50 protein-coding genes and 1 riboswitch (2 of these 51 only partly in view) are annotated in these 56,883 nt (G+C 67.7%); of the genes, 19 read left to right on the top strand and 31 right to left on the bottom strand.

Annotated features, from left to right (window positions below):
* Positions 1 to 98: the beginning of a pepsin/retropepsin-like aspartic protease family protein gene (locus tag DXK21_RS01825; protein WP_114816077.1), read on the bottom strand. Its footprint begins 847 nt before the window's first position; 98 of the gene's 945 nt are visible here — the first part of the coding sequence; its start codon is at positions 96 to 98; its stop codon lies beyond the left edge, outside the window.
* 155 nt (positions 99 to 253) lie between these two features.
* Here DXK21_RS01825 and thrC point away from each other — a divergent pair, with 155 nt between their 5' ends.
* Positions 254 to 1,642 carry a threonine synthase gene (gene thrC, locus DXK21_RS01820; protein ID WP_114816076.1) on the top strand — a complete coding sequence of 463 codons (1,389 nt, stop codon included), beginning with the start codon at positions 254 to 256 and terminating at the stop codon, positions 1,640 to 1,642.
* Between the two features lie 72 nt (positions 1,643 to 1,714).
* Here thrC and DXK21_RS01815 read toward each other — a convergent pair whose 3' ends face one another.
* From DXK21_RS01815 to DXK21_RS01805, 3 genes are all read right to left on the bottom strand, one after another.
* Complete coding sequence (locus DXK21_RS01815; RefSeq protein ID WP_114816075.1) at positions 1,715 to 2,245, bottom strand: cytochrome b; 531 nt, start codon at positions 2,243 to 2,245, stop codon at positions 1,715 to 1,717.
* Between the two features lie 124 nt (positions 2,246 to 2,369).
* The gene (locus DXK21_RS01810; RefSeq protein WP_114816074.1) at positions 2,370 to 3,332 is read right to left on the bottom strand and encodes a homoserine kinase; all 963 of its coding nucleotides are present in this window, start codon (positions 3,330 to 3,332) and stop codon (positions 2,370 to 2,372) included.
* 2 nt (positions 3,333 to 3,334) lie between these two features.
* Positions 3,335 to 5,080, bottom strand: coding sequence for an amino acid kinase family protein (locus DXK21_RS01805; protein WP_114816073.1), 1,746 nt, complete (start codon positions 5,078 to 5,080; stop codon positions 3,335 to 3,337).
* A gap of 437 nt (positions 5,081 to 5,517) precedes the next feature.
* A riboswitch (SAM riboswitch) is annotated at positions 5,518 to 5,641 on the top strand.
* Between the two features lie 79 nt (positions 5,642 to 5,720).
* Here DXK21_RS01805 and metX point away from each other — a divergent pair.
* Positions 5,721 to 6,788, top strand: coding sequence for a homoserine O-succinyltransferase MetX (gene metX, locus DXK21_RS01795; protein WP_114816071.1), 1,068 nt, complete (start codon positions 5,721 to 5,723; stop codon positions 6,786 to 6,788).
* A complete protein-coding gene (gene metB, locus DXK21_RS01790) occupies positions 6,785 to 7,966 on the top strand; it encodes a cystathionine gamma-synthase (RefSeq protein WP_114816070.1) in 1,182 nt (393 codons plus the stop codon). Before metX ends, metB begins: the two co-directional genes overlap by 4 nt.
* 126 nt (positions 7,967 to 8,092) lie before the next feature.
* Here metB and DXK21_RS01785 read toward each other — a convergent pair whose 3' ends face one another.
* The 14 genes from DXK21_RS01785 to DXK21_RS01715 form a co-directional block, all read right to left on the bottom strand.
* Entirely contained in the window at positions 8,093 to 9,913 is a 1,821-nt protein-coding gene (locus DXK21_RS01785; RefSeq protein WP_114816069.1) for a methyl-accepting chemotaxis protein, read from the bottom strand.
* Positions 9,914 to 10,016: 103 nt separating this feature from the next.
* Positions 10,017 to 10,841, bottom strand: a complete 825-nt coding sequence (locus DXK21_RS01780) for a sulfite exporter TauE/SafE family protein (RefSeq protein WP_114816068.1) — start codon at positions 10,839 to 10,841, stop codon at positions 10,017 to 10,019.
* A 127-nt stretch (positions 10,842 to 10,968) separates the two neighbouring features.
* Complete coding sequence (gene dusA, locus DXK21_RS01775; protein WP_114816067.1) at positions 10,969 to 12,003, bottom strand: tRNA dihydrouridine(20/20a) synthase DusA; 1,035 nt, start codon at positions 12,001 to 12,003, stop codon at positions 10,969 to 10,971.
* A gap of 897 nt (positions 12,004 to 12,900) precedes the next feature.
* Positions 12,901 to 13,584, bottom strand: a complete 684-nt coding sequence (locus DXK21_RS01765; RefSeq protein ID WP_114816066.1) for a DUF998 domain-containing protein — start codon at positions 13,582 to 13,584, stop codon at positions 12,901 to 12,903.
* Entirely contained in the window at positions 13,584 to 14,075 is a 492-nt protein-coding gene (locus DXK21_RS01760; protein ID WP_114816065.1) for an SRPBCC domain-containing protein, read from the bottom strand. Before DXK21_RS01760 ends, DXK21_RS01765 begins: the two co-directional genes overlap by 1 nt.
* 1 nt (position 14,076) lies before the next feature.
* Complete coding sequence (locus tag DXK21_RS01755; protein WP_114816064.1) at positions 14,077 to 14,418, bottom strand: ArsR/SmtB family transcription factor; 342 nt, start codon at positions 14,416 to 14,418, stop codon at positions 14,077 to 14,079.
* Positions 14,419 to 14,448: 30 nt separating this feature from the next.
* The gene (locus DXK21_RS16435; protein ID WP_162790555.1) at positions 14,449 to 14,733 is read right to left on the bottom strand and encodes a P-loop NTPase family protein; all 285 of its coding nucleotides are present in this window, start codon (positions 14,731 to 14,733) and stop codon (positions 14,449 to 14,451) included.
* 260 nt (positions 14,734 to 14,993) lie between these two features.
* Complete coding sequence (locus tag DXK21_RS01745) at positions 14,994 to 16,859, bottom strand: methyl-accepting chemotaxis protein (RefSeq protein ID WP_114816063.1); 1,866 nt, start codon at positions 16,857 to 16,859, stop codon at positions 14,994 to 14,996.
* 544 nt (positions 16,860 to 17,403) lie between these two features.
* Positions 17,404 to 18,174 carry a 2,3-dihydro-2,3-dihydroxybenzoate dehydrogenase gene (locus tag DXK21_RS01740; RefSeq protein ID WP_114816062.1) on the bottom strand — a complete coding sequence of 257 codons (771 nt, stop codon included), beginning with the start codon at positions 18,172 to 18,174 and terminating at the stop codon, positions 17,404 to 17,406.
* On the bottom strand, positions 18,171 to 22,091 hold the full coding sequence (locus DXK21_RS01735) for a non-ribosomal peptide synthetase (RefSeq protein ID WP_114816061.1): 3,921 nt from the start codon (positions 22,089 to 22,091) through the stop codon (positions 18,171 to 18,173). Before DXK21_RS01735 ends, DXK21_RS01740 begins: the two co-directional genes overlap by 4 nt.
* 3 nt (positions 22,092 to 22,094) lie before the next feature.
* The gene (locus tag DXK21_RS01730; RefSeq protein WP_114816060.1) at positions 22,095 to 22,358 is read right to left on the bottom strand and encodes a phosphopantetheine-binding protein; all 264 of its coding nucleotides are present in this window, start codon (positions 22,356 to 22,358) and stop codon (positions 22,095 to 22,097) included.
* Positions 22,355 to 23,002, bottom strand: coding sequence for an isochorismatase family protein (locus DXK21_RS01725; RefSeq protein WP_114816059.1), 648 nt, complete (start codon positions 23,000 to 23,002; stop codon positions 22,355 to 22,357). The genes DXK21_RS01730 and DXK21_RS01725 overlap by 4 nt, the downstream gene beginning before the upstream one ends.
* Positions 22,999 to 24,627, bottom strand: coding sequence for a (2,3-dihydroxybenzoyl)adenylate synthase (locus tag DXK21_RS01720; protein ID WP_114816058.1), 1,629 nt, complete (start codon positions 24,625 to 24,627; stop codon positions 22,999 to 23,001). The genes DXK21_RS01725 and DXK21_RS01720 overlap by 4 nt, the downstream gene beginning before the upstream one ends.
* Positions 24,624 to 25,865 (bottom strand): isochorismate synthase, encoded by a 1,242-nt coding sequence (locus tag DXK21_RS01715; RefSeq protein ID WP_114816057.1) that lies wholly within the window; start codon positions 25,863 to 25,865, stop codon positions 24,624 to 24,626. Before DXK21_RS01715 ends, DXK21_RS01720 begins: the two co-directional genes overlap by 4 nt.
* Before the next feature lie 141 nt (positions 25,866 to 26,006).
* Here DXK21_RS01715 and DXK21_RS01710 point away from each other — a divergent pair, with 141 nt between their 5' ends.
* Both DXK21_RS01710 and DXK21_RS01705 read left to right on the top strand, forming a co-directional pair.
* Positions 26,007 to 26,684: a response regulator gene (locus DXK21_RS01710; RefSeq protein WP_211305950.1), complete on the top strand. Its 678-nt coding sequence runs from the start codon at positions 26,007 to 26,009 to the stop codon at positions 26,682 to 26,684.
* Complete coding sequence (locus tag DXK21_RS01705) at positions 26,662 to 28,077, top strand: HAMP domain-containing sensor histidine kinase (protein ID WP_114816055.1); 1,416 nt, start codon at positions 26,662 to 26,664, stop codon at positions 28,075 to 28,077. Before DXK21_RS01710 ends, DXK21_RS01705 begins: the two co-directional genes overlap by 23 nt.
* A gap of 24 nt (positions 28,078 to 28,101) precedes the next feature.
* On the opposite strand, the gene DXK21_RS01700 is transcribed toward DXK21_RS01705, so the two are convergent.
* Positions 28,102 to 29,025, bottom strand: a complete 924-nt coding sequence (locus DXK21_RS01700; protein ID WP_114816094.1) for a LysR family transcriptional regulator — start codon at positions 29,023 to 29,025, stop codon at positions 28,102 to 28,104.
* 246 nt (positions 29,026 to 29,271) lie between these two features.
* Here DXK21_RS01700 and DXK21_RS01695 point away from each other — a divergent pair, with 246 nt between their 5' ends.
* From DXK21_RS01695 to DXK21_RS01670, 6 genes are all read left to right on the top strand, one after another.
* Positions 29,272 to 31,362, top strand: coding sequence for a TonB-dependent receptor domain-containing protein (locus tag DXK21_RS01695; protein ID WP_114816054.1), 2,091 nt, complete (start codon positions 29,272 to 29,274; stop codon positions 31,360 to 31,362).
* A 16-nt stretch (positions 31,363 to 31,378) separates the two neighbouring features.
* Entirely contained in the window at positions 31,379 to 32,800 is a 1,422-nt protein-coding gene (locus DXK21_RS01690) for a YncE family protein (RefSeq protein ID WP_114816053.1), read from the top strand.
* Between the two features lie 80 nt (positions 32,801 to 32,880).
* Positions 32,881 to 33,384, top strand: a complete 504-nt coding sequence (locus DXK21_RS01685; protein WP_114816052.1) for a transcriptional repressor — start codon at positions 32,881 to 32,883, stop codon at positions 33,382 to 33,384.
* Positions 33,385 to 33,490: 106 nt separating this feature from the next.
* On the top strand, positions 33,491 to 35,590 hold the full coding sequence (locus DXK21_RS01680; protein WP_114816051.1) for a TonB-dependent receptor domain-containing protein: 2,100 nt from the start codon (positions 33,491 to 33,493) through the stop codon (positions 35,588 to 35,590).
* A gap of 11 nt (positions 35,591 to 35,601) precedes the next feature.
* Positions 35,602 to 36,732, top strand: a complete 1,131-nt coding sequence (locus DXK21_RS01675; protein WP_245945047.1) for an ABC transporter substrate-binding protein — start codon at positions 35,602 to 35,604, stop codon at positions 36,730 to 36,732.
* A 22-nt stretch (positions 36,733 to 36,754) separates the two neighbouring features.
* Entirely contained in the window at positions 36,755 to 37,828 is a 1,074-nt protein-coding gene (locus DXK21_RS01670; protein WP_114816049.1) for a YncE family protein, read from the top strand.
* A gap of 106 nt (positions 37,829 to 37,934) precedes the next feature.
* Here the strand turns inward: DXK21_RS01670 and DXK21_RS01665 are convergent, their stop codons facing one another.
* Both DXK21_RS01665 and DXK21_RS01660 read right to left on the bottom strand, forming a co-directional pair.
* A complete protein-coding gene (locus DXK21_RS01665; RefSeq protein ID WP_114816048.1) occupies positions 37,935 to 38,723 on the bottom strand; it encodes an ABC transporter ATP-binding protein in 789 nt (262 codons plus the stop codon).
* Entirely contained in the window at positions 38,720 to 39,778 is a 1,059-nt protein-coding gene (locus DXK21_RS01660) for a FecCD family ABC transporter permease (protein WP_114816093.1), read from the bottom strand. Before DXK21_RS01660 ends, DXK21_RS01665 begins: the two co-directional genes overlap by 4 nt.
* A 131-nt stretch (positions 39,779 to 39,909) precedes the next feature.
* Here DXK21_RS01660 and DXK21_RS01655 point away from each other — a divergent pair, with 131 nt between their 5' ends.
* Positions 39,910 to 40,614: an alpha/beta hydrolase gene (locus DXK21_RS01655; protein ID WP_245945045.1), complete on the top strand. Its 705-nt coding sequence runs from the start codon at positions 39,910 to 39,912 to the stop codon at positions 40,612 to 40,614.
* A gap of 74 nt (positions 40,615 to 40,688) precedes the next feature.
* On the opposite strand, the gene DXK21_RS01650 is transcribed toward DXK21_RS01655, so the two are convergent.
* The gene (locus tag DXK21_RS01650) at positions 40,689 to 41,579 is read right to left on the bottom strand and encodes a LysR family transcriptional regulator (protein ID WP_114816046.1); all 891 of its coding nucleotides are present in this window, start codon (positions 41,577 to 41,579) and stop codon (positions 40,689 to 40,691) included.
* 122 nt (positions 41,580 to 41,701) lie between these two features.
* Between DXK21_RS01650 and DXK21_RS01645 the strand changes: the two genes are divergently transcribed.
* The 7 genes from DXK21_RS01645 to DXK21_RS01615 all read left to right on the top strand — a co-directional run bounded on the left by DXK21_RS01645 (position 41,702) and on the right by DXK21_RS01615 (position 48,502).
* Positions 41,702 to 42,253 (top strand): cupin domain-containing protein, encoded by a 552-nt coding sequence (locus tag DXK21_RS01645; RefSeq protein ID WP_114816045.1) that lies wholly within the window; start codon positions 41,702 to 41,704, stop codon positions 42,251 to 42,253.
* Positions 42,250 to 43,662: an MFS transporter gene (locus DXK21_RS01640; protein ID WP_114816044.1), complete on the top strand. Its 1,413-nt coding sequence runs from the start codon at positions 42,250 to 42,252 to the stop codon at positions 43,660 to 43,662. Before DXK21_RS01645 ends, DXK21_RS01640 begins: the two co-directional genes overlap by 4 nt.
* Before the next feature lie 104 nt (positions 43,663 to 43,766).
* Entirely contained in the window at positions 43,767 to 44,327 is a 561-nt protein-coding gene (locus DXK21_RS01635) for a GNAT family N-acetyltransferase (protein WP_114816043.1), read from the top strand.
* Between the two features lie 48 nt (positions 44,328 to 44,375).
* Positions 44,376 to 45,125, top strand: a complete 750-nt coding sequence (locus DXK21_RS01630; protein WP_114816042.1) for an SDR family NAD(P)-dependent oxidoreductase — start codon at positions 44,376 to 44,378, stop codon at positions 45,123 to 45,125.
* A gap of 115 nt (positions 45,126 to 45,240) precedes the next feature.
* Positions 45,241 to 46,530 carry a sel1 repeat family protein gene (locus tag DXK21_RS01625; RefSeq protein WP_211305949.1) on the top strand — a complete coding sequence of 430 codons (1,290 nt, stop codon included), beginning with the start codon at positions 45,241 to 45,243 and terminating at the stop codon, positions 46,528 to 46,530.
* 104 nt (positions 46,531 to 46,634) lie between these two features.
* Complete coding sequence (locus DXK21_RS17115) at positions 46,635 to 46,916, top strand: DUF2256 domain-containing protein (protein ID WP_376856757.1); 282 nt, start codon at positions 46,635 to 46,637, stop codon at positions 46,914 to 46,916.
* Positions 46,805 to 48,502, top strand: a complete 1,698-nt coding sequence (locus tag DXK21_RS01615; RefSeq protein WP_114816041.1) for a cryptochrome/photolyase family protein — start codon at positions 46,805 to 46,807, stop codon at positions 48,500 to 48,502. Before DXK21_RS17115 ends, DXK21_RS01615 begins: the two co-directional genes overlap by 112 nt.
* On the opposite strand, the gene DXK21_RS01610 is transcribed toward DXK21_RS01615, so the two are convergent.
* The 9 genes from DXK21_RS01610 to DXK21_RS01570 all read right to left on the bottom strand — a co-directional run.
* Positions 48,493 to 50,526, bottom strand: coding sequence for a hybrid sensor histidine kinase/response regulator (locus tag DXK21_RS01610; RefSeq protein ID WP_114816040.1), 2,034 nt, complete (start codon positions 50,524 to 50,526; stop codon positions 48,493 to 48,495). The genes DXK21_RS01615 and DXK21_RS01610 overlap by 10 nt on opposite strands.
* A 124-nt stretch (positions 50,527 to 50,650) precedes the next feature.
* Complete coding sequence (locus DXK21_RS01605; RefSeq protein ID WP_114816039.1) at positions 50,651 to 51,073, bottom strand: DUF3429 domain-containing protein; 423 nt, start codon at positions 51,071 to 51,073, stop codon at positions 50,651 to 50,653.
* A complete protein-coding gene (locus DXK21_RS01600) occupies positions 51,073 to 51,477 on the bottom strand; it encodes a thiol-disulfide oxidoreductase DCC family protein (RefSeq protein WP_245945043.1) in 405 nt (134 codons plus the stop codon). The genes DXK21_RS01605 and DXK21_RS01600 overlap by 1 nt, the downstream gene beginning before the upstream one ends.
* A gap of 103 nt (positions 51,478 to 51,580) precedes the next feature.
* On the bottom strand, positions 51,581 to 52,084 hold the full coding sequence (locus tag DXK21_RS01595) for a GlcG/HbpS family heme-binding protein (RefSeq protein WP_114816037.1): 504 nt from the start codon (positions 52,082 to 52,084) through the stop codon (positions 51,581 to 51,583).
* Between the two features lie 47 nt (positions 52,085 to 52,131).
* Positions 52,132 to 52,854, bottom strand: coding sequence for an ABC transporter ATP-binding protein (locus DXK21_RS01590; protein WP_114816036.1), 723 nt, complete (start codon positions 52,852 to 52,854; stop codon positions 52,132 to 52,134).
* Positions 52,851 to 54,056 (bottom strand): ABC transporter permease, encoded by a 1,206-nt coding sequence (locus DXK21_RS01585; RefSeq protein WP_114816035.1) that lies wholly within the window; start codon positions 54,054 to 54,056, stop codon positions 52,851 to 52,853. The genes DXK21_RS01590 and DXK21_RS01585 overlap by 4 nt, the downstream gene beginning before the upstream one ends.
* 4 nt (positions 54,057 to 54,060) lie before the next feature.
* Entirely contained in the window at positions 54,061 to 55,101 is a 1,041-nt protein-coding gene (locus DXK21_RS01580; protein WP_245945041.1) for an efflux RND transporter periplasmic adaptor subunit, read from the bottom strand.
* A 181-nt stretch (positions 55,102 to 55,282) separates the two neighbouring features.
* Entirely contained in the window at positions 55,283 to 56,065 is a 783-nt protein-coding gene (locus DXK21_RS01575) for an outer membrane beta-barrel protein (RefSeq protein WP_114816034.1), read from the bottom strand.
* 219 nt (positions 56,066 to 56,284) lie between these two features.
* Positions 56,285 to 56,883, bottom strand: the 3' portion of a protein-coding gene (locus DXK21_RS01570; RefSeq protein WP_114816033.1) for a methyl-accepting chemotaxis protein. The gene runs 784 nt beyond the window's last position; the window shows 599 of its 1,383 coding nt (coding positions 785–1,383); its start codon lies beyond the right edge, outside the window; the stop codon is at positions 56,285 to 56,287.

The following is a 56,883-nucleotide window of genomic DNA, read 5'->3' as shown; positions in this document are numbered from 1 at the left end:
ATCGGCCGGCGCCAGATCACATGGTCCTTGAGCCACAGGCCGCCGCCGACAGCGGCAGCCGCCGCGCCCGCGCGGATCAGAAAGGAACGGCGTCTCATTCGCCCTGACATGGACCGGACGGCGGCGATGCGCCAGCCCCGGCGACGCCTCTTGTGACTCCGTCGTCATCTTGTTGCGCAAAACTGCGAAATTGCCTTCGCAGACGCAAAATAATCATGACGAAGCGCCGCCCTGCGGCTAGAAACGACCCGTCATGAGCACCTCCCCCGACCGCTACCTTTCGACGCGCGGCGACGCCGCCCCGACCAATTTCGCCGACGCCCTGCTGCGCGGCATTGCGCCTGATGGCGGCCTCTACATGCCCCAGGCCTGGCCCGCCCTGCCCGTCGATGCGGCGCGTCCGGGGCGGACCTATGCGGAAATGGCCAAGGAGGCGATTTCCCCCTTCATCGGCGACGCGCTTCCTGCGGGCGCGCTCGACCGCGCGCTGGAGCGTCTGACCAAGGGCTTCGACCACCCGGCGGTGACGCCCCTGGTCGAGCTGGAGCCGGGCCTCTTCGTGCTGGAGCTGTTCCACGGCCCGACCGCCGCCTTCAAGGATCTGGCGATGCAGCTGGTCGCCGCCCTGTCGGACGAGGCCCTAGCCGCGACGGGCCAGAAACTGACGCTGCTGACCGCCACCAGCGGCGACACCGGCGCCGCCGCCGTGCGCGCCTTCGCCGGGGCCGAGCGCATCAACCTGGTGGTGCTGCACCCGCTGGACCGAGTCTCGCCGGTGCAGCGCAAGCAGATGACGACGGTGCAGGCAGACAACATCCTAAACCTGGCCGTGCGCGGCGACTTCGACGACTGCCAGCGTCTGGTGAAGGGTCTGCTGGCCGAGGAATCACTGCGCGACGGCCGCCGCCTGTCGTCGGTCAACTCGATCAACTGGGGCCGGCTGGCGGGACAGATTCCCTATTATATCTCGGCCACGGCGCAGCTGGGTCAGGCGGCGACCTTCGTCGTCCCGACCGGCAATTTCGGCGACGCCTTCGCCGGCATCGCCGCGAAGAAGATGGGCTTGCCGGTCACGGGTTTCGTCGCCGCTGTCAACCAGAACGACGCCCTGGCCCGCGCCATCAACGAGGGCGTCTATGCCCGCCGTCCCGCCGTCGAAAGCGGCAGCGTGTCGATGGACGTCCAGGCTCCGTCCAACTTCGAGCGTCTGGTCTATGAGGCCTCTGGCCGCGACGCCGCGGCTGTCCGCGCCGTGTTCGAAACCTTCGCCCGCGAGGGGTCCGTCACCCTGTCCCCCGACCTGCTGGCCGCGCTGAAATCAGAAGTCTCCGCCGTCTCCATCGACGAGGCGACGACCGGGGCCGAGATCGCCCACGCCCACGCCGCCTGGGGCCGTGTCGTCTGTCCGCACACGGCCGTCGCCCTGGCCGCTGCGCGCCGTCTGGACCGCGCCGACGGCCCGGTGGTCGCCCTGTCGACGGCCCACCCGTCCAAGTTCGGCGCCTTTGTCTCGGACGTGCTCGGCTTCGAGCCCGAACCCGCCCCCGTCATCCGCGCCCTGGGCGATCAGCCCGAGCGCCTGACCATTATCGACAACACGGCCGAAGCCGCCCTGGCGGCGGTGAAGGGGTTCGCGGGGTAAGGCTTCAGCCCGCCCGACGGGGATAGGGCGGGGGCATAGGCAGAGAGGGCGATCCGAACGCCGAAGCCCTCCTTAGGCGCGGCCCAGCATGCGCTTGAGCGTGCCGTCGCGAAGCACGTAGTGGTGGAACAGGGCCGCGCCAGCGTGCAGACCCACGAGCCAATAGCCGACCACGCCGATCGTCTCGTGCACTTCCTTGACCTGACCCGCCAGGGCCTTGTCGAGGGCCGTAAGGGCGGGAAGCGACAGACCAAAGAAGGGGATGGGCTTTCCGCCTGCGCTAAGCGTCAGCCAGCCCAGCAGCGGCATGGCGATCATGAAGGCGTAAAGCGCCACATGCATGGCCGCTGCGAACCAGTCGTTCCAGCTTCGCGGCGTCGAGGGGCGAGACGTGAAGAAGCGAGCCAGCAGACGCGCCCAAACCAACAGGAAGACGGTCAGGCCGAGCATGAAATGCCACGCCTTGAGCGCCTCGCGCGGATCGCTGCCGCGCGGATAGATTTCGCGCAGCAGGATGCAGGCATAGACGGCGACCAGCAGGACGAGCATCAGCCAGTGAAGGCCGATGGAGACACGGCTGTAGGCGGGCTTCGTCTGCGGCATGTGACGGCTGTTTCGCTGGCGGCGCGAGGCAGACTCGAACCGGGTTTCAAGAACGGAGTGAGCTCTTCTAACGCGAGTCCATGACGCTTGCGCAAGCGCCACGAACTCGCGCCGTGCGGCCCCCTCAGACCGTCTCCGCCGCCTTCCAGTAGTCCAGCCGGCGGAAGAAGGGCGCCGGGTCCTTGGGCGTGACCAGGTTGGCGGGGTCATGGAAGATGCGGTCGTGCAGGCGGGTCAGGGTGAAGCGCACCGCCGCCGCAGCCCCCAATCCCGGAAGCGCCTCGGCCTCGGCGGGCGTCAGGGGGCGCACGGACTCATAGCCCTTCTGGAAGGCGCGCAGGGCCGAGTGCATGGGGCGTCCCTCGGCGTCGAAGCCCCAGGCGCTGAGCGCGATGGCCAGGTCATAGGCCAGGACGTCGGTGCAGCCGAAATAGAAGTCGATCACCCCGCCGACATCGCACTTTCCATGTTCATTCGTGGCGAACAGGACATTGTCGGGGAAGTAGTCGGCGTGGATCGGTCCGCGCGGCAGGGCGGGATCGCTCCACGGCTCGGCCAGACGCGGCAGCAGGGCCTTGATCTGATCCAGCATCTTGCGGTCGACGCCCTTGGCGGGCCCGTCGCAGCGCGCGGCCAGCGCCGACCAGGCCTCGGGTCCGACCGGGTTCTTTCGCTCGACGGCATAGTCGGCGGCGTCCAGGTGCAGCAGGGCCAGCACCTGACCGGCGCGATACTGTTCCTTGTCGGAAGGCTGGCGCTTCCAGGCGCCGGGCGCCCAGTGCAGGATGGCGGCGGCGCGGCCGTTGAGATGACCGATGATCTCGCCCTGGCGGTCGGCGACGGGCGACGGCGTCGGAAACCCGCGCGCCGCCAGATGCCGGGTCAGGCCCAGGCAGAAGGGCAGCGAGGCCGCGTCCGTCCGCCCCTCGAACAGGGTCAGGACATAGGCGCCCGACGTCGTCTCCAGCTTGTAGTTGGTGTTCTCGACCCCCTCGGCGATCGGCGTCAGCGCGACCAGATCACCCAAGGGGTAGCGCATGAGATAGTCGGCGGCCTGAGCCGGCGTGACGGGCGTGAAGACAGCCATGTCTAGACCAGCTCCGCCGCCGCGCGACGGGCGCGCACCACGTCGGCCACATCGGCCAGCACGCTTTCGGTCGTGGCCCAGCGCCCGGCGCCGCGCCCCTTGCACGTCCAGACGCGACCGTCCTGACCATAGACTTTCAAGGCGTTTCTCTCTCCGTTCAGCGACTGGAAGAGCGCGTCTTTCAGGTCGCCGTCAAGCCGGACCGAGGCGTCCAGATGGCCGCCCCGGTCATGGCAGGCGCCGATCTGACGCACCGGCTTGTCGCCCAGCGGGGTGTCCGCCGACAGTTCGTCGCGCGGCAGGTCGGCGGGGGCGCGGCCAAAGGCCTCGAACGACAGCAGCTTGACCTTGGCGGCGGCGTCGTGGCCCTCCAGATCCGAGGACGGGTCTTCCTCGGCGAAGCCCGCCACGCGGGCGTCGGCCAGGGCGTCGGCGAAGGCCGCGCCCTCGCCTAAACGTTGCAGCATGAAGTTGACCGTGCCGTTCAGCACCGCCTCGAACCCGGCGACCGGACCGGCGGCGCGGGCGGCGCGCAGGGTCTCGATCATCGGCGCCCCGCCGCCGACCGAGGCCGACCAGGCGACACGACAGCCATTGGCGGCGGCCAGGGCTTGAAGCCCCGCCGGATCGCGGGCCACGGCCTGCTTGTTGGCGCTGACTACGTCGCAGCCGGCCTCCAGCGCGCGACGGATCAGGGCGTGACCGGCCTCGCCTTCCGACAGGGCCTCCAGCAGAAGATCAGGCTTCTTGGCCAGCAGGCCCTCGACATCGTTGGTGAACAGGTCGGCCGGCGCGGCCACGTCGCGCTTCTTGGCCGGATTGCGGACCAGGACGCCGACCACCTCATAGCGCTTGTCCGGGAGCAGGCGGTTCAGCAGACCGCCGCCGACCACGCCGCAGCCGGCCAGGGCCACGCGCAGCGGGGCGTGCGGCTGCACCGGGCCGGGAGGCGCGCCGCGCTCGCCGACCACCGTGCCCTCGGCCCGGCCCAGAGCCGCGACCTCGATCTCGACGCCGTGTTCCATGCCCAGATCGATGGCGTCATGCTGGACCAGGGCCCCGCCCAGCTGGCGCGCCGTGTCCCAGCTGGCGCGGCGATAGCGCAGCGGCGTGCCCGTTTCGCAGGCCGGATCGCGGTCGTAGAGGCCGTCCACGTCCTTGACCAAACGCACCCGGTCCAGCCCCAGCTCGGCGGCCAGAACCACCGCCGTCAGGTCCGATCCGCCGCGGCCCAGCAGGGCCACGCGCCCGTTCGAGCGCACGCCGCCGAAGCCGGGGACCACCACCACCTCATGCTCGGCCAGGGCCTGTTGCAGGCGCTCGCCCTTCAGGCTGACCGGGCGAGCGTGCTGCGCCGGCCCCTCGACCACGATGCCCAGCTCCCGCACCGACAGACCCACCGCGTCCAGCCCCACCCGGTCGCAGGCGATGGCGACCAGGGCCGCCGCCTTTTCCTCGCCCAGCACCACATAGGCGGGCAGCAGTTCGTTCTCGTGATCCAGCCCCAGAGCCCGGGCGTCGGCCAGCAGCCGGTCGGTGTGACCAGACAGGGCCGACACCACCGCCACCACCTTCCGCCCGGCGCGGACGTGGCCGTAGATTTCCGAGGCCACGGCAGGCGCCTCGGCGGCGTTGCGCAGGACGGACGAGCCGAACTTCAGCACCACGACCTCGGCGGCGCAGAAGGCCCTGGGGACCGCTTGCGGTTTCTGTTTGTCGGCGACGAGAGCGAGGGCGGAAGCGGGCATCGGGGTGATCCTGAAGGCGGGGTCTGGTGGGGCGGTCGAGGTCGGTTCGGGCATAAAAAAACCCGCCCGGGGGTCCGGGCGGGGTGATCGGTTTTTTGCGTTTCTCGCCTAGGCGGCGCGCATCATCCGGTCCCCGCCCGCAAGGGCATGGTGGTGGTGGTACCGGTGGTCGTAATCATGGACGCGACGAGGCCCGTCGCCGATGCGGCGAGGCGGGTCATCTTCATGCTGGCGAGGCGGTCAAGCACAGGCGGCGTCCGGTTGAAAAATCCTGCCTCAAGGTGTTCCAGGACCCCGCACCGCGTCAACCCCCAAAAGAACAAATTTTTCCCGGACGCGCCACAAAAGCGCGATTTCACCACCTTGCGGCCCCCAATCGCCAAAATGAGGTGAATTATTTCGCTTGACCGGCGCCCTTCGCAACCGCAACGTAAGGTCACTCATCAAGACCGGCTGAGGGATTAGGCCCTTTGACGCCGGGGCAACCATCGGGTTCCGCCCGAAACGGTGCCAACTCCTGCGGGGTTTTCAGGGCGACCTGAAGACCGCGAGAGATGGGTGGAGCATCGACGAGGCGACGCTCCACGGTCTGTCACTGCATGGGTTCCTTGGCGAGCCGTTTTGCTGAGTGACGAGACCCATGACCCTGGCCCTGATCGACCCTATCGACCCTGCTGAAGAGCCCGCCTGTAGGCCCGCCTCCGCACGCCGTCCGTCCGAGCTGCTGTCGCGCGACGGGGCCCATGACGTCGTCGTGCCGATCCCCGACGGCTTCCCGCTCGATTTCGGCGGAACCCTGAACCAGAAGCAGATCGTGGGCCGTCTGCACGGCAAGGCCGGCGCCCCCCTGATCGTCGTGGCTGGCGGCATCTCCGCCGACCGTTACGTCCACCGCACCGAGACCAAGGGCCTGGGCTGGTGGTCAGGCGCCGTCGGCGTGCGCGCCCCCATCGACCTGACCCGTTTCCGCGTCCTGGCTTTTGATTTCGCACCCGATTTCGGTCCCGACGCCAAGGACGCCAAGCCGCCGCTGACCATCACCACCCAGGATCAGGCGCGGCTGCTGGCCCTGCTGCTGGACCACCTGGGCGTCGAGAAGGTCGCGGCCTTCATCGGCTGCTCCTACGGGGGCATGATCGCGCTGGCGTTTGGCGAGCTCTTCCCCGACTGGGCCGAGCAGCTGGTGGTGGTGTCCGCCGCCCACCGCCCTCACCCCCTGGCCACCGCCTGGCGCGGCATCCAGCGCCGCATCCTGCAACTGGGGCTGGAGACCGGCCGCGTGGATCAGGCGGTCGGTCTGGCCCGCGAACTGGCCATGACCACCTATCGCACCCCCGACGAGTTCGGCGAGCGCTTCGATTCCGAGGCCCCCAGCCATGCTGGTCAGGCCTATCCCGTCTGCGAATATCTGCAGGCGCGCGGCCGGGCTTATCGCGACCGCACCACGCCCTCGCGCTGGCTGACCTTGTCGGACTCCATCGACCGCCACCGCGTCGAGCCCGAGGCCATCACCGCCCCCGTCACCCTGGTCGGCTTCACCACCGACCGCCTGTGCCCCATCGACGACATGAGGGAGCTGGCCGCGCGCCTGCCCAACCTCTGGCGCTTCGAACAGCACCCCTCCCACTACGGCCACGACGCCTTCCTGAAGGAAGACGTCCTGGTCGCCGACATCCTGACCTCCGTCCTGAAAGACATCGACCAATGAGCCGCGCCGCCCGTCCCGCCGATCCCCGCACCATCGCCGCCCGCTCGGGCGTCGATACGGACACGGCCCACGGCGCGGTCATGCCGCCGCTGTATCTGTCGTCCAACTATTCCTTCGCCGGCTTCGACCAGAAGCGGAAATACGACTACTCGCGCTCGGGCAATCCGACCCGCGACGTCCTGGCCGACACCCTGGCCGAGCTGGAAGGCGGCGCCGGCGCCGTCATCACCGCCACCGGCATGGCCGCGGTCGACCTGCCGCTGTCCTTGCTCAACCCCGGCGAACTGCTGATCGCGCCGCACGACTGCTATGGCGGCACCCACCGCCTGCTGTGCGCGCGGGCGAAAAAGGGCCATTTCCGCGTCGCCTTCGTCGATCAGAACGACGGCCAAGCCCTGGACGCGGCTCTGGCCGACGGCTGCAAGCTGGTGCTGATCGAGACCCCGTCCAACCCCCTACTGCGGGTCGTGGACGTGGCCGATGTCTGTCGTCGCGCCCATGCCGTCGGCGCCAAGGTGGTGTGCGACAACACCTTCCTGTCGCCCGCCCTGCAACGCCCGCTGGAGCTGGGCGCCGACATCGTCGTCCACTCGACCACCAAATACATCAACGGCCACTCCGACGTTGTCGGCGGCGCCGTGATCGCGGCGGACCCGGCGGATCATGCGGAACTCGCTTGGTGGGCCAACTGCCTGGGCGTCACCGGCTCGCCGTTCGACGCCTATCAGACCCTGCGGGGCTTGCGCACCCTGTTCACCCGCATCGAGCGCCAGCAGGCCACCGCCGCTCTGGTCGCCGCCGCGCTGGAACAGCATCCGGCGGTCAAGGCCGTCCACTATCCGGGTCTGAAATCCCACCCTGGCCATGATCTGGCGGCGCGCCAGCAGTCGGGACCGGGCGCCATGCTCAGCTTCGAACTGAACGGCGGGACCGACGCCGTGCGCGACCTGATCGAGGGTCTGGACATCTTCACCCTGGCCGAGTCGCTGGGCGGGGTCGAAAGCCTGATCGCCCACCCGGCCACCATGACCCACGCCGCTATGACGCCCGAGGCGCGCGTCGTCGCCGGGATCACCGACGGCCTGATCCGGCTGTCGGTCGGACTGGAGCATCAGGACGACATCCTGGCCGACCTGGTTCAGGCTCTGGACGCCCTGGTGCTGCAACACGCGGCCTAAAGATAACCGTCATCCCGGAAGCGGCGGAGCCGCTATCCGGGACCGCAGGAAAAGCTGACGGCGGCGTTCTGGGCGGTCCCGGCTCTGCGCCTCGCTCCGCGAGGCTTCGGCCGGGATGACGTCTTCTTAAGCCACCGCCCGCGCCAGCATCTGCTGCTGACCGCGCGCGTCCGTCGCGGCGCCGTCCAGCGAGAACTGCCCCATCATCCGGTCCAGCTCGCGGGCGTCCTGCGCCAGAGAGTGGCTGGCGGCGGTGGATTCCTCGACCATGGCCGCATTCTGCTGCGTCACCTGATCCATCTGGGCCACGGCGATATTGACCTGTTGCAGGCCGCTGGCCTGCTCCTGCGACGAGGCCGAGATTTCGCGGGCGATGGCGGTCAGCCGCGTGATCTGCTCGGCGATCCTTTCCAGTGCATGGCCGGTGTCGCCGACCAGAGCCACGCCCTCGCCGACCTGACGACTGGAGGCCGAGATCAGGGTCTTGATCTCTTTGGCCGCCTCCGCCGAACGCTGGGCCAGAGCCCGGACTTCCGAGGCCACCACCGCGAAGCCGCGACCGGCGTCGCCGGCGCGGGCCGCCTCGACGCCCGCGTTCAGCGCCAGCAGGTTGGTCTGGAAGGCGATCTCGTCGATCACGCCGATGATGTTGCCGATTTCGTTCGACGACTGCTCGATCTCGCCCATGGCGACGATGGCGCGGCCCACCACGGCCTGCCCTTGCGTCGCTTCCTGACGGGCGCCGTCGACGACGCCGCCGGCCTCGATCGCGCCTTCGGCGGAGCGGGCCACGGTGGCGGTGATCTGTTCCAGGGCGGCGGCGGTTTCCTCCAGCGAGGCGGCCTGCTGCTCGGTGCGCCGCGACAGGTCATCCGAGGCCTGGCTGATCTCATGGGCGCTGGCGCCGATGGCGCTGGAGCGATCAACGATGACGCGCATCGTGTCCTGAAGTTGGGCCATGGCCGCATTGAAGTCGGCGCGCAGCTTCTCGTACTCGGGCGCGAAGGCGGCGTTCAGGCGGAAGGCGAGTTGGCCGCTCGACAGTCGTTCGAGGCCAGAGGCGATGCCGTCCACCACCTGGGCCTGCTGGCGGGCCGCCTCGGCGTCACGTTCGGCCTGGTCGATGCGGGCCTGTTCGGCGGCGGCGCGCTGGACCTCGGCCTCGGCTTCCAGCCGCACCTTCTCCTCGGCGTTCTGTTTGAAGGTCAGGACGGCGTCGGCCATGTGACCAATCTCGTCGCGGCGACCGATGGCGGGAATGGCGACGTTCAGATCACCGGAGGCCAGACGCCCCATGGCGCGGGTCATGGCCTCGACCGGACGGCTCAAAGCGCTGATCAGCCAGACGACGGCGCCTAGCGCGATGACCAGGGCCAGCACCCCGCCGATGGCGAAGCTCCAATAGGCCTCCTGATAGGCGAAGGCCTTGGCCTTGGCGTTGGCGGCGGCGACCACCGCCTCCTTTTCCTGGATCGAGGTAATGGCGGCGCGGATATCCGACAGGCGGGCGCCGGCTTCCAGTCCGGCGACGGCCTGGGGCTGGGTGGCGGGATCACGGGCCAGGGCCATCAGGCCGTCGGCGCTTTGATGGAAGGCGTCCGTGGCGGCTTTCAGCGCCGCCTGTTCCTGGCCATAGGCGGCGTTGACGTCGGCGGCGGCCAGATCGGCCAGGCGCGCGATCAGAACCTTGCCTGGCTCCTCGTATTTGGGAATGAAGTCGGCGTCGCGCGTCGCCACATAGGCGCGCATGGCGTTCTGCTGCTCGACCGCGGCGGCCAGGACCAGGTCCGAGGTCTTGAACATCTCGGCGGAGGCGGCGTTGGCCGCGTCGGCGCGCTGCAAGATTGTCACGGTCCACAGGACCACCATGGTCGCCGCCCCGCAGGCCGCGATCACGGCGGCGAAGGACAGCATCAGCTTCTTGGGCACGGACAGGTTTTGCAGCATTTTCTACGCTCGGGGGGATGACGGCTGTCTTCCTAACCTCGCGCGGTTCGCCAAAGCCTTAGCGTTTCACCCCGGAAATCTACGTAGGCGAAATCGCCGTTTGTCAGAGCGCCTTCCACACCACCGACAGGGCGGTCAGCAACAGGTAGACGGCGAAGGCCCTTCTCAGCACCTTACGATCAAGCCGATGGGCCAGCCGCGCGCCATAGGGGGCGGTCAGGGCGGTCAACAGCCCCATGATCACCGCCGCCGGGACGTTGACGTAGCCCAGCGACAACGGCGGCCGCCCCGGCGCGTCCCAGCCGAAGGCCGCGAAACCCAGGGCCGCCGTCGCTCCGATAGCCAGACCAAAGCCGCTGGCGGTCGCCACCGCCTGATGGATCGGCCGCCCGCACAGGGTCATCATCATGCCCCCGAAACTGCCGCCGCCGACGCCCATCATGGCGGACAACAGGCCGATGCCGGTCCCGACCCCGCGTCGTCCCCAGCCGGTCGGCAGGTCCTTGCGCAGGGTGACGTGCTCGGGCAGCAGCCCCATCTGGGCCGCGATCAACAGCAAACAGACGCCATAGACGACGGCCAGTCCCTCCATCGAGGTGAAGCCCGCGATCCCCGCCCCGACCAGTCCGCCGAGCGCCACCCAGGGCGTCCAGGTCTTCAGCACCTGTTCGTCCACCGCTCCATGGGCTCGGTGCGTCGCCAGCGACCGCAACGAGGTGGCGACAATGGTCAGCAGGGAGGTGCCGATGGCGACGTGCAGATTGCTCTCACCGCCCACGCCCAGCACCGCAAAAGCGTAGAAGAGCGCCGGCACCAGCACCGTCCCGCCGCCGACCCCGAACAGGCCGCCGATCACGCCGGCCAATGCGCCTGCCGCAATCAGGGCTGCGAACATCATCGCGAGGTCGGACAGGGGCAAGGCGGTCATGGCTTGGGCATAGCGGGCGCATCCCTCCCCGTCATCCCGGAAGCGGCGCAGCCGCTATCCGGGGCCGCAAGAAGCGTCGGCGCCTTGGGCGGTCCCGGCTCAAGGCCGGGATGACGAAAGTGAATAATCAGGCCGCTTCTTCGCTCTCGCCCAGCCGCGCCTGCCGCGCCTCGGCCTCGCGCACGGCCTCGACCGCGCGGTCGACGACCTCCAGCCCGGCCCCGGCCTTGACGCCCTCGACGGTCAGGATGCGGCGGAAGGCCCGCGCCCCGGCCCGGCCGTGCATCAGACCCAGCATATGCCGCGTCATGCCGGCCAGATTGGCGCCCTCGGCCAGCCGCCCGGCCATGTATGGCCGATAGCGTTCGATGGCGGCGAAGGGATCGACGTCCGCGACATCCATGCCGAAGATGCGCCGATCCACCTGCCCCAGCAGGGCCGGCTCGTGATAGGCGGCGCGGCCCAGCATGACGCCGTCCAGTTGCACGCCGTCAGACGCATCCAGATGGGCCTCAGCCTGATCCAGATCGCCGACGCCGCCGTTGATGCAGATGGTCAGATGCGGCCGCTCGCGCTTCAGACGCCGCACCAGATCATAGTCCAGCGGCGGCACGTCGCGGTTTTCCTTCGGCGACAGACCCTTCAGCCAGGCCTTGCGCGCATGGACGATGAAGTGGGTGATCCCGACCGCCGCCGAGGCGTCGACCGTGGCGAACAGGCTGACGTCCGGGTCCTGATCGTCGACGCCGATGCGGCATTTGACGGTGGCGGGGACGCTGACCGCCTCCTTGATCGCCGCCATGCAGTCGGCCACCAGCTCCGGCTCGCGCATCAGACAGGCGCCGAACTTGCCCGACTGCACCCGATCCGAGGGGCAGCCGACGTTCAGGTTGATCTCGTCATAGCCGTAGGACTCGCCGATCCGCGCCGCCTCAGCCAGTTGGGCCGGGTCCGACCCGCCCAGCTGCAAGGCCACCGGATGCTCCACCGCGTCAAAGCCCAGCAGACGCTCGCGGTCGCCGTGGATCACCGCCGGGGCCGTGACCATCTCCGTATAGAGCAGCGCCCGGCTGCTCAGCGCACGGTGGAACGCCCGACAGTTGCGGTCGGTCCAGTCCATCATGGGCGCCACGGACAGTCTATGAGCTTGATTTATAGACATTTTTCAGCAAGATCAAAAAGTTGGAAGGCGGCGTGTACACTCAAATTTGTGACGTGTTGCGACGTTTTTTCCGGGTTTTCGACACCTCAGTGCACACAGAGCGCACACGAAATGGCGACTTACTCGAAACTCCCGTCAGGAACGTGGCGGGTCCAAGTGAGGCGGAAGGGTCGCTATATAAGCGAGACCTTCCTCAAACGCGATGACGCCCGCCGGTGGGCCACCGAAGCCGAGGGGCGGATTGATCGCGGAGAAACCCCTCCCCCCTCTCGGTCAGCGCGGCTTCGCACGTTCGGCGAACTTGTCGACCTACACATCGCGGACATGAAGTCCGTCGGGAAGGCGCCCAGGCGGTCTAAAGCCGCGACGCTCAGGATGCTCGGCCCGTATTGCCTCAAACGCCTAGGCCTCATCGGCAAAGGTGTCGGCTGAGGTGGCGGCCGACTGGTTTGTGCGCATAGAGGCGCCGATGAAACGACTGATCTGGTTCGAACACTCCGCTCACGAGCTTATGGTGGAAGAGCCTAGCAAGACTCTGCTGACCCTCGTGCAAGAGGTCCGTCCGATCGCGAAAGAAGACCCTTAGGCGGTCCCGATGGCGAGACCCGACATGCGCTTGCTCGAGTCTGACGAAGCAGCCCGTCTGAATACTGGAGGCTCTTTACATGCCCCCGACTGCAGCCATCTGGTCCGCCACAACGGTTGTGATGCAAGCCCGGATAGAGCCGATCAAATACGACAAGCGTCACAACAACATCGAGATCATGTTGGCTGCTACGCTACGCCTTGAAGGGTCGGCAGGCTGAAAGATTGGCGGCGTCGCCACCCAGTACGACCTATGCCTGCTTTTCCTCGCCGATTATTTGGTCGCCTGGCTATCTCGCTGGCGTCCTGAGCTTAGGTCAGGCTTGCGCCCGACCGCGCGATGCGAGCCTGGACCAGGGCTGCGATGGCTAACCAGACGGCGTGAGCGCCCATCATGTAGCGGCCCGCCCAGCCGATCGGGACCTCGGGGCCCAGTTGACCGTTGGCCGGCATGAATGTCGCCATGACCACTACGACCGCGACGAACCCGCTCAACGAAATACCCGCGCCCAGCCACATCAAGCCGGCATGACGCCCCTGGACCCCGCCCGCGCGGGACATAGCCCAAGCGGCGAAGAGGGCCGCAACAGGCACCCCGTCAGACAGAACCGCCCCGGCCCCATGCACCATGCCGGCGACTGTCGTGGCCTGAGGTGAGACCAGGACGCTGTCGCCGGGAAAGATCGCCGCCACAGCAAAACCCGCAAAACCGAGGATGAGACCGAGGCGGGCGATTACACCCTGCCATCCCTTCAATGTGCGCCGCCACGCCATCGACAGCGTTCCACAGGCCGCGGCGAGCGCCAGGAAGGCGACGGTCATCACCGCCCCCTGGCTCCCGATCGCATGCTCGCTGATCGGGGTCCACGACGGGTCCAGGTCCGGTCGAAGCCCATGCGTGGCGGTAAAGGTCAGTACGAAGAGCGCGCACAGGCCCAGGGTGGCCAAAGGCCAGCGGCTTGTGGCGGGGCGCGCCCGCTCGGTCGCCAAGCTCATCAGACCGCTCCTCCAACCGACGGAGAAATATCCGCCAGCAGTTCGTCCATCCGCTCGTAGGTCTCGTTCATTCCGGCCTCCATGCCGGACTGAAGGTGGCCGTCGCGATGCTCCTTGCTCTGGTAGACCATGCGCGATGTCAGGACGGTTCTGCCGTCGACCGCCTCGAAATCCAGGGTGACGACATAGTCGGTCCCAGGCATCGCCTCGAACAGTTCAGTCCGGGTCAGGCTGTGCGGCGCCCGGATGTCCTTGAAGACCCCCGAGAAGGCGATCAGTTGTCCGTCCGGGGCGGCGAGCACCCAGCGCCAGGTCCCGCCGACCTCCAGGTTGATCGTGCACTCGGCCATCCGCAGGGACCGAAGCCCGTACCAGCGCATCACCAGTTCCGGCTTCGTCCAGGCCGCCCAGACGGCTGCCACTGGGGCGTTGAACGTCCTGCGGATGCGCACCTCGGTATCGGACACGAGGATCAGTTCGGCCTTTTGCATGTCAGCTTCCTTCCTGTTGAACAGAGACTTCGGCGAGGAGCGCGTCCAGGCGCTGGAACGTGTCCTCCCATTCGTCGATGTAGCGGCGCGACCAGGCCTCGACCTGCCTAAGGCCTTCCGGATTGAGGCTGCACGGCCGCCGTTGCGCCTCCTTGCGCTGCAGGATCAGGCCGGCGTCGAGCAGGACCTTCACGTGCTTGGAGACATTCGGCAGCGTCATCTGGAGCGGCTCCGCCAGTTCGTTCACCGTCGCCTCCCCGCCCGCCAGTTGCGCCAGGATCGCCCGCCGGGTGGGGTCCGCAAGCGCGCTGAAGATCGGTCCTATCGCCTCGCCGGAGCGCATAATGTCACCTTCAGTTAATGTCGTTATTAGTTAAATAACGACCGATGCACTTCTGTCAACCGCGGACGGACAAAGAAAACGCCGCGTCACCCGAAGGCCGCGCGGCAGAGTTTCCCCTAACGCTCGCTCTGGCGAAGCTGTGGTCTTGCCAGAACCCGAACGCCCCACCAGGCCGACCCGCTGGCCGGCGGGAACCGTGACGTCGAGATGCTCGAAGAGAGGCTTGCGCTGCCCGGCGTAGCGGAAGGTCACATCCGCGAAGCGGATCTCGTCCGTCTTGATCCGGATCGGCCGCGCGTCAGCATGATCAGCCATGCCCAGCGCCTCCTATGCAGTTGCACCAACTCCTCGATCTCGCTGATCGAGCGTTGGAACTGAGGGATGTGCATGCCGATGTCGCGAATAGCCGCCTGGTTCAAGATGACGCCGCCAAGGCCCTCACCGACGGCGACGGCCGCAGGAAGCCGTCCGACGATTGCGACTGCATTCATGGAGGTCCGGGCCAGCCTGGCCCGGACCTCCATCCAACGATCAGCGAAACAGCGGAGCCTCAGCGCCCGCCGGGCTCAAAGACGCTAACCGGCAGCGCTCGAAACAAGGCGAACGCCGGCGCGCGGCGCCGATCGCGTCGCCCTTCCTGCATTTGCACCACCCACCGCATCGCCCTTGCCGGCGCCCACGCGGAACTGCGCCATCAGTTCGGTGAGGTTATCGGCTTCGCGAGACAGAGAATGACTGGCCGCCGTCGATTCCTCGACCATGGCGGCGTTCTGCTGTGTGACCTGGTCCATCTGATTGACGGCGATGTTGACCTGCTGAAGGCCCGTCGCCTGTTCCTCGGCCGAGGCCGCGATTTCGGCGACCAGGCCGTTGATCTGGACGACCTCGCCCAGAATGCGTTCCAGAGCTCGCCCGGTCTGACCGACCAGATCCACCCCTTCGCTGACCTGGACGCCCGAAGCCGAGATCAGGACCTTGATCTCCTTGGCGGCCTCGGCCGAGCGCTGGGCCAGGGCGCGCACTTCAGACGCGACCACGGCGAAGCCGCGACCGGCGTCGCCCGCGCGCGCAGCTTCCACGCCCGCGTTCAGAGCCAGAAGATTGGTCTGGAAGGCGATTTCGTCGATCACGCCGATGATCTGGTTGATCTGCCGCGAGGATTCCTCAATGGCGCCCATGGCGGCGATCGCACGACCGACGACCTGGCCGCTGGTTTCGGCGTCGGCCTTGGCCGAGGCGACGACCTGGCGCGTTTCCCTGGCCCCCTCGGCGGTGCGCTTGACCGTCGCCGTGATCTGATCGAGCGCCGCTGCGGTCTCTTCCAGGCCGGCGGCCTGCTGTTCGGTGCGCTTGGCCAGGTCGTCCGAGGCGACCGAGATTTCGCGGCTGCCCGAGTGGATCGAACCCGCATTTCCCACGATTACCCTCATCGCGTCCTGAAGCTTGAGCATGGCGTCGTTGAAGTCGGCCTTCAGCTTTTCATAGGCCGGCGGCATTTCGTCTTCCAGCCGCCAGGTGAGATCGCCGCTGGCGAGACGTTCCAGCGAGGCGCCGAAGGAGCGGACCACCAGCGCCTGCTCCGTGGCGATGGCCGCAGCGCTGGCCGCCTGGCGTTCCTGTTCCGCGCGCGCCTTGGCCTGTTCCACCTCGGCGTCGGCCTTGATCTTGGCGATGGCGTTGTCTTTGAAGACCTGCACGGCGCCGGCCATCTGGCCCAGTTCGTCGCGCTGACCGACGGCGGGGATTTCCACCGCGTTGTCGCCTTCCGCCAGGCGGTTCATGGCGCGGGTCATAGCCATGATGGGCGCCGTCACCTGACGCACGACCACATTCGTGGCGAACGCCAGCAGGCCGGCGGCCATAAGGGCGATGGCGCACATGATCATCAGGCCGATGCGTGCGGCGGATGCCGCCGCCTCCCCGTCCTGCTGGGCGACCCGGATTTGCAGATCGACCAGGGCGCCGATGTTGCCGCTGATCGGATCGATGGAGGCATAGAGCGTCTGGTCGTTAAAGGTCTTGAGCGCCGCCATGTCGCCGGCTGCCAGAATGCGGGCCAGTTCCTCGACCGCCTGATCGGCGGCGGGCATCGCCTGCTTGACCTTGTTGGCAAGCGCCTGCTCGTCGGCGGTCATGCTGGTGGCCTGATAAGCGCTCCAGGTGCTGTCGATGCGGCCTCGGGCGTCACTGATCTGCTGGGTCGCCGTGTCTGGAGTGACCAAACCCGACGCCGCCTTGTGGGCCGCATCGACGATATTGACGGCGTAGAGGTCGCTGATGGCCTTGAGCTGCTGCAGGGGCGCCACGCGATCGGCGATCACCGACTGCATGCGTTGCTGAGCCGTGCTGCTCACCACCCAGCCCGCCACACCTATCGCCGTCATGCCCACGGCCAGCGCCGCCAGGCAGCCAAGAAGCCGAGCCTTGATCGTCAGTTGCATGGAAGATCCTGAACCTTAGATGGAAGTGCGAATATTTGGGAGGCCGCTCCATGAGCGAAGGCCTCATGGCGCCGAGGCGTGTGGGCCGCGATCACTCGGCCATCAGGCGGGCGCGATCACGACTTGGCGGTGACGTGAACATCGGGGGAACCGCTTGGCGGCGCCCCAATCGCAGATGGAGGCCGTCCCGGCCGCCTCCCGGTGTTTTGTCAGCATGACTTTGCGGCAGCTCCCGATCCCCCTGCTGGATACAGGGCCACGCGTTAACCGCCGCATATCCGCGCACTAAGCAGATTTACGGATTACGCTGATCGCAAAGCCCCTTGGCGCGTCTGACGACAGGCGGACAGCATTAGCCGTGGAGGTGGTGGCCGCCACCAACCGCATCGACTTTCGTTCGCCGATCAACGGCGGGGGCAGCTCTGGGCCGAGGACTTGCTGAGCGGCGCCCGGCGCTGTTCGGCGGCGGCGGAGTTCATCATGGTCGCGGTTGACGAGACCGGCCGCGCACAGGCGTTCTGACGGCTTTCCAACCCATCGGGGGCTACCCCTTCAGCGTAGCCCCGCCGTCAACGTAGAGATCGGCCATAGTGATGTGGGCGGCGCGGTCGGACAGCAGGAAGACCACCGCCTCGGCGATGTCTTCCGGCCTGGCCAGCTTGCGTAGAGGAATGCCCGCCTTGAAGGTCTCGGGGGAGCCAGCGATGACGCGGACGGCGCCGTCTTCGTCGGCCCACATGCCCGTCTGCATCGGCGTCAGGGTCGAGCCGGGCGCGACGATGTTGCAGCGGACGCCTCTCGGCCCAAGTTCCAGACCCAGACAGCGGGTGAACATGGTCGCCGCCGCCTTGGACGCCGCATAGGCCGCCATGGCATGACGCGGCACGCCCGCCGCGTTTGAGCTGACAGTGACAAAGGCCCCCCTGCCCCTTTCACCCATACGCCTTGAAGCCGCGCGGCCCAGATGGAAGACCCCGTCCGTGTTGACGGCGAACACGCGGCGCCATTCGGCGTCGGAGGTCTGATCCACTGTCGCATTGGACAGGACGCCCGCCACGCTGGCTACGAAGTCGATGGGGCCGTCCTCGGCCTTGATGCGGTCGAACAAGGCTTCGACCGCCGCGCCGTCTGACACGTCCAGCGGCTCGACCCGCACGTCGGTCAACGAGGCCAGTTCCGAGAGAGAGACGGACGGCAGGTCGGTGGCGACGACGCGCGCGCCCTCCTCGACCAGCAGGCGCACCACCGCGGCGCCGATACCGCCGCCCGCGCCGGTGACCAGGGCCAGACGACCCGACAGGCCAGTCTCTCTCATCTCATCTTCTCCTCGGCGGCGGTCATGCGGACGTCCAGAGCCGGGGCGATCAGGGCCGTGGCCGCCGGGCCGGTCAGTTGCGGGTGCAGGAAGGGAACCTCGACCACGTCCAGTTCGGCGGCGTAGGGCCGCCATAGGCCGGGCGTCAGGTCGCGTTCCTTGTGATCCAGCGCCGCGCGGACGTGGGTCGTGCGGCCGCCGAAGGGCTGATGATGATGTTTGCGGACCAGGCGGTTGGTGTCGAGCACCACGCGGATCACCCCGTCCAGCGCCGCCTCGGGCAGGCCGCCCAGCGCGCTGTCGCCCGCCTTCAGGAAGGCGAGGATGGCCGCGCGGCTGCGCAGTTCGGGATACTGGGTCGGATCGTAGCCGGCGATGGCCAGAAGGGCGCGCAGGGCGTCGACGGGGTCCGGTTCCGGCTCGGCGCGCCAGCACTCGGCGGGATAGGAGTCCAGCATGGCCATCAGCCCCACCTCGACCCCGCGTCGTTCCAGTTCGACCGCCGCCGCCTGGGCGATGACGCCGCCGACGGACCAGCCCGCGAGATGCACAGGCCCCATAGGCTGAAAATTGGGCGCTCCCAGCGCCAGAATGTGATCGACATAGACCGACGCCAGCGCCTCGATCCCGTCCGGCAGAGCGTTCTTCGGGTCCAGCGCAGGCGACTGCACGCCCCACACCGTGCGGCGCGGCGACAGGGCGCGCGCCAGGGTGCGATAGCCCCACGACAGCCCCCCCGCCGGGTGGATCAGGAACAGCGGCGGCAGGGCCGGATCGCCCTCGGCCACACGGATGAGCACGCCCAGCCCGTTGTCGAAGTCCAGCGCCTCGGCGTCGATCTGGGCGGCCAGCTCAACCACGCGAGGCCGGTCGAACAGGGCGCCCAGCCCCGGATCGCGTCCCAACCGTTCGCGGATCAGCATCATCAGATGCACCGCCAGCAGGGAGTCGCCGCCCAGCGTAAAGAAGTCGTCGTCAGCGCCGGCCGGTTCGGCCCTGCCCAGCGTCTCGGCGAACAGTTCGGCGATGATCTTCTCGGTCGGCGTCTGGGCCGCCCGGCCCGCCGCCGCCTCGAACACCGGGGCGGGCAGCGCCTTGCGGTCCAGCTTGCCGTTGGAGGTCGTCGGCAGGGCGTCCAGCGCCACGATGGCGGCCGGGACCATGTAGTCGGGCAGGCGCGCGGCCAGCGCGGCCTTCAGGGCGACGGGGTCATAGCCCTCGGCCGGGACCAGATAGGCGACCAGACGGCGCTCGCCGGGTCGATCCTCGCGCGCCAGCACTACGGTCTCGCGCGCCAGACCGCTGGCGATGACGGCGGCTTCGATCTCGCCCAATTCGATGCGCAGGCCGCGGATCTTCACCTGATGATCGCTGCGGCCCAGATAGACGACCGCCCCGTCGGCGCGCCTGCGCGCCACGTCGCCGGTGCGATACAGCCGCTGGCCCGGATGGTGCGGGTCGGGAATGAAGCGATCCTCGGTCAGGTCGGGCCGGTTCAGGTAGCCGCGCGCCAGTTGCACCCCGCCCAGATGCAGATGGCCGCCCATGCCGTGCGCCACAGGGCGCAGGCGCTCGTCCAGAATGACCAGCCGCGTGTTCCACACCGGCCGGCCGATCGGTACGGGGCGGGACCTATCCTCCGGCCCGGCGGCCCAATAGCTGACGTCCACCGCCGCCTCGGTCGGGCCGTAGAGGTTGTGCAGTTCCGCCTTCACCGTCTGGTGGAAACGGTCGCGCAGTTCGGCGGACAGTTCCTCGCCGCTGCAGAAGACGTGGGCGACCGTTATCTCCTTCGCCGCCGGATCGGCCAGGAAGGCGGACAGCATGGAAGGGACGAAGTGCAGGTCGGTGACGGCGTGGCGGCGGATCAGCCCGGCGAGGGCCGCCGGGTCGCGGTGCGCGGCGGGCGGGGCCACGACCAGTTCGCCGCCCGAGATCAGGGCGAGGAAGAACTCCCACACCGAGACGTCGAACGCAGCGGGCGTCTTTTGCAGGATGCGGCTGTGGGCGCCGATCCCGTATTCGGCCTGCATCCACAGCAGGCGGTTGACGATGGCCCGATGCTCGACCAGCACCCCCTTGGGCTCGCCGGTCGAACCCGAGGTGTAGATGACATAGGCGGCGTCCTCGCCCGCCTGATCGACGACCGGCGACGCGCCGTCCAGCGGCCAGTCGACGGGCGTCAGCAAGGCCTCGCCGAAAGCGCCGCCGATATCTTGGTCCGCAAGCACGACAGTCGGATCGGCGGCGCGGACGATGGCGGCGATGCGCTCGGGCGGATGTTCCAGATCGAGCGGCAGATAGGCGCCGCCTGCCCGCAGCACGGCGATCAGGGCGATGACCAGCTCCAGCGATCGAGGCAAGGCGACAGCGACCACAGCTTCACGCCCCACGCCGCGCGCCGCCAAGGCCGAGGCCAGCTGCGCCGTGCGACGGTCCAGCTCGGCGTAGGTCAGGGTCCGCTCGCCGAAGGTCAGGGCCGGGGCGTCCGGCGTCGCCTTCATCGCCGCCTCCAACAGGGCCGTCAGGGTCGTATCCGGAACCGGATACGCGGTGGCGTTGAAGGCCTCCAGCTCGCGCGCGGCCTCTTCCGGCGTGGCGATGGGGACCTCGCCAAGCGTCTCGGCGTCGAGTGCGTTCGCCAGAAAGGCGGCCAGACGCTCCCCGTGGGCCGCGGCCTCCTCCAGCGAATAGAGGTCTGGGTTGGCGTCCACTTCCAGCGTCAGGGCCGGGTCGGCGTCGCCGCGGAAGGTGAAGCTGATGTCGTCCACCGGACCCGTGCCAAGAACCTTCAGCGTCGTGTCCAATCCCGCAAAGCGCGGCGGCAGGTCGAACGGCAGGACGTTGACCAGCGGCCCATACAGGCGTCGCGCGCCGCCGATCAGGCCCAGGTCGCGCCGCAGTTGCTCGCTGCGGTAACGGCCGTGGCGGCGGGTCCTGATCAGGGCCTTGGAAGCGAGGATCAATTGCTCGTCCAGCGGCGCGTCTTCATCCAACGTCAGGCGCAGCGGCGGAACGTTCATGATCATGGCGGGCGTGCGCGCCGAGGCGCTGCCCATGCGTCCCATCCACGGCACGCCGATGACGGCCTCTTCCGCGCCCGAGAAGCGACGAACATAGGCGGCGCCGATGGCGGTCAGCACGTCGGGCCATGACAGGCGACCAGCATCGGCGCGGGCGCGCAGACGGGCCGTGACCTCGGGCGGAAGGGTCCGCTCGATACGGTGGAAGCGATGGGCGGTCGTGGCCTTGCCGGGCGCCAGCGAGGCGACCTCGGGCGCATCGCCCATGATGTCGCGCCAATAGGCGGCGTCGGCCGTGCGCTTGTCCGAGGCGCGATAGGCGGCGTCCTCGTCCCAGACCTTGGCGATGGGGTTGAAGGCCAGGCCGGGCGCCGGGCCGCCGCGCGCGGCGTTGTAAAGTTCGGCCACGCGGTTGGTCAGCAGGGCCATGCCGAAACCATCAGTGGCCAGATGATGGACGCGCAGGCTCCACAGGAAGCGTCGGGCTTCCATACGGAACAGGATGTTGGCGGCCAGGGGATCGCGGGTCGGGTCCAGCGGCGTCTCGTGATCGCGGCGCATGGCGGCCATGGCCTCGGCGGCCGGATCGACGGCCCCCGATACGTCGACGATCCGCAGGAACGGACGGTGCGCGGGGTCCAAGGTCTGGACCACCGCCCCGCCCCGCTCGACAAGGCGCAGCGACAGGGCCTCGGCCTCGACCGCTGTCTGATCGACGGCGGCGCGGAAGGCTTCGATGTCCAGATCACCCCGGATGTCGACATAGTGGGCGGTGTTGAAAATCGGGTTGGCCGGGTCCAGCCTCTGGGCGAACCACAAGCCGGATTGGGCTTCGCTCAGGGGGGCCTCAGTCGCTGGCGCCCGAACACTCCCGGCGGCGCGTCCATCGTCCATGCCTCAGGACTCGACGCCGAGCGCGGCGCGCTTCTGGCGGATGATGGCCCACCACTCGGCCAGGGTGACGTGCTCGGCCAATTCGCTGAACTCCAACGACACCGTCTCGCTCCACTGCAGGCTGAGATTGAGGACGCGCAGGGAGTCCACGCCTAGATCCATCAGGTTGTCGTCGTCCAGAATGGCTTCGGGCGCTTCGTGCAGAACGGCGGCGACATCGGCGCGCATGCGTTCCAGGGTCAGGTCCTGCGGGGTCAGCTTGGTCATGTCAGTCGGTCCAGAATGCGCGCGGTCGAGGTCGCGACCGCGCAGACAGCGGCGGCCCAGGCCACCGCCTCCATGTGTTTTTCGCGAGAGAAGTCGCCTAGGGCGTCAGCGACGAAGAAGGGTTCTATGTCGCGCTGAAACGCCTCGGCCGCCGTCAGCTGGCAGCCGATGTGGGCATAGACGCCGCAGACGATCAGTTGATCCCGCCTACGCGCCCGCATCAGGGTCTCCAGATTGCTGCGCTGGAAGGCGCTGTAGCGATGCTTGACCAGGGGAAAGTCCCCCGGCGCCGGGGCCAGTTCGGACAGGATGTCTTCATGCTCGGGCGCGCGGCTCATGCCCGGTCCCCAAAGGTCGGCCTGAAGCCCCCGGTCGCGGCGGTCCTGATCCCCGTGCTGGGCGGTGTAGAAGACGGGCACGCCCGCCGCCCTCGCCGCCGCGATCAGGCGGGCGATATGGGAGATCAGTCCCGGCAGAGGCTCGGCGTCCGACGCATAGGGACGCAGGAAATACCCCTGCATGTCATGGACCAGCAGGGCGGCGCGGTCGCGCTCCAGGGTCCACTGGGCGCGCGAGGCGGGGATCTCAGCCTCGCTCGGCAAGGCGTAGGCCGATACGGTCGGCAGCCCTTTCGGCGCGCTCATGCTCCGCCCTCCTCTTGCACGATCCGTTGGCGCAGGGCGGCGCGCAGTTCGCGGCGGCTGACCTTGCCCACGGCGGTCACGGCGAAGTCGTCCACGAAGACGATCTGATCCGGCGCCTTGAAGGCGGCGATGTCGCGCTGGCGCATCCAGGCCTTCAACTCGACGCCGCGCGGCGCGGCGTCTTTCGGAATGACAAAGGCGCAGATGCGTTCGCCCAGATAGTCGTCCGGCACGGACACCACGGCGGCGTCGAACACGGCCGGGTGAGCCAGCAGGTGATCCTCGACCTCTTCGGCCGAGATCTTCTCGCCCGCACGATTGATGTGGTCGGTGGCCCGGCCCATGACCACCAGATAGCCCTCGGGCGTGCGGCGCACGACGTCGCCGGTGCGGTAGAAGCCGTCCTCGGTGAAGGACCGCGCATTGGCCCCTGCATCGTTGTGATAGGCGCGGATCGTATAGGGGCCGCGCGTCAGCAGATCGCCCGGCTGGCCGTCGGCCACGGGCGCGCCTGCGTCATCGACGATCAGGATTTCGTCGTCCGGGCTGATCGGCCGCCCCTGGGTTTCAACGATCAGGGTCTCGGGGTCGTCCAGCCGGGTGTAGTTGACCAGACCCTCGGCCATGCCGAACACCTGTTGCAGGGTGCACCCCATTTCCGGGCGCACACGGCGCGCTGCCTCGGGCAGGAACTTGGCGCCGCCGACCAGCAGGACCTGAAGGCTGGACAGGTCGTGGGTCTTCCTCCCCGCCGCCTGCATCCACAACAGGGCCAAGGGCGGCACCAGGCCGGTGATCGTCACCCCCTCGCGCTCGATCAGGGGGAAGCAGACGTCCGGCGACGGCGACGGCGCCATCACCACCGTCGCCCCAACATAGAGGGCGCCCAGATAGCCCGGCGAGCTCATCGGGAAATTATGCGCGGCCGGCAGGGCGGTCAGATAGACACTCTCAGGCTCCAGCCCGGAGATGTCGGCGCTTTCACGTACGCTGTAGAGATAGTCGTCGTGGGTGCGCGGGATCAGCTTGGACAGGCCGGTGGAGCCGCCCGAAATCTGCAGAAAGGCCACGTCGGACGGATCAGCGTCGGTCCTGGGCAGGGCGGCAGGATCAGCGCGAAAGCCGTCGAAGGCGGTGAACTCGTCCGCCTCGCCCACCACGACCACATGGCGCAGTTCGGGGACCTCGGCCTGAACGGCGCGGGCCAGGGCGCGATAGTCGAAGCCCTCATGCCGGTCGGCCACGACATAGGCCGCGGCCTCAGCCCGCGTCACGAAGTGGACGATCTCGGTCGCGCGGTGCGCGGGCAAGGCATACACCGGGATCAACTGTGCTCGGAACAGGCCGAAGACGACGCTGAGGAACTCAGGCCGGTTGGGCAGTTGCACCACCACCCGATCCCCCGGCTTCAGTCCCATGGCCAAAAAGCCGGCGGCCGCCGTTTCGGCCTTTTGCAGCAGTTCGCCATAGGTCCAGCGTTGATCCATGCCGACCACGGCGACGGCGTCAGGCTGCGCCTCGGCGCGGCTCCGCAGCACCTGTGAAAAGGTCTCTCCGCGCCAGTAGCCCTTGGCCCGATAGAGCGCCGCCATCTCGTCCGGCCACACCTGTTTCAAGGGGATCATAGGCTCGCCTCATCGACGCCCAGGGCGCGCAGGACGGCCTGGAATTTACCGGATGTCTCATCCGCCTCGGCCGCCGGGTCGGAGCCTTCGACGATGCCGGCGCCGGCATAAAGCCGCGCCTCGCGGCCGCAGACTTCCGCGCAGCGCAGCGCCACGTACCAGGCGCCGTCGCCCGCAGCATTGGTCCAGCCCACCGCACCGGCATAGAAGCCGCGATCATAGGCCTCCAGTTCGCGGATCAGTTCAGCGGCGCGGTCTCGCGGCGAACCGCAGACAGCGGGCGTGGGGTGCAGCAAGGCCGCCAGTTCAGCCGCAGACCCCTCGTCCGGGCAACGCAGGCGACCCTCGATGCGGGTGCCGAGGTGCCACATGGTCCGGGTCGAGACCAGGGCCGGACCCGGCGGCGCGCGCAGGTCGCTGCACCAGGGCGCCAGCAGATCCATGATGGCCTCGACCACAAGGCCATGCTCGCGGCGGTCCTTGTCAGAGGTCAGCAGAGCCTGGGCCGCCGCCTCGTCTTCAGACAGGTCGGGACTGCGCCGGGCGGAACCAGCCAGAGGATGCGACAGGATCGCCGCCCCACGCCTGGAGATCAGCAGTTCGGGCGAGGCGCCGACCAGACGGCGCATCGCCCTACTCCTCCCCGGACCCAGGGGAACCAGAAAGCGCGCCGCCGACGGGTCCGCCTGCAGGTCTCGCCAAAGGGCGAAGGCGTCGAACGGAGCGTCGGCTTCCAGCCGCAGGCTGCGCGACAGAACCACCTTGTCGACAGGCTGCGCTCCTTCGCGGGACGCACGGATGGAAACCAGCGCCTTGCCGACGGCGTCCTGATAGACGGCGCGCGAAGGCTCCGCTGTGATGCGTCTGCTGCCTGGAGACGAAGTCCGATGAAAAGGGGGGCTCCAGGCGCGGTTAGCGGCGCGCTCCGGCAGGAAAAGACAGTCGCCGTCTTCACGATCAAAGGGGATGGCGCCGACCAACAGCCGGGGCGAAACCTCAAGGCCCCCCGCAGCCGGATACTCCGAGAAGAAGCGCCGTGCGCGCTCGCCCAGGGTCGCCGCCGGCCCTGACGGCAGACGACGCTGAACACCCGTGGTGAACAGCCTCAGTTCGGGGGTCGCCAGGCCGAAGGCCCAATCCATGGCCGCTTCCGGCTTATCCTGAGGTGTCGGCGCATCCCCGCCGATCTGCACCGCCAGATCGGGACTGCTCCAGAAATCCGTCGCCCTAGCGTCCATGACTGATCCCAACGCACACCATGCCGTTGCGTATCATTCGCAACAATGCGGGCTATAGCCGATCAACCTTCGCGCCGCCTTGCGATGAGATTAATTCGCAACTGGGCTAGCCAGCCCCGCCGTCCGCACTACAAGGGTTTAATGCGAATGCTAATCATTGACGACGACGGCCGCGCTCGCGCCTTTGTGGCGGAGGGCCTGCGGCAGCAGGGCCATACGGTTGACGAAGCCCAGGATGGCGACACGGGCCTGCACATGGCGGTTGTCGGCGCCTATGACGCCATTGTCGCGGACCGAATGATGCCCGGCCTGCCGGGTCTGGAAGTTGTTCAGGCCATGCGCGCGGCGGGGCTCAAGACGCCCGTGCTGATGCTGACGGCCTTGGGATCGGTCGATGACCGGGTGGCCGGGTTGAACGCCGGGGCTGACGACTACCTGATCAAGCCCTTCGCCTTCAGCGAGTTGAGCGCACGATTGCAGGCCCTGATCCGGCGCCCTCCCCTCGCGGATCATTCGGCCCGCCATGTGGTCGGCGATCTGGAGATCGATGTGGTCGCGCACCGGGCCGTGCGCGCGGGCGAAGTCCTCGATCTGACTCCTCATGAGTTCAAACTGCTGGAACGACTGGCACGCAACGCCGGTCAGGCCGTGACGCGCACCATGCTTCTGGAGAGCCTGTGGGGGTTCCACTTCGACCCGCGCGCCAACCTGATCGACGCCCATGTCAGCCGCCTGAGGGCCAAGGTCGATCGAGGCTTCGACTATGACTTGATCCACACGATCCGGGGTGTGGGCTATGTCCTCAAAACCCCCGACTAGGGCGCGCAGGCCGTCCGTCTGGTCCACCGCCAGTCTTCGCTATGCGGCCGCCTTCTCGGCCCTGTTCGGCCTGGGCGCCGCCGCCATCGTGGCGGCCGTGGACTACGGCATGCTCCGCTTCGCGGAAGCCGAGGTGCGTGAGGGGCTGAGCCATCAGATGGAGGTCATGCGCGCCGACGCCGACCGGCGCGGCGGGGCGGCCCTGGTGGCCGAGTTGAACGCCCAGGCGCGCAATCGCGACGCCCGGCGATATCTGCTGCTGGTTGAAGCCCCGGACGGCAGCACCTTTTCCAACGGCCTGACGCGAATGGCGGTGAACGACAGCGGCTTTCGGCGCAACCTGCCGACCAAGGCCCGCCAAACGCGCTGGCCGGATCAGGCGCCCAATATGCTGGTGCTTAGCGATCACGCGGCCGACAGCGCCCTGCTGGCTGTGGGCCGCGACATTCAGCACCTGGACGAACTGCGTGGCGGCGTTCGCCGTTTCGCCCTGTGGAGCGGGTTCAGCCTCATACTTCTAGCCCTGGCCGGAGGGTGGTTTTCGGGACGGCTGTTCCTGCGGCGGCTCGAAGGGGTCAATCAGGCGGTCGGGCGCATCATCGCCGGCCAGACCTCGGCTCGTCTGCCCGCCGAGGGGCTGGGACGCGAGTTTGACGAACTGGCGGCCAATCTGAACCGAATGCTGGACCGGCAGGAGGCTGCGATGACCGCCCTCAAATCCCTGTCCGAGGGCGTCGCCCATGAACTGCGCGCGCCGCTGAACCGGGTTCGAAATCAGCTGGAGCAGGTCGCCGCCCATATCGAGGACGTCGAGACCCGTGACGACGCCATCGAACGCGCGCTGGAGGAGACCGACCAGGTCAGCGCCTTGTTCGAGGCCTTGCTGACCTTGGCGCGCATCGAAAGCGGCGGCGACGTCCTGCGCGTCTCCTATCTGGATCTCGCCGCCATCGCGGCGACAGTCGGCGAAATCTATCGCCCGATTGTCGAAGAGAGCGGCGGGTCCCTGACGGTGACGGCGGAGCCCTGTGGCCCTGTTGCGGGCGACGCCGCCCTTTTGCAGCAGGCGATGGCCAACCTGATCGAGAACGCCGTCTTCCACGGCGGCGCCCCCGCCAAGATCAAGGTGACGACAGGACTGCGAGATGGACAAACGGTCCTGAGCGTCGCCGACCACGGCAGAGGCGTCCCCGTCGCGGAGCGTGAAAACATCCTGCGGCGCTTCTACCGGATCAACCCCGGCGACCTGAGGCCCGGATCTGGACTGGGCCTCGCCATGGTCGCCGCCGTGATCAAGGCTCACGAGGGTCAGCTGCGCCTTTCAGACAATGCGCCAGGGCTGGCGGTGGAGATCACGCTTCCATCGGCGCCCTCGTCCTGTCGGCCGGCCTGATCCTGATCTACGGCCCCGACGTCGTCAGCTGACAGCCCTGTCCGCTGACGCAGCAAACGCCCGCGCCAGGGTGTCGATCAGCCATCGGGTGGCGTGATCCTCGCCAGAGCGCTCGTGCCAGACCAGGTGATAGTCAAAGGGCCGCATTCCGCTCGGCGCCGGAAATGTCCGAAGATCGTGCGTCGCTGCAAACTGCTCGGCGGCGCGGCGCGGCAGGATGGCCACCGCCTCGCCGCCCGACAGCATATAGGGTGTCAGCGAGAAGCTCTCGGCGGAGATCAGCACGCGCCGTCCCGCCAGATCAGGCAGGTCCTCTGCGATCCAGTCGCCGAAGCCGTCGCCGATCGACACCGACACGTGCGGCCACTGCGTCAGATCCTCAAGCGTCGGGATCGAAGCGTGCACGGGGTGATCGGCCCGGGCCAGTCCCAGATAGGTCTCCTGAAACAGCCACTGCGCCCTCAGGCCCGCCCCCTGGGGGCTCCACCCGGTCAGGACGAAGTCCAGTTGCCCGTCCCCCAGCCGCCTTAGGCTGGCGTCCGACAGAGGTTCGACGGCCAATTCCACGCCGCCCGCCTCTCGTTCGATGAGGCCGAGCGTCGGCGCGATCACGCTCAGCAGACCGAAATCCGTCGAGGCTAGGCGGAAGGTCCGCTTCATGCTGCGCGGGTCCGCGTCATGATCCCGGATCAGCGCCTCGCCGTCCCGCAGCCAGGCGCGAAGCGGACCACGAAGCGCCTCCGCGCGCGGCGTCAGCATCATCCCGCGCGGTCCGCGCACCAGCAAGGGATCGTCGAACTGATCCCGCAGTCTAGCCAAGACGCGGCTCATGGCCGGCTGCCCCATGCCCAGGCGGTCAGCGGCGCGCGAAACGCTGCGCTGTTCGATCAGCACCATCAGCGGCTGCAGCAGGTTGAAATCGGCGCGAATAGGCGGCCGCCCGGACATCCCGTCCTCCTGAATGACCTTAAGCGTCGCCATGCCAATATAAGAATGACTATTAATTGCAATATATCGCCTACCTTTGTCCAGCAGGTGAAGGCTCATGCCCGATTGCGAATGCGCCCCATGCCGAGTGCGTCATTGAGCCTATAATGCGAATGATTATTAGAAGCGCTTGTCGCTCACAAGCGTGAGCATTCCTCCCCAACCGGGCGGTTCCCGCCCTTTCAACGCACGCCTTCGGGGGCACAGATGCTTCATACCAAACGCCGCATCGGGCTCGGCCTGATGACTTCCACCCTGCTCGCCGCCTCTCCCGCCCTGGCGAGCCCCGCCAAAATCGAGCCGCAGGCCACGACCGTCTCGGACGTCGTCGTCACCGCCTCGGCGACGGGCGTCGATGTGCGTGACGCCCCGGCGTCGGTCAGCGTCATCACGCGCGAAGAGATCGAGCGTCAGCCGGTTCAAAGCCTCGGCGAACTGCTGGGCCGTCTGCCCGGCGTGACGGGCGGCGTCAGCCCGACCGGCGCCATGTCCAAGATCACCATCCGCGGCCTGCCCGACAACTATACCCTGGTGCTGGTGGACGGTCGGCGCGTCGGCAACTCGCGCGACATCAGCTATCGCCCGGACCTGGGCCGCCAGGACCTGAACTGGATCTCGCCCGACATGATCGAGCGCATCGAGGTGGTGCGCGGCCCGATGTCGTCGCTCTACGGTTCGGATGCGATGGGCGGGGTCATCAACATCATCACCCGCAAGATCGCCCCGACATGGCGCGGCTCGGCCAACACCAGTTACACCTGGTCCGAGGAGTCCGAGCGCGGCGACGCCTATCAACTGGGCGTCAACGTGGCTGGCCCCATCACCGAAACCCTGGGCCTGCGCCTGGGCGCGACCTACGCCCGCACCAATCCGGACGAGGTCAATATCGCCGGCGCCAACGGCACGGGCGGGGTCGTCAACAAGAGCCTGAACGGCGTGCTGAACTGGGCGCCGCTCGACAACCAGAACGTCTCGTTCGAAGCCAACTACGGGGTGGAAGAGCCCCTGGCGCCCAAACTGCTCGTGCCGAACCGCAACGGCGTGCCGACGCCGCAAAGCGCCTTCGGCTCCGAGACCGAGCGCACCAACTTCCGGGCCAGCCATGAAGGCCAGTGGTCGTTCGGCCAGACGCGCCTGGACGTCTATCGCAACGCCTTCGAGAACAAGGCGATGGGCGAGTACGGCGGCTCCGGCGAGTTCCAGGAGTGGATCGTCGACGGCCTGTGGAATTTCGAGAAGACCTTCGTCTGGCTGCACAAGTTCGCGCTCGGCGCCCAGTATCGCCAGGAAGAGCTGACCAACACCGACACCATCGGCACGGTGCCGATCGACTATGACGGCAACGTCATCACCGGCGCCACGTTGACGGGCGATACGGCGGCGATCTTCGCCGAAGATCAGATCACCCTGCGCGAGAACCTGCTGCTGACCCTGGGCGGCCGCCTCGACAGCCATGACAAATACGGCGAGCACTTCAGCCCGCGCGCCTATCTGGTCTGGCGCCCGACCGAGGCCTGGACCCTGCGCGGCGGCGTGTCCAAGGGCTTCCGCGCACCGTCCCTGAAAGAAAACAGCGCCGGCGCCGCCACCAACTCCGGGGGCAACGGCTGCCGGGGCCTGGTCGGGATGGTCGCCAAGGACAAGAACGGCAATCCGATCCTGGACGGCAACGGCAATCCGCTGATCTACGCCTCGGGCGGCTGCTGGATGGCGGGCAACCCCAAACTGAAACCCGAGGAAAGCACCAGCTACGAGATCGGCTTCGCCTATGACGGCCCCGCCTATCGGTTCGGCGCCACCTACTTCCACACGGACTTCGAGAACAAGATCCAGTACGCGCCGCTCGGCTATTTCGAGGGGCGCTGGTGGACCAAGAACGAGAACATCCAGCGCGCCCGCACCAAGGGGCTGGAGCTGACCGGCCAGGCCGACCTGCCTTACGGCCTGACCCTGCGCGGGAACGCCACCTGGATGATCGAGGCCAAGAACCTGGACACGGGCGCCAACCTGATCACCACGCCGGAATGGTCGGGCTACGCCTCGCTGGACTGGCGGGCGACCGACCGCCTGGGGCTCATGCTGTCGGCCCAATATACCGGCGAACAGCTGAGCGGCGGTTCGACCCTGACCAATGCGCGCACCGAGTTCGACCTGACCACCGCCTTTGAAGCGTCCGACACGGTGACGCTGCGCGCCGGCGTCTCCAACCTGTTCGCCGAGAAGATCAGCGGCAGCGCAGGCGATGGCTACTACTCCCCCGGTCGCCGCTTCTTTGTCGGCCTGACCACCCGCTTCTGATCCGGAAAACACAGTCATGACCAACCTCCGCAACTCCCTTCGCGGCGTCACCCTCGGCGCCCTTCTGACGGTCTCGGCCGTCGCCCTCCCCGCCGCCGCTTCGGCCCAGGCCTTGTTCTCGGCCCCCGAGCGCCTGCAGGAAGGCCAGGTCAGCTTCGCCTCGGCCCAGCGGGGCAAGCCGGTGCTGGCCGGCGGCGAGGTCGTCGCCACGGGTCGCGGCTTCCGCCCAGGTCAGTCGGTCATCCTGATGTACGGCCAGACGGCGCTGTCGACCGGCCCGGTCGTCGCCAACGCCGAGGGCGGCTTTGAAGCCCGCCTGTCGATCCCCGCCAATGCGAGCGCCGGCAACCACCCGATCGTGGCCGTGTCCCAGGCGCCCTACAACGCCGTCCTGGCCAATCTGAAGATCTCGCCGACCGTGCCCCTGTCGGGCGAGGCGGCCTATCGCGTCACCAGCGTTCAGCCGACGCGCGGCCTGTATCAGACCGCCTATAGCGCCAAGCGCAACGCCGTCTTCGCCACGTCGGCGGTCGGCCGCCCGCCGGTGCTGCAATCGGAACTGCTGCGTCTGAACGCCGACACCCTGGCGGTCGAGGCCCGCATCACCCCGGCAGACGCCCCCGACCGACCGGGCCGCGACGGTCAGGTCCAGGACGGCGGCGTCTTCGCCGTCTATGGCGTCGGCGTCGATGACGCCCACGACACGGTCTGGGTCACAAACAGCCGCCAGAACACGGTGGCCGTCTATCGCCAGTCGGACCTGTCGCTGGTCCGTCAGTTCGAGCCCGGCACGGTCAACCACGCCCGCGACGTCGTCATCGACGAGCAGGACGGCAAGGCCTACGCCAGCGCCACCTTCCAGCCCGAGATCGTCGTCTTCGACACCGCCGCCCTGTCGGTGTCGAAGCGAATCAAGATCGACTCGACCGTGCGCGGCGAGACCTTCTCCGCCGCCAGCGTCTCCTACGACCGCGCCGCCGACCGCCTCTATGTGGCGTCGAACTCGACCAACGAGATCGCCGTCATCAACACCCGCACCGACGAGGTGGAACACGTCTATCCGGTGCCGGGCGCGCGCGGCGTGATCGGCGTCGCCCATGACGCCCAGACCAACCGCATCTTCGTGGCCGCGCAAGGCACCGACAATCTGGTCGTCCTGAATGGCGCGGACGGTTCGGTCATCGCCGACACCCCGGTCGGGGCCGGCGCCCTGAACGTGGTGTTCGAGCCCAGGTCGCGTCGCGCCTTCGTCAGCACCTTCGGCGCGGGCACCGTCACCGTGACGGACGTCGACGGCCGCATCGTCGCCAACCTGCCCGCGCCGCCCGTGGCCAACCACGTCTCGACCGACGGGCGCGGCAACATCTACGCCGCCGTCAAATCCGGCTGGAGCAGCGACGGCAACGACAGCGTCCTGCGCATCCGCCCGGCCCGCTGACGCGAAGGCTTCAACTGAGACCCCTGCCGATCAGGCGGGGGTCTTACGCCTTCGCCCTGTCACGCCCTGGTCTGTGCACGATGATCAATCCCGATACGCCGTCCAACCTCATGCCCCAACCTCCGCCCGCCGATGTGGATCGCCACACTGAAACGACAATCCACCAGTTGCTGGCGGCTCAGGGCCTACTTCTGAACCGCGCAAGACAGGACGTTCTGCACGTCCTTCTGCTCGCCCAACACCCCCTCGACGTCGACGGCGCCCTTGCCGCCGCCCGCAGGAACGGGAGTCATGTCTCGCGCGCCGCCGTGTCGAGATTTCTCAATCTTCTGAGCCAGCTGGGCGTCGCCGAGGTGGCGGCGCGGCGCGACGCCCGGCGTTTCTTTCGGCTTCGGCGCGAGACGCAAACCATCAGCCTCAGTTGTGTACAGCAGAACAGGATCATCGAGGTCCAGGACGACGACGTGGCGGACGCCGTACAGCGCCTGCTTCACGGCATGGGCTACCGTCTGGCGGAAGGCATCCATTTCCGCATTGAGCCTCTCTCCGCCGCAGCCGCCTCAGCGCTCGGCGACGGCGCCTGACAGTCCAGCCAGGGGCGAAGCGTCGCGACCGAACGTGAGCGTTGCAAATGACAATGATTCTCACTACGCACTGACGCTTGTCGCGTCCGGTATGAAATGAGCTCCCATGAATCGCACAGCCCAGATAGCTCTGCTTACCTCCGCCAGCCTGCTGGCGGCGTCCGCCGCCCTGGCCCAGAGCGTGACGACCGTCGATGACGTCGTGGTCACGGCCTCGACCCGAGCGCAGAAGATCGAGCAGGCCCCGGCGACCATCACCCTGATCACGGCGGAACAGCTGGAAAGCCGCGCCTATGCCGACCTGTTCGACGCGGTGCGCGACGTCGAGGGCGTGTCGGTCAGCGGCGGCTCGAACTTTCAGGACATCTTCATTCGGGGCCTGCCGGGGGCCTATACCCTGACGCTGGTGGACGGTCGGCGGCAGTCGACGCGGGACGCCCGCGTCAACGGCAACGGCGGTCTGGAACAGAGTTTCACCCCGCCCGTCTCGGCCATTGAGCGGATCGAGGTGGTGCGCGGGCCGATGTCGTCCCTCTATGGGTCTGATGCGATCGGCGGCGTCATCAACATCATCACCAGGAAGGTCCCTGACCGCTGGGGCGGATCAATCGCCGCCGACTATGTCGCCCAGGAAAGCGGCGACAGCGGAGACTGGGCGCAAGGTCAGTTCTACCTGGCCGGTCCCATCGTCGGCGGCAAGCTGGGGGCCCAGATCTGGGGTCGTGCCTATGACCGGGCCGAGGACGACATCTTCAACGCCCCCAGCAGCACCGGCGCCATGGGCTCGGAAGAACACAGCCTGACCGGCCGTCTGGCCTGGACCCCGACCCCCGACCACAAAATCCTGCTGCAAGCCGACACCACCCGCATCGACCGCTTCAGCACGGCGGGCAGGACCCTGGCTCCGACCGCCCGCAACACGCGCAACGAACACAGCCGCGACAGCGCCTCCCTGTCATGGAACGGCGACTGGAACTGGGGGACCAGCGCCCTGTCGCTGATGCGCGAAGAAGCCTCGCGCGAAATCTTCACGGCTGATGCGACCGGCGAGATGGTGCGCAACCCGCGCGCGCCGGAACTGACCAACACCGTCCTCGACGCCCTGTTCAACCTGCCGCTGACGGGCTCGCCGCTCGGGGATCACAACCTGGTCTTCGGCGGCCAGTGGATCGAAAACAGTCTGAAGGACATCAACCCCGGCGAGCGCGACAATCTGGCCAAGACTTTCGAGGTCTGGCAGCGCGCCCTGTTCGTCGAGGACGAATGGACCCTGACGCCGCAGTTGGCCCTGACGCTGGGCCTGCGGATCGACGACCACAAACGCTATGGCGACCACTGGAGCCCGCGCGCCTATGCCGTGTGGAGCCCCAGCGAGACCCTGACGATCAAGGGCGGCGTCTCGACCGGCTTCCGCGCCCCCGAAATCCGCGCCGTGGCCGACGGCTATGCCTATGAGACGGGCGGCGCCAACTGCAACTATGGCGCGGGCCTGTGCGGCGTCATCATCGGCGATCCGAACCTGAAGCCGGAGAGCAGCGTCAACTATGAGGTCAGCGCCCTGTGGCGCCCGACCCCGACGCTGTCGCTGAACGCCACGATTTTCCGCACCGACTTCAAGGACAAGATCGATTCTGATCGCGTCTGCGGACCGGACGCCAACAGCAACGGCGTCTGCGACCTGCCCGAGGTCCTTCGCTGGAGCGAAGACGCCCTGTATCAGCTCTACTACTGGTACAATATCAACGACGCCCGCATTCAGGGCGTCGAGCTGGGCGGGCGCTGGCAGGCAACGGACCAGCTCGCGATCAAGGCGGGCTATACCTACACGGACTCGGCCCAGAAAGGCGGTCTCTACGACGGGCTGCCCCTGTCGCGCACGCCCGAGCACATGGCCAGCCTGCGCGCCGACTATGCCGCGACCGACCGCCTGAACCTGTGGGCCGCAGGCTCCTATCATGGCGAAGAAATCAATGCAGGTCTGCGCGTCGGCATCAACGGCGAACCCGTCATGGACGGCCCGCGCCAGGTCGGCCGCCGCTATCCCGACTACGCCCTGCTGGACGTGGGCGCCAACTGGCGCGTGCGGGACGACGTGACGCTGAAGCTCGGCGTCTACAACCTGACCGACAAGGTGCTGAACGTGGCGACCTACGACTTCCAGGGCGACGGCCGTCGCTACTGGATGGGCGTCAGCTGGGAGTTCTGAGGATGGGGATGATGGATTTCGAACCGGGCCGTCGCGCTCTTCTGCTGGGCGCCGCCGCCTTGATGGCTGGCGCCGGCGCCTGCTCCCGTCGCGAGGAGGCAGGCCCCTCCTCGCTATTAAAGGACCTGCGCGACCGTCCGCTGGCGGTCACGCCGCCCATCGGAAAGCTATCGATCGACGACAGCCGCTTCCTGATCGCCCTGTCCCTGATCCACCCCGATCCGGTCAGCTTGCTGGCCGCCTGGGCGGGCGACGTGAACCGCCTCAGCCCCGAAATCTACGCCGCCTATCTGGCCAGGTTCCCCGCTCTGGCGACCCTGCCCAAGACGCCAAGCTCAGCCGCCGCCTTCAACGTCGAAGCCGTGCTGGGCGCTCAGCCGCAGGTGGCGCTGGTCTCGCTGGATTCCGGCCCGACCGACGCCCAGGCGGCCCAACTGGAGCAGGCCGACGTCCGCGTCGCCTACCTCGACTTCTTCCAGCACCCCTTCCAGAACCAGTCGCGCAGCCTGTCCCTGCTGGGCAGCCTGATCGGCCGAGAGGAACAGGCCGAGGCCTATAACGCCTTCCGCGCGGCCAAGCTCAAGGTCATCTCCGACCGGGTGGCCGGGCTGAAGGACGAACAGAAGCCGACCGTCTTCCTGGAAGCTCACGCGGGCAATGGCCCTGACTGCTGCAACTCGGTCGGGGCCGGAAACATCGGCGACTACCTGACCTTCGTGGGCGGCCGAAATATCGGCGCAGAGGTGCTGAAGCAGCCGTCGGGCAAGCTGAACCTGGAGTTCGTGGTCGAGCGCGATCCCGACCTCTACATCGCCACCGGCGGCCCGCATCTGGAGAAGACCGGCGGCTTCGTCGTCGGCCCGAAATACGACGTCGAGACTTCGCGCGCCTCGCTGCAGCGCGTGGCCGATCGGCGCGGCCTGTCTACCCTGAAGGCGGTGCGCGAGGGCAAGGTCCACGGCCTGTCGCATCAGTTGATCAACTCGCCCATCGACATCGTCGCCACCGAGGTTCTGGCCAGGTGGATTCAGCCCGAGCTGTTCGCCGACCTCGACCCGCACGCGACCCTGACCGCCATCAACGAGCGCTTCCTCGCTGTGCCCTATCACGGCGACTACTGGACCGATCTGGTCCCCGCCTGACGTCCATCCAAGGAGAGACCCCATGACCGCCCTGCGCCACAGCGCCCTTCTGGCCGCCAGCCTCATCGCCCTTTCGACGGCCTCGGTCGTCTCGGCCCAGTCGATCGAGAAGACCGTCAAGGTCGCCCCCGGCGGTCTGTATGAGATCGTCTTCAATCCGGCCGACAACGACATCTACGTCACCGCCGTCGGCCCGCGCGGCGCCAACCAGGCCCAGATCGTCCGCCTGGACGGCCAGACCCTGGCCGCCGAGGCGCCGATCAATGTCTCGGATCGTCCGCTCTACGGCCTCGGCCTGAACAGCCGCACCCAAATCCTCTATGGCACAGACACCCGCACCGGCGCCGTTTCGGCCATCGACCTGAAGACCGGCGCCGTCGTCGCTGTCATCCGTCAGGATGAAGAAGACGACAGCGCCCACGTGCGCGAGGTCATCGTCGATGAACAGCGCAACAAAGCCTATGTCACCGTCGTCGGCGGCGACGCGGGCGACAACTCGCGCCCGAACCTGATCTGGGTCATCGACGGCGCGACCCACAAGGTGGAGCGGACCATCGCCGCCCCGGTCGGCGGCCTGACCGGCGCCGCCTTCGACGGCTCGACCAATCGTCTCTACGTCACCGGCATGGCCAGCAATGACGTCGCCGCCATCGACCTGGCCACCGGCGAAACGGTCGGTCAGTGGGCTTCGCACGGCGAGTCGGCCATCAACGTGGCTGTGGATTCTGACGGTCGCCGTCTGTTCGTCGCCAACCAGAAGTCGGGCGAGCTGACGGTTCTCAACGCCGACACCGGCGCCCTGATCCACAAGGTCGCCACCGGCGAAGGCGCGCTCAGCGTCGCCTACAACGGCGCCGTCAAACAGATCTATGTCGCCAACCGCGGCGCGGGCACGGTGACGGTGATCGACGCCGACACCTATGCGGTGAAGGCGGAGCTCCAGACCGGCACCTTCCCCCAGACCATCGCCATCGATCGCGCCACCAACGCCGTCTACGTCACCAACAAGGCGCGCGGCCTGCCGCGCAACGCCCCGGCCGGCACGCCGGTCCCGGTCGATCCGACCGGGGACGTGGTGACGCTGATCCGTCCCTGATCCCGATCAGAACCGCATAGGGAAAGGCCCGGCCGCAGATGCAGCCGGGCTTTTTTTTCTTGGGGCGCCGCCGCGCTTCTCCCTTCCCCCTCGATGGGAAAGGGCTTTAGGGCGTCAGAACGTCGTCGATCATGACCTGCAGCGCCCCGTGATCGCAGCGTTGGACGCGGGCCGAGACGCGATAGACCTGGGCCAGTATCTTCGGCGTGATCGCCTCGTCCGGCGTTCCGAAGGCAACCAGTTTTCCCTTGGCCATGACGGCGATCCGGTCGGACACCCGCGCCGCCGCCTGCAGGTCGTGCAGGACGATCATCACCGTCATGCCCCGCTCGGCGGCCGCCTCGCGCGCCAAGTCCAGCACCCGCAGTTGATAATAGAGGTCCAGAGCGCTGGTTGGCTCGTCCAGCAGCAGCAGGCGGGGTTCGCGCGCCAAGGCCTGTGCCAGACCCGCCAACTGCTTCTGTCCGCCCGACAGCCGGTCCAGCCGTTGCCCGGCCAGGGCCTCGGCGCCGATGCGCTGCAAGACCTCAAAGGCGCGCTCGACGGCTTGAGCGTCGGTGAAGGCTGCGCCGCCGAGCGGCGTGGCGCGAATGGCGGCCACCACCGTCTCCAGCACCGTCAGAGCCACGCCCTGCGGCAGGGTCTGGGGCATGTAGGTGACGAGCTTGGCCCGGTCCGCCAGCGACAGACCTGTCAGCTCAACCTCATCCAGCCGGATCGAACCCTTGGCTGGGATCAGTCCCGCCAGCGCCCGCAGGAAGGTGCTCTTGCCCGCCCCATTGGGCCCCACGACCGAGACGACTTCACCGGCGTCGAGCGACGGCAGGCTCAACCCTTCAACAATGGGCCGCCCGCCGTAGCCGGCGCTCAGGTCCTGCACCGACAGCCCCGTCATGCCCGGCCTCCGTTGCGGAAGATCAGCAGCAGGAAGACCGGCACGCCGATCACGGCGGTGACGATGCCGACCGGCATCAGCACCCCAGGCACGATGGCCTTGGACGCCGCCGAGGCCAGCGACATGATGATCGCGCCCGACAGGATGCTGGCCGGCAGGAAGAAGCGATGGTCCTCGCCGACCAGCAGGCGGGCGATGTGCGGTCCAACCAGGCCGATGAAGCCGATGGCGCCGACAAAGGCCACGGCCGTCGCCGACAGCAGGCTGACCCGCAGCAGGGACAGAAAGCGCAACCGCTTCACGTCCACGCCGAAACTCATGGCCCGGTCCTCGCCCAGCCGCAGCGCCGTCAGGCCACGCGACGACAGCAGCGAAAACGGCGTGACCACCGCCACCACCAGCGCCAAAGCCCCGACATTGCCCCAGGTGGCGCGCGACAGCGACCCCATGGTCCAGAACACCAGCTGCTGCAGCGCCTCGGCCGAGGACAGGAACTGCACCAGGGCCGTCAGGGCGTTGAAGGCGAAGACCAGGGCAATGCCGAACAGGACGATGTTCTCCACCCCCGATCCCTTCATCCGCGCCAGCGCCTGCAAGGCCAGAACCGAGCCGAAGGCGAAGACGAAGGCGTTCAGCGGCACCAGCCAGTCCGACCCGATAAAACTGGCCCCCACGCCCAGCACAATCGCCAGCGAGGCCCCGAACGAGGCCGCCGACGACACCCCCAGGGTGAAGGGGCTGGCCAATGGATTGTTGAGCACCGTCTGCATCTCAGCCCCGGCCAGGGCCAGGGCGGCGCCGACCAGCGTCGCCATCAGGGCGTAGGGCAAACGCACCTGCCAGACGATGGCCTGCTGGGCGGTGCTGAGCGCCGCCGGATCGAATACGCCCTTCAGCACCACCAGGGGCGAGATCGTAGACGGCCCCGTGACCACATCCAGAATCAGAGCCGCCGCGGCCAGCAAGGCCAGCACACTGAGGGCGACAAACCTCTTTCGGACATCCCGACCATAGGCCGCCACCGCATCGGGCGCAGCGCGTTCAGCGTCCGCCAATTTGCCGACCTCCATTTAGCGAATGCGTCGCAATACACGTTCGAGCCAAGATCGGCTAGGGTCGTGCAATGACGTCCCCGTGCTCTCCCTTCGCCATCGCCGCCCCGCCCCTGACGGGAGGCTGTCGCGCAATGCATCTCTCGACTGAGGCTGAGGCCCCAAGCCTGACGCTCTGGATCAGCACGCCGGAAAGCGCGCCGCCGCCGCAAGGCTGGCCGGCCCTGATCCTGCTCGACGGCGAAGCCTTTTTCACAGCGGCCGCAGAAATGGCGCAGCGCCTCGCTCGGCGCACCGCCAAGACCCGCATCGTCCCCCTGATGATTGTGGGCATAGAGCTTGACGACAGCGCCGACCGCCAGGCGGCGTTCGGCTTTTCGCCGGCGCCAGAACAACAGGACAAGCCGTCTCGTGGACAGCAACTGCTGCGACGTCTGGCGGTCGATGTCCTTCCCCTGATCGAGGCCGAAGGCGCAGACACGACAAACCTCACTCTTCTGGGTCACTCCATGTCCGGGCTGTTCGCTCTTGAAGCCCGCGCCTTGGCCGCACCCTTCGCGCGCTATATCGCCGTCGGCCCCTCGATCTGGTCGAACCCTTCGGTCATCCAGGCTCAGCCTTCAGGATCAACCGGCGCCGATGATCTGATGGTCTTCGTCGGCAGCGAAGAAGAGAGAGATAGGCTCTCCCAGGACCACCTCGCCCGCCGCATGATCAGCAACAGCCGCAGCCTCCTGGCGAAAGGCGGCGTCCGGCTCGAGGTGCTGAACGACGAGGATCACGGCTCGGCTCCCTACGCCGCGCTCCCAGCCGCGCTGAGGTTCGCCTCTCAGCTTTAGGCTTGGCGTCAAGGACTTGCCGCAAAAGCAGACGCCTTCGACCTCTTCAAAGCGCCAGGACCGGGCCAGTCTGTCTAGGCGGCCACCTGCCGAACGCAGTGTCTTAGCCAGCGGTGAGCGGGATCAGCATCCATTCGTGGGTGCCACAGCATCGACACGGCGAAATCCTGCGACGCGATAGGAAGCGGAAAGCTGACCATGCCTTCGCGGAGGCTGCGGGTATGACGATCCGGGACGGTGGCCATGAGGTCGGAGGCGCGAACCAGCGACAGAGCGGCCGAGAATCCGCTGACGATGGTCGTGACCGCGCGCTGCGCGCCTGGCGGCAGAAAAGGACTGTCGACGGCGCCCTCCTCCAGTCCGCTACGGGAAACGACGACGTGCGAGGCCTTCAGGTAAGTTGACGCGTCGATCGCGCCGCTGCGCCCCAGAGGGTGCCCCTCCCGGACAACGCCGACCAGTCGATCCCGGAACAGGGACTGGCTGCGCACCTCCGGGCCCGTAGTGTCTTCGATGACACCGGTTTCCAGATCGACGCGTCCTTCACGAAGCGCCGTGCTGTCCTTGTCCGTCTTCTGGAGGAAGAACAGGCGGACGCCGGGCGCGTCCTCCGCCACCCTCTCCAGCAAACGCGGTCCAAAGCTCTCTACGAAGCCGTCGCTGGTCCGCAGGGTGTAGGTCCGGGTCAGCTTTCCAAGATCAAGTCGGTCGTCGGGACGCAGCACCGCCCCGGCATCGTCAACGACTTGACGAACGCGGTCCCGAAGCTCGGCCGCCCGGGGCGTGGGGACCAGCCCTCGCCCGGCTCTGACCAGCAAGGGGTCGCCGGTCGTTTCGCGCAGTCGCGCCAGCGCGCGGCTCATCGCCGAGGGGCTGAGACTTAGCCGTCGGGCGGCTCCCGCGACGCTGCCTTCGGTGAGGAGCGCATCCAGAGTGATCAAGAGATTCAGGTCAGGAAGCGCCATGGTTTGATCCCAGACAAGCCCCGAAGATATGGCGCTTGATGCACTAATAACATGCAAATGCTGCGCCTTCCGCAATGTCAGAGGCGACGTATTTTCTCCGGTACGCAAACGGAGGATGGATCATGGTCAAGACGGCGCTGCAGTCGTTCACTCAAAACGTTCGGTCCCAATGGGGGCCGCTGACGAGCGAACTGGCCGGGTTCTGCCAGAGACAGATGGAAGAGCTGCTCGAGGCCTCTCCCCGCGAGGCTTGGCTTGCGGCCCTCAACGCGAACCAGCCCGCTTCAGAAGAGCTCTATCGCGACGCTGATCATGGCTTCGTCCTGCTTGCTCATGCCGAACAGGCGGGCCTCTATCGGCCGCCGCACGACCACGGGCGCAGCTGGGTGCTTTACGGAATCCAGCAGGGTGAAATCGAAATGGGAACCTATGCCCGGGTCGAGGGCGAAGACGGCGATGTCCGGCTGGTCAAGCGCAACACCAAGCTGGTCCGCGCGGGCGAGGTCCAACTCTACCTTCCCGGCGATATCCACGACACCCGTTGCATCAGCGACAGCGCTCTGTTGTTCCGCTTCACCGAACGCGACCTGCGGGTAGAGGACCGACAGCATCGCCGCCTGACCCGATACGTCGAACAGAACGGAATCTGGACCACCGAACAGACATCCGCATGATCCCCCAGGGTCCCGCCGCGGTCGGACCGGCGACGACACCCGACGGCGCAATACCGGATTCCCGGCGCCCTCTGGCTGTGGGCGCGGTGCTGACGGCGATGACCCTGGTCGTGCTCGACGCCGGGATGACGAACCTGGCCCTGCCGACCATCGCCAGAGCCCTTGGCGTCTCTCCCGCCGCAGCGGTGCTGGTCGTCACCGCCTATCAGACGGCCTTGCTCGTCGCCCTGCTGCCCGCCGCCGCCATGGGTGAACGGTTCGGCTGCCGCCGGGTTTTCGCAGCGGGGGTCTGGCTGTTCATCCTGAGCTCGGTGCTCTGCACATTTGCGCCCTCGCTCCACGGGCTGGTCGCGGCCAGGGCTCTTCAGGGATTGGGGGGCGCGGCGATCCTGGCGCTTGGCGTTCCCCTGCTGCGGTTTTCGGTGCCGCCTCAACGACTGGGCGCGGCCATAGGATGGAATGCACTGACGGTCGCGCTCGCCTCATCGGCGGGGCCTGGCGTCGGGGCCCTGATCCTCGCCCACGCCCATTGGCCATGGCTTTACGCCGTCAATATTCCCCTGGGTCTCGCCGTTCTCGCGGCCTCCCGGCAGTTGCCCCGCACCCCGGCTGGATCTCACCGCCTCGATATCGCCAGCATGGCCTTGAGCGGCGCGATGTTCGCCAGCCTCTTCATTGGAGCCCAGCTGTTCCTGGCGCGACCGCTCCTCGCAATCGGCCTGGCTGTCTCAGGCCTGGTCTGCCTTGGCCTGCTGGTGCGCCGGGAAGCGCCCAAGGCGGCGCCGCTGATCCCGCTCGATCTGCTTCGCCAGCCGGCTCTTCGCCTCTCGGTGATCGCCTCAGTCTTCTGCTTCACGGGCCAGGCTGCGGCTATGGTGGCCCTACCCTTCTACCTTCAGTCTGTGCTTGGCCAGTCGGCCTCCACAACGGGCGTCTATATGACGGTCTGGCCGCTCAGCGTAGCTGTCTCCGCCGTCGCTGCCGGTCGGCTCGCGGACCGTTTCCCCACCGCCTGGCTGTGTGCGGTCGGCGGGCTCGGCCTGGGGTTGGGGCTCGTGAGCGCGGCGCTGTGGCCTCTGGGGCAAGACGTCCGACCGATGCTCCTGTTCGCCGCCGCCTGCGGCCTGGGGTTCGGCCTGTTTCAGACGCCCAACAACCGCAACATGTTCCTTTCAGCGCCCCTGGAACGCAGCGCAGCTTCAGGCGGCTTGCAGGGCGCCGCCCGGCTGACGGGACAGACGGCCGGAGCCGTCCTGATGACCCTGCTTTTCACCCTGACGCCCATTGGAACAGCGCCCCGGCTCGGCCTGGGGGATCGGCGGCGCGCTCGCTCTCCTGGCCGGATTGGTCAGTCTCTCGAGGGCCAAGGATCACCCTCGTGCAACCGAAAACCAAGGCTGACGGCATGACCTCGAACCGACATCGCTCAAAGGAAGGCAGCTCTTGCGCCCTGCGACAACAAGCCAGGGCGCCAACTGTGGACGTTCGGCCCGGCCATGCCCAGATAGCGGGAATGCTAAGCTTGGACCTGTTTCCCCTGACGACCGATCGCCTGATCCTCAGGCCGTTCACAAGCGCCGATTTCCCGGCCTATGCGGCCTACCACAGGCTTAAGGAGGTCTATCGCTATCTCTATGCCTCGCCGCCCGAAGGCGACGCCCTGCAGGCGCAGTTCGCGGAAGCCATGAACGCGAAACTTGTTTCCGACGGCGACGTGTTCCGTCTAGCCGTGACCCTGGCGGACAACGGCTGTCTGGTCGGCGAAGTCCTGCTCAAACTGGCCAGTCGATCTGCAGCCCAGGGAGAGATCGGCTACATCTTCAATCCGTCGTGGGCTGGCAGGGGCTTCGCCGCCGAAGCCGTCGCCGCCCTGGTCCGCATAGGATTCGAAGAGATCGCGTTGCACCGGATCTTCGCCCGCCTTGACACCGCAAACGCCGGATCGGTCGCCCTCGTGGAGCGCCTCGGTTTCCGCCGAGAGGCTCACCTGATCGAAAACGACCGCTTCGACGGCGCTTGGGGGGATGAATTCATCTACGCCATGCTGCGGCGAGAGTGGGCCGCGCGCCCCTGACATCCTTGATCATTCCTCACGATCACCTGCGAATGATAGGTCCTGACCATGCCAGCACTCCATAACGCCGCCGCCGTCGTCACCGGCTCAGGGCGGGGCCTCGGCGCCGCGCTGGCGATCGCCTTGGCGGACGCCGGTTGCCGCCCCATCCTCTGCGGGCGTGACCCCACGGGGCTGGAGCGGACGGCGGCGACCATCCTTGATCGGAGCGGCGTGGAATCGACGATCATCGCTCTGGACCTGGCCGATGCGGGCAGCGTTTCCGCCGCCGTCGCGGCGATCCGCGCTCGGCACGAGTCGATCGACATCCTGATCAACAACGGCGCCATGTGGCTCGAACGCGGGTCGGAACCGCACACGTCGGCAGAGGTCCTGGGCGTGATCAATGCGGCCGTATCCGGCGCCTACCTGCTGACTCAGGATCTGCTCCCCCTGCTGCACAGGTCTGCACGGCCGGACATCGTCACGATAGGGTCGATCAGCGGTCTGCCCAGCGCCGCATTGCAGACGGCGGCCGTTCCCTTCTACGCGGCCAAGCGGGCTCAGGACGCTCTGGCGGACGGCCTTGCCCAGATGCTGAACGGCACGCCCGTCCGGTCCCTTGTCGTTCACCCGCCCTATCTCGATGACGCCGAACCCGATGGAGAGAACTGGCGTCTCTCGCCCGAACGCGCCAAGGGCGAGCGTGCGACCACAAGGGATATCGTCGAAGCGGTTCTGTTTGCCCTTTCGCGCCCCCGGCACGTCTCCCTGTCTATCGTCGTCGATGCCGATAATGGCGGTCGGTTCGCCCCATGATCTCACCGCGCTGACCACAGCCTGACATGTCGGGCGTCGAACGCCCTCTGGGGCGGTTGGTATTTTCAGCGCGTGCGTGCAGCATCTGGTCTTACCGAGGGGAGAGTTGACGGTGATGGCGCGCAAAGGACGAGGGTTCAGACAGAAGACGACCGGCTCGATCGGGTTGCGCGTCCTGGCCTGCAGCTTGACCGTGGCGGGCGTCTGGACGTCGGACGCAGTCGCCGCGACGGACCGTCCGGGCGAAGAGATCGTCCTCGCTTGCCGGATCGAGGGGCAGGCCCGGGAGGCGTCCGTGTCGCTCGCGCATAGCCGCGCGACCTATCGCTACGGGCCTCCGGACAGCGAACCGGAGCTGACCCTGTCGAGTCCCTTGGCCGATCTCGACTATCGGCGCGACAGCGGCGCGGCAGGGACGGTCGACGAGATTGTGACCTTCGCCAATGGCGACACCACCTACCGTTTCGCCGCCGGCTTTCGCAACGGAACCCAGCCCGACCCATCCGCCCTTCATCCTTTTGGACTACTGAGCGTCAGCCGCGGCGGGAAGGAACTCGCCCGGCTGCCGTGCAACCCCGGCAGCATTGAGCGCGTCCCGGACCGTCTGCTGGCGCGCATGCGCGACATAGGGCGGGAGCGGGCATCGGACGGCGTCTCGTTTCCAAACTACCCCATTCACCCCCGCGTTTCGGCGGCCGAGTCCGCGCCGTGCGAGGTCGAGAACAACGTGGACACCTGCTGGAGCCGGGGCGTCAGCGCGGCGCGCGGCGGCGACCTGCGCTCGGCGCTTGAGCATTACGACATGTCCTGCGCGGCTCGCATCATGACGTCGGGCTGCTATGAGGCCGGCAAGCTGTATCTCCAGAACCGGCAACTGCGCGACTACACGCGTGCGAGGCAGAGTTTGGCGCGCACCTGCAACAGCGATGATCCGGGTCAGGGCCCCTATGCCTGCAAATACCTCGGCTGGATGTACCTCACAGGGACCGGCGTAGAGCGTGATCTCGACCTCGCGTTCAACGCGCTGGCGCAGGCCTGCTTTCTGCACAACGACGCCATCCTGATCGACGGCGAAGGCTGCCACTTCCTTGGCGAGGCGATTTTCGAGAGGCGCGGCCGCTCCCTCCGGGATGAGGCAGACGCCGATTATCTGGCCTACATAGCCTTCGCACAGGGCTGCACCGACGACGCCGAGACGGTCTGCGAGGAGGCCCGCGCCTTGCTTCAGCGAGGGGAAGCGACCGCCGCGCCCTGGGTCAGGCGGTGCGATCAAGACGCACGCCGCTACGGCGATATTGAATTCTGCGCTGGGCTGGCCGCCGTCTCCACGGACTACGACGTCAGACAGGCTGCGCGGCGTCAGCTCAGGTCGCTCTTCACCCAGACTTCCGTCGCCATGGATTGAATCCAGGCCGCCCCCCAGCTCACCCGCTTCCCACCCCCATCCGGGGTTCAGCACCAGAGTCCAGCCGGGTCCCTCGACGGCCTCCGCCGACAGCGGTCCACAGGATGGAGGCGGATAGACCTGATCCACCCAGGGTTCCAGGCGTATTGAAGCCTGAGCGGATGGCGGTCCCTCTTGCGGCGCGAAAGGTGAGCGGAATGCGGCGAGTTCAGAAAAAGGACCTGCCTTCCAAGACCTGCCCCGTCTGCGTCCGGCCGTTCGCGTGGCGCAAGAAATGGCAAAGAGACTGGCCGAACGTGATCTACTGCAGCGCGCGTTGCGCCTCCCAAAGAACGACCGCCAGAAATGCGGGGGCTCCGGCCCGACCTTCGTCGAGGCCGTCGTGACGCTGAAGGATGGCGCGGGCGCCCTGCGGCTGGTGCTCGGCGATCAACTGTCCGACAGCCTGGCGGGCCTGACCGATCTCGACGCGACGCGCGACGTCGTCCTGATGGCCGAGGTGCGGGACGAGGCGACCTATGTGCGCCATCACAAGCAGAAGATCGCGCTGACCTTCGCCGCCATGCGCGCCCACGCGGAGCGGCTGACGGCGCGCGGCGCAGCCGTGCGCTATGTCCGCATCGACGCCCCGGACAACACGCAGTCCATCATCGGCGAACTGCACCGCGCTCTGGCTGACGACGCCTATGCCCGCGTCGTGATCACCAAGCCCGGCGAGGTCAGGCTGGCCCAAGCCTTCGCGGCCTTCGCCGCGACCGCCGGCCTTCCCGTCGATATCCGCGAGGACCGCCGCTTCATCTGTTCTCATGCCCGTTTTCGACGCTGGGCCGCTGACAAGCGCGAGCTGAGGATGGAGTATTTCTATCGCGAGATGCGCCGCGAGACGGGCCTGCTGATGGACGGCGCCGATCCCGAAGGCGGTCGCTGGAACTTCGACGCCGAGAACCGCAAGAAGCTGACCAGGGGACTGCGCCCGCCCCCTCGGCTGCGCACCGCCCCCTCAGCCACGACGAAGGGCGCGATCGCCGACGTTGCGCGCCTGTTTCCCGATCATTTCGGCGATCTGGACGATTTCGGTTGGCCGACCACCGTGGAGGAGGCCGAGGCCGCGCTGGAAACCTTCCTGACGCGCATCCTGCCCGCCTTCGGCGACTGGCAGGACGCCATGGCCCACGGCGAGCCCTGGATGTGGCACGGCCTGGTCTCGACGGCGATCAATATGGGCCTGCTGGACCCTCTGGACGTCTGCCGGCGGGCCGAGGCCGTCTATCGGGACGGCGCCGCGCCCCTGAACGCGGTCGAGGGCTTCATCCGTCAGATCCTGGGGTGGCGAGAGTTCGTGCGCGGCGTCTACTGGCTGAAGACGCCCGAGTACGGGCGCATGAACTTTCTGGACGCGGACCGCGCCCTGCCCTGGTTCTTCTGGTCAGGCGAGACGGACATGGCCTGCGTCGCCGACGTGGTTTCGGCCACCCGCGCTAACGCCTATGCCCACCATATCCAGCGCCTGATGGTCACAGGCAATCTGGCCATGATGCTGGGCGTTCATCCCGACGCGGTCGATGACTGGTACATGACGGTCTATGCCGACGCCTATGAGTGGGTGGAGATGCCGAACACGCGGGGCATGGCCACCTTCGCGGACGGCGGGATCGTCGGGTCCAAGCCCTATGCCGCCTCCGGCGCCTATATCCAGCGCATGAGCGACTATTGCGGCGCTTGTCGCTATGACGTGAAGGGCAAGAGCGGCGATGGCGCCTGTCCGTTCAACCGTCTCTACTGGGGCTTCCTGGAACGCAATCGCCCGCGCCTTCGCCACAACGCCCGCCTGGCCATGCCCTATCGCACGCTGGACGGCTTTGGAGAGGCGAAACGCGCCGCCTTGCTGGCGGAGGCGGAAGCCACGCGGCTGGCCCTGGGCGCCGTGCCGATCAGCGGCGCGGACGACGGCCGCGACCGATCTCAGCCTTGAGCCGACAGGGTGTTCGCCGCGCCGCCAGCCGCGCTGATCCGGGCCAGCGCCTGATAGAGGGCTGAGGCCGTGATCGGCTTGGGCAGGTGAAGGTCCGCGCCCGCCATGAGCGCGCGAACGACATGATCCTGCAAGGTATTGGCGGTCAGCATGATGATCGGGGTCCGTCCCCGACCTTGCGCCGCCTCCAGATCCCGAATAGCCCGCGTCGCCGCCAGGCCGTCCATACGCGGCATCATCATGTCCATGAGGATGGCGTCGAAAGGCGTGGTCCGACAGGCTTCCACCGCCTGGACCCCGTCCTCGACCGCGGTCGTCGTGATGCCGGCAGCCGAAAGGATAAGCTCGGCCACCCGGCGATTGGTTTCACTGTCGTCGGCGACCAGAATGTGAGCGAAGCCCTGACTGCCCTGATCGGTCGTCACAGGCGTTTCTTTTTCGGGGGCGGGCCTGCCCTGGGCCAGCTTGATGTCGAACCAGAAGCTCGCTCCGGCGCCGGGCGCGCCCCGACAATCTATGGAACCGCCCATGGCTTCCACCAATTCGCGGCAGATCGACAGGCCCAGGCCCGTACCGCCGTATCGACGATTGATGGCGCCGTCCGCCTGCTGGAAGCGTTCGAACAGGCTCTGGCGTTGCTCTTCCGAGAAGCCGATGCCCGTGTCCTGGACTTCGAAATGGAAGACGCCGCCCTCGCCCCGCGTGACACTGAGCGACACCGACCCGGCAGAGGTGAATTTGATGGCGTTGTTCACCAGGTTGATGATCACCTGCCGCAGCCGCAGGGGATCGCCGACGACAAATCCGATCCCCTCGTCGCAACGCAGCACGAGGTCGAGCCCCTTCTCGGAGGCCTTCAGCGCGCAGAGCTGGCAAGCCCGCTCAACCTCGGCGAACAGATCGAAGACGTCCTGGGCGATCTCGATCTCGCCGGACTCGATCCGCGCCAGATCCAGGATGTCCCCGATCAGGCTTCGCAGCTGATCGGCGGATGTCTGGATGATCCCCGCCAACTCCCTCTGATGATCGGACAGCGGCGTGTCCGCCAGCAGCTCGACCACCCCGATGACGCCGTTCAGGGGCGTGCGCAGTTCATGGCTCATATTGGCCAGGAAGGCGCTCTTGGCGACGCTGGCGGCCTCGGCCTCCGTCTTGGAGCGGATCAACGCCGCCTTCTGCGCCTCTCGTTCAGAGATGTTGCGGATCGCCGCGCTGGTGCGCTTGACGCCGTTCTCATGCCAGACCGCCAGGGAGACCTCGACATTGATGATCGAGCCGTCCTTGCACCGGGCCGTCGCCTCGGCGCGGGCGCCGTCCAGCACGGCGCCGACGCCCTGAAAACCCTGGTCCAGGGCCAGGGCCTGGATGGTCTGACAGGTCAGGCCGATGAGTTCTCCCGTCTGGCCCAGGGCCTCCGCCGCCGAATAGCCGAACAGCCGCTCGGCGCCCGGGGACCAGTAGATGTAGCGATTATCCTCATCCGCCATGATGACCGCATCCGCAGCCGCCTCGAGCGCGCGCTCCAGCGCCCGGTATCTTTGACGCCCGGCCAGACGCTCGGCGGCGATCCGGCTCAGGTCCTGCAACAGACCCGCGATCTCGGCGTCATAGCCTCGCGGTTCGGGCGCAATCAGACAGAGGCTGCCCACCGCCCGACCGTTCACCACCAGCGGCGCTCCGGCGTAGAAGCGGATCGCGGGCGGTCCCAGGACCAGAGGATTGTCGTGGAACCGCGCGTCGAGGCGCGCGTCCGGCACCCACAGAACCTCATCAGGCTGAAGAATGGCGTGACCACACAGCGCGACGGAGCGATCCGTCTGCATCAGATCCACGCCGCTTCGCGCCACAAAACGCTGATGGTCCTCATCCAGCAGGGAGATGAAGGCAGAAGGCGCGCCTGAATGGCGACGTACAAGGTCGAGGATGCCGCAGAGCACGGCATCCTCCTGATACCCGTCGCGGCCCAGGGAGCGGACCATCGCCAGTCGCTCGACCTCGTCATGCGGCTTTTCAGGGATCAACATGCATACCTCACAAGCCTAACCCTTGCCGCCCTCGGCATTGCTCGCGGGTTAATCTGTACGTGGGCTACGGAAACCTACGTATTGAGCGGCCTTCGCCTCTATGCAGCGCCCGCTGATGCTCGCGTCATCTCACCGCCGACGCCGCGATAAGGCAAAAGCAGACCACCAAGGTCAGCCGCAGACGAAGTCGGCCATACCAGGCGGGCAGGTCACCCAGTCTGACGCATCTCAGATCATAGGCCAGCAGGAGCAAGAAACCGGCGGCCAGCCCGACCAGGCCCATAGTCGTCGGGACGAACGCCATGGCCCAGCCCCACAGCGCCGGCAGGACGCTGACCGCATAGGGCGTGGCGTGAATTTCGTTTCGCCACGTCGCGACGCCCCAGTGGACGCCGCCCATGAAGGACAGAATGATCGCGCCATAGAGCCGAAGCGCGTTCGAGACCTGCTCGGGATCGCCCAAACCGAACGCCAGAGCCCCCGTAAGGCCGACAAACGGCAGCACCCCGGCCCCGCCCAGGACCATCGCCGGGCGCGGCGCCTGCATCACAGCCCGTCGCCCCCGCGTTCCAGGCGACGAACGACCGTCTGCAGCCCAGGACGAAGGCGCAGGAAGCCTCTGTAGGCCGCCTCCAGAATTCCCACGACGGGTCGGGTCGCCGCCAGTCGGCCTAGCCAGCTCAGAGCCGGAAGCTCGCGCCAGACGGCGGCGAAGGCGGCGGCTCCGCTGACGGTCCGGCCGTCCGACCCGCGCACATGGAACCGGCGCAGCAGGGCGTCACGGTCCATGTCGCCGACATCGTGTCGCGTCACATCGAGAAACGACAGGCGGCGGTGACGGTCCAGCCGCCGCATGACCCTGATTTCCCGAGAGCAGAGCGGGCATCCGCCGTCATAGTAGACGATCATGCCGGCGCCCGGCGCCTCTGTCCGATCATGAAGACGCGTCACGGTCTCGAAACTCCACAGGGTGCTTCGTCAGTTACGCGCCAGTTCGCCCTCTGGATCAGCCGGCCCGGCAGGGGCGACGATCGTTCGCCCTTCAGTCCGAGCGTCAGTTCGCCGGCAGATGCTGGCGGATGGCGGCCATGGCGCAGCCCTCGTCGCCGGCCGCGCCGCCCGCGCCCGCCACGCCCAGGGCGCCGATGACCTGGCCGTCGACGATCAGGGGCACGCCGCCGCCCAGAAGCAGCAGTTCGTCCAGGGTGTTGAGGTTCTGAGACGTCGGGTCATTGCGCGCCCGTTCAGCCATGACGCTGGTCGCGGTCTTGGTCGACAGCGCTGTATAGGCCTTGCGTTGCGCCGCCAGGGTGTTGTGCGGACCGACGACGTCGTCGCGCTGCAAGGCGACCAGGTTGCCGCTACGGTCGACCACCGCCGCCACCGCCGACCGGCCCTGGGCGTGGCAGGTGGTCAGGACGCCGTCCAGCAGGCGGTTGGCCAGGTCCAGAGACACGTCCTGACGAACCAGAACGCCGTTGGCCGGCGCGGGGGCGTCCTGCACCGGAGCCGCGCTGAGGAAGGCGGCCGCCGCCAGAAGGGAAAGAGAAAAGGTCATTGTCTGGTCCTTTGAATCAGAGCGGCGGGCATGCCCCGCCATCAGGGTCAGGAATGAGGCAGGTCGGCGCGAATCTCGTGTCCGACCACATCATTGGAGATCAGCAGCCCGTCGCTGAGCATCAGGCGGCGGGTGCAGCGGGCGGCGACGCTCTCATCATGGGTGCAGATCAGGAAGGTCGCCCCCTCCTCCCGGTTCACCTCGCGCATCAGGTCCAGCACGCGATCGGCCGAGTCGCGATCCAGGTTGCCCGTGGGCTCGTCGGCGATGATCAGGTCCGGCTGATTCATCAGAGCGCGGGCGATGGCGACGCGCTGCTTCTGGCCGCCCGACAGGCGTGTCGCCGGATAGTCGATGCGATCCTCAAGCCCCACCCGCGCCAGAAGGCCCCGCGCGCGGTCGCGCATCTGGCGCGAAATCCCGCCAGCGGGCGCGGCGGCGGGAAAGGCGACGTTCTCCATCGCGGTGAAGTCGGGCAGCAGATGATGAAACTGGAAGACGAAGCCCAGCCGCTCGTTGCGGAACCGCGCCCGGCGGGCCTCGGACAGGCCGTCCACGGCTTCGCCGCTGATAGACAGGGAGCCGGCCGACTGGCGCAGCAACAGGCCGATGATCGACAGCAGGGTCGACTTGCCCGACCCCGACGCCCCCAGAAGGGCGACCAGCTCGCCCCGGTCCAGATCCAGGTCGACGCCTTTGAGCACGCGGGTCTCTTCCTCCCCATTGCGGAAGACCTTTTCGATCCCCCGCGCTTGCAGAACGCGCGTCATTGCTGAATCGCCTGCAACGGATCGACCTTGGAGGCCGAACGGGCGGGCAGGATCGAGGCGATCACCGCCCCCAGGGTGGTCAGCACCAGGGCCGCGACATAGCCTCCCTGTTCCGGCGCGATGGGCAGGGCCGAGGTTCCGTCAGGCTTGACGATCCCTTGCAGCCAGAGACACAGGCCGTAGCCGCTGGCGCAGCCGATCAGGGCGCCGACCAGCCCGATGATCAGGCCTTGCAGCAGGAAGACCCACAGGATGAAGCCGCCCGGCACGCCGAAGGCGCGCATGATGCCGACCTCGCCGCGCCGTCGGTAGGCGGACAGGACCAGAGCGCTGGCCACGCCGATGATGATGGAGATCAGCGAAAATATCTGGATCAGGGTTCCGGTCTGCCCCTGCGCCGTCAGCGCGTCCTCCAGGCTCAGGTTCTTTTCCTGCCAGGGCGTGGCGCGCAGGCCCGTCGCATCGGCCAGAAAACGCGCCACCGCGCGGGCGTCGTCCGGGTTCTTCAGCTTGACCTCGATATTGGTCACGCCTTCGGGCAGGACGAACAAGGGACGCGCCGTCTGCAACGACATGAAGGCCACCCGTTCATCCAGGCTCTGCAGGCCGGTGCGGAACACGCCCTTCACCGTCAGTTGACGCTCCACGCCGCGGTCGGTCCGCAGCAGGATGGACTGCCCTGCACTCAGGCCCAGATCCTCGGCCATGTGCACCCCGATCAGCAGGCCGTCCGCGCCCAGATCGCCGTCGCCGCTGATGATCTTCGGCGTGATCTGCGAGATGGCGTCGATCCCCTGCGGGTCCACGCCCAGGATCGAGACCGGCGACACCGCCTCGCTCTTCACCAGGAAGGCGCTGCCCGATATCTGCGGGCTGATGGCCGAGACGGCGGGGTTGGCCCGCAGCAGTTGCACGATCATCGGCCAGTCGCGGATCTGCTTGCGCTGGAAGGTGGACACCAGGGCGACCGATTCCACCGGCAAGTCCGGTCCCGCCAGAACCCGCGCCACGCGGGTCGGCGGCTCCAGACTGACATGGGCGCTGTCGCCCGTGACCTGATCGGTCAGCCGCACGGCCAAGCCGGCGATCAGGGCGGTGATGAAGACGAACACCGTCACCCCCAGCGCCACCCCCGCGATCAGCAGCAGGGTCTGGCTGGGGTTGGACAGCAGATACCGCCGCGCGACCTTGAGGGCGAACACGGCCTTACCCGTCCGTCTTGTGCGCCACAGGTCGGACGCGAGCGCCGACGCGGGCCGAGGCGGGGTCCAGAATCACGCGGTCGCCCGCTGCCAGACCGCGCTCGATCAGGGCGTTGACCGTGGGCCAGCGCGCAACGACGACGGCGCGTTCGCGCACGATGTCATCGGCGTCGACCACATAGACCTTGGGCGCTGCGGTGGCGTCGGCCACGGCGCTGCGCGGCAGGACGACGGCGCCGGGTCGCTGACCGACGACGATGGTCACATCGACCGAGCGACCGGGAGACAGGGACGGGCCCGCCTCGGGCGCCAGCTTCACCAGCCGACCGCCCGTGGCCGCGTCGACCTGGGGCGAAACCTCGGTCACGCGGGCGGCGAAAATCGTCGAGGTTCCAGACAGGGCCGCGCGGGCGGACATGCCCGGCCGAAGGGCGTCAGCGTAGGCTTCCTCGACCTCGGCACGGATTTCGACGCCGGTCGCCGATCCCAGTTCGAACAGGGTCTCGCCTGCGGCGACCACCTGGCCGTTGTCGATGGGCCGCACCAGCACCACCCCGCTCATCGGGGCGCGGATGGTGAACTCCCGCGTGCGTTCGGCGGAGGCCCGCACGGCGGCGGCGGCGGCGACGACATTGGCCTCGGCGGCCTGCAAGGCGGTGCGTGCGGCGTCCAGGGCGGCCGGCGCGGCGAAGCCCCGCTCGTTCAGCGTCCGGGTGCGCTCGTATTTCAGGCGAGCGTCGGCGGCCTCGGCGCGGGCGGCGCGTTCACGCGCCAGATCGGCCTCGGTCTGGGCCTGCTCGACAGAGGCGAGGATGACGGCCAGGGGCGCGCCGGCCGCGACGCGGTCGCCGTCGTCATGCATCAGACGCACCACCTGACCTGGATTGGGCGACGCCACCTGAACCAGATCCATAGGCCGCGCCCGTCCCACCACCGACAGAGCCAGCTCCACCGTCTGCGGCTTGACCATCGCCACCGCCACCTCGGGCGGGCGGCGCCACAGGACCACCGCCGTCACGGCGGCAAGTCCGACCAGGACGGCCACGGCGAGGACGATCAGCTGTTTTCGATTGGGCCGTATGAAGGATCTCTGACGGTCGCGATCCGCGACGAAACGATCCTGCGGCGGTCGCCATGGATCGGCAAGCCTGTGGACGCGGCGCGACAGGCGGCTTTGCGCCCGAAAGGAAAGCCCCGGAGCCGTTTCTCGACCCCGGGGCCTGGACTCAGAAGGCGAACCTGGCCCGCAGGGTCACGGGCACATAGGTGCGGTCGCCGACCCCGTTGATCGACGCCAGCCCCAGACCGCCGATGGCGCTGTCGTCGTCGCTCAGGCTGGAGATGTAGCGAATCCCCGTCTCGGCCTGCACCGAGACCTGCTCATTAAAGGCATAGGACAGGCCGACATCCACGCCCGCCGTAAAGCTGGTGGAGCTGTCGTAGAAGGGCGCATCCGCGATGGTGATGGCGGCGTCCGGGATCTCGAACGTGGCGTTGATCTTGTCGGTGAAGACCGCGCCCAGACGCCCGGCGACGTAGGGCTTGAACGCACCCGCGCCGAAGTACTGGCGATAGCCGGCTTCCAGGGCATAGGCCTTGTACTCGCCGAAGGTCCCGTACACCGGCAGGGTCGTGTCCAGCGCCGGCACGAAGGCGCCGCCCACCTGCACGCGGCCCTCGTCAGCCTGCATGTAGCGCACCGATCCGAAGACCTCGGCGTTATTGCTCATGCCATAGGCGAACTCGGCGCCCAGGTTCATCCCCTCGCCGTAGATGTCGTCGAAGCTGCGCGACTGGATGCGCAGTTCAGCGTTGACCCCGGCCAGGTCGGGATTGAGCGGGCCGAGGTCCGGCACCGCCGCCGTCGCCCCGCCATGCACGTCGCCGCCAGTCGGGAACTCGGCCCCGGCTTCCAGGCTGACCGTCCAGCGGCCGGGGGCGGTTTGAGCCTGGGTCGCGCCGGCAGCCGAAAGCGCAACGACGGTGGAAAGCAAAATCGTCCTGAACATTCTTCATCCCTCTTTCATGAAGCCGAAGACGCCGCGCCCGGCGCCCGCATTGAAGCGAGGCTCCGGCTACACGCCCTCAACGAGCCAACGTGACATCTCGCTGGCACATAAAACGAGCTGACCTTGTCAGACAGCGCCCGGTTTACGCGGCATGGCCGAAAGTGGATCAGGCCGCTGGTGAATTTCCGGCTTAAGGGTCTCGCCGCCCGGCGCGCGTCCCTAGACCGCGACCGACAGGGGCTGATCCTTCGTGATCCTGAAACGCGCGATCAGATCGGTCAGTTCGGCGCAGTCGGCGCGCAGGCTCAGGCTGCCCGATCTCAGCTGCTCGACCATGCCGGCGTTCTGGCGCGTCACCTGGTTCATGTCGGCGATGGCGCTGTCGACCTCGACAAGGCGATGGGCCTGGTCGGCGGTCGATCCCCGAACCTCGGTCATCAGGTCGCTGACTTCCCTGATGCCCGAGTTGATGGCGGTCAGGGCCTCGCCCGACTGCCGCACCAGGGCCACGCCGTCGTCGACCTTGGCGGTGCTGGAGGAGATCAACAGCTTGATTTCCCGCGCCGAGTCCGCCGAGCGCTGGGCCAGGGCGCGCACCTCCGCCGCTACGACGGCGAAGCCGCGGCCGGCCTCCCCGGCGCGCGCGGCCTCCACCCCGGCGTTGAGCGCGAGCAGATTGGTCTGAAAGGCGATCTCGTCCATGACGCCGATAATCTCGCCGATGTGGCGCGACGCCCGTTCGATCTCTTCCATCGCGCCCACGGCCCGGCCCAGAACGGCGATGCCGCTTTCCGCCAGGGCGCGCGTCTGCACCACCA

The organism is Brevundimonas bullata, assembly GCF_003350205.1.
Taxonomy (GTDB): domain Bacteria; phylum Pseudomonadota; class Alphaproteobacteria; order Caulobacterales; family Caulobacteraceae; genus Brevundimonas; species Brevundimonas bullata.
This window is presented reverse-complemented; position numbering and strand designations above follow the sequence as displayed.

What these genes read in the sequence shown, in the direction of transcription:
- thrC (WP_114816076.1), top strand. Translation starts at nt 254, where the DNA reads ATGAGCACCTCCCCCGACCGCTACCTTTCGACGCGCGGCGACGCCGCC.
- DXK21_RS01815 (WP_114816075.1), bottom strand. Translation starts at nt 2,245, where the DNA reads ATGCCGCAGACGAAGCCCGCCTACAGCCGTGTCTCCATCGGCCTTCAC.
- DXK21_RS01810 (WP_114816074.1), bottom strand. Translation starts at nt 3,332, where the DNA reads ATGGCTGTCTTCACGCCCGTCACGCCGGCTCAGGCCGCCGACTATCTC.
- DXK21_RS01805 (WP_114816073.1), bottom strand. Translation starts at nt 5,080, where the DNA reads ATGCCCGCTTCCGCCCTCGCTCTCGTCGCCGACAAACAGAAACCGCAA.
- metX (WP_114816071.1), top strand. Translation starts at nt 5,721, where the DNA reads ATGACCCTGGCCCTGATCGACCCTATCGACCCTGCTGAAGAGCCCGCC.
- metB (WP_114816070.1), top strand. Translation starts at nt 6,785, where the DNA reads ATGAGCCGCGCCGCCCGTCCCGCCGATCCCCGCACCATCGCCGCCCGC.
- DXK21_RS01785 (WP_114816069.1), bottom strand. Translation starts at nt 9,913, where the DNA reads ATGCTGCAAAACCTGTCCGTGCCCAAGAAGCTGATGCTGTCCTTCGCC.
- DXK21_RS01780 (WP_114816068.1), bottom strand. Translation starts at nt 10,841, where the DNA reads ATGACCGCCTTGCCCCTGTCCGACCTCGCGATGATGTTCGCAGCCCTG.
- dusA (WP_114816067.1), bottom strand. Translation starts at nt 12,003, where the DNA reads ATGTCTATAAATCAAGCTCATAGACTGTCCGTGGCGCCCATGATGGAC.
- DXK21_RS01765 (WP_114816066.1), bottom strand. Translation starts at nt 13,584, where the DNA reads ATGAGCTTGGCGACCGAGCGGGCGCGCCCCGCCACAAGCCGCTGGCCT.
- DXK21_RS01760 (WP_114816065.1), bottom strand. Translation starts at nt 14,075, where the DNA reads ATGCAAAAGGCCGAACTGATCCTCGTGTCCGATACCGAGGTGCGCATC.
- DXK21_RS01755 (WP_114816064.1), bottom strand. Translation starts at nt 14,418, where the DNA reads ATGCGCTCCGGCGAGGCGATAGGACCGATCTTCAGCGCGCTTGCGGAC.
- DXK21_RS16435 (WP_162790555.1), bottom strand. Translation starts at nt 14,733, where the DNA reads ATGGCTGATCATGCTGACGCGCGGCCGATCCGGATCAAGACGGACGAG.
- DXK21_RS01745 (WP_114816063.1), bottom strand. Translation starts at nt 16,859, where the DNA reads ATGCAACTGACGATCAAGGCTCGGCTTCTTGGCTGCCTGGCGGCGCTG.
- DXK21_RS01740 (WP_114816062.1), bottom strand. Translation starts at nt 18,174, where the DNA reads ATGAGAGAGACTGGCCTGTCGGGTCGTCTGGCCCTGGTCACCGGCGCG.
- DXK21_RS01735 (WP_114816061.1), bottom strand. Translation starts at nt 22,091, where the DNA reads ATGGACGATGGACGCGCCGCCGGGAGTGTTCGGGCGCCAGCGACTGAG.
- DXK21_RS01730 (WP_114816060.1), bottom strand. Translation starts at nt 22,358, where the DNA reads ATGACCAAGCTGACCCCGCAGGACCTGACCCTGGAACGCATGCGCGCC.
- DXK21_RS01725 (WP_114816059.1), bottom strand. Translation starts at nt 23,002, where the DNA reads ATGAGCGCGCCGAAAGGGCTGCCGACCGTATCGGCCTACGCCTTGCCG.
- DXK21_RS01720 (WP_114816058.1), bottom strand. Translation starts at nt 24,627, where the DNA reads ATGATCCCCTTGAAACAGGTGTGGCCGGACGAGATGGCGGCGCTCTAT.
- DXK21_RS01715 (WP_114816057.1), bottom strand. Translation starts at nt 25,865, where the DNA reads ATGGACGCTAGGGCGACGGATTTCTGGAGCAGTCCCGATCTGGCGGTG.
- DXK21_RS01710 (WP_211305950.1), top strand. Translation starts at nt 26,007, where the DNA reads ATGCGAATGCTAATCATTGACGACGACGGCCGCGCTCGCGCCTTTGTG.
- DXK21_RS01705 (WP_114816055.1), top strand. Translation starts at nt 26,662, where the DNA reads ATGTCCTCAAAACCCCCGACTAGGGCGCGCAGGCCGTCCGTCTGGTCC.
- DXK21_RS01700 (WP_114816094.1), bottom strand. Translation starts at nt 29,025, where the DNA reads ATGTCCGGGCGGCCGCCTATTCGCGCCGATTTCAACCTGCTGCAGCCG.
- DXK21_RS01695 (WP_114816054.1), top strand. Translation starts at nt 29,272, where the DNA reads ATGCTTCATACCAAACGCCGCATCGGGCTCGGCCTGATGACTTCCACC.
- DXK21_RS01690 (WP_114816053.1), top strand. Translation starts at nt 31,379, where the DNA reads ATGACCAACCTCCGCAACTCCCTTCGCGGCGTCACCCTCGGCGCCCTT.
- DXK21_RS01685 (WP_114816052.1), top strand. Translation starts at nt 32,881, where the DNA reads ATGATCAATCCCGATACGCCGTCCAACCTCATGCCCCAACCTCCGCCC.
- DXK21_RS01680 (WP_114816051.1), top strand. Translation starts at nt 33,491, where the DNA reads ATGAATCGCACAGCCCAGATAGCTCTGCTTACCTCCGCCAGCCTGCTG.
- DXK21_RS01675 (WP_245945047.1), top strand. Translation starts at nt 35,602, where the DNA reads ATGGATTTCGAACCGGGCCGTCGCGCTCTTCTGCTGGGCGCCGCCGCC.
- DXK21_RS01670 (WP_114816049.1), top strand. Translation starts at nt 36,755, where the DNA reads ATGACCGCCCTGCGCCACAGCGCCCTTCTGGCCGCCAGCCTCATCGCC.
- DXK21_RS01665 (WP_114816048.1), bottom strand. Translation starts at nt 38,723, where the DNA reads ATGACGGGGCTGTCGGTGCAGGACCTGAGCGCCGGCTACGGCGGGCGG.
- DXK21_RS01655 (WP_245945045.1), top strand. Translation starts at nt 39,910, where the DNA reads ATGCATCTCTCGACTGAGGCTGAGGCCCCAAGCCTGACGCTCTGGATC.
- DXK21_RS01650 (WP_114816046.1), bottom strand. Translation starts at nt 41,579, where the DNA reads ATGGCGCTTCCTGACCTGAATCTCTTGATCACTCTGGATGCGCTCCTC.
- DXK21_RS01645 (WP_114816045.1), top strand. Translation starts at nt 41,702, where the DNA reads ATGGTCAAGACGGCGCTGCAGTCGTTCACTCAAAACGTTCGGTCCCAA.
- DXK21_RS01640 (WP_114816044.1), top strand. Translation starts at nt 42,250, where the DNA reads ATGATCCCCCAGGGTCCCGCCGCGGTCGGACCGGCGACGACACCCGAC.
- DXK21_RS01635 (WP_114816043.1), top strand. Translation starts at nt 43,767, where the DNA reads ATGCTAAGCTTGGACCTGTTTCCCCTGACGACCGATCGCCTGATCCTC.
- DXK21_RS01630 (WP_114816042.1), top strand. Translation starts at nt 44,376, where the DNA reads ATGCCAGCACTCCATAACGCCGCCGCCGTCGTCACCGGCTCAGGGCGG.
- DXK21_RS01625 (WP_211305949.1), top strand. Translation starts at nt 45,241, where the DNA reads ATGGCGCGCAAAGGACGAGGGTTCAGACAGAAGACGACCGGCTCGATC.
- DXK21_RS17115 (WP_376856757.1), top strand. Translation starts at nt 46,635, where the DNA reads ATGGAGGCGGATAGACCTGATCCACCCAGGGTTCCAGGCGTATTGAAG.
- DXK21_RS01615 (WP_114816041.1), top strand. Translation starts at nt 46,805, where the DNA reads ATGGCAAAGAGACTGGCCGAACGTGATCTACTGCAGCGCGCGTTGCGC.
- DXK21_RS01610 (WP_114816040.1), bottom strand. Translation starts at nt 50,526, where the DNA reads ATGTTGATCCCTGAAAAGCCGCATGACGAGGTCGAGCGACTGGCGATG.
- DXK21_RS01605 (WP_114816039.1), bottom strand. Translation starts at nt 51,073, where the DNA reads ATGCAGGCGCCGCGCCCGGCGATGGTCCTGGGCGGGGCCGGGGTGCTG.
- DXK21_RS01595 (WP_114816037.1), bottom strand. Translation starts at nt 52,084, where the DNA reads ATGACCTTTTCTCTTTCCCTTCTGGCGGCGGCCGCCTTCCTCAGCGCG.
- DXK21_RS01590 (WP_114816036.1), bottom strand. Translation starts at nt 52,854, where the DNA reads ATGACGCGCGTTCTGCAAGCGCGGGGGATCGAAAAGGTCTTCCGCAAT.
- DXK21_RS01575 (WP_114816034.1), bottom strand. Translation starts at nt 56,065, where the DNA reads ATGTTCAGGACGATTTTGCTTTCCACCGTCGTTGCGCTTTCGGCTGCC.